The sequence below is a fragment of the Lysobacter sp. Soil_C_15 genome (genome assembly GCF_057657315.1).
Map to the genome: position 1 here is coordinate 31,749 of NZ_JBDGIR010000012.1, position 55,251 is coordinate 86,999.

The window sequence follows — 55,251 nt, forward strand, 5'->3', positions numbered from 1 at the left end:
ACGGGACTCGAACCCGCGACCTCCGGCGTGACAGGCCAGCATTCTAACCGACTGAACTACCACTCCGCGTTTTGAACTCGGTGCAACCGAACCCGACTCGTACCCGCTTGGATCCCGTCCTTGGACGGATCCGGCAGAAGACCAGGCCCAACCTGGTGGGTGCTGAGGGTTTCGAACCCCCGACCCTCTCCTTGTAAGGGAGACGCTCTACCGCTGAGCTAAGCACCCCGAGTCTAGGGTTCCGCTGGCGACCGCCCCTGGCAGCCCCGGCGAGTTGCTTAGTTTACAGCGTCCTTCAGAGCTTTGCCAGCCTTGAAGGAAGGATTCTGCGAAGCGGCGATCTTGATGGTCTCGCCGGTCTTCGGGTTGCGGCCCTGGCGGGCTGCGCGCTTGCGCACCTGGAAGGTGCCGAAGCCAACCAGCGTAACAGTGTCGCCCTTCTTGAGCGCCTTGGTAACGACATCGATCAGCGCGTCAACGGCAGCGGTAGCGTCGGTCTTCGACAGCTCTGCGGTTTCGGCGACTGCCGCTACGAGTTCGGCCTTGTTCATTATTTTCTTTACTCCTATGCGGATAGACCGCGTGTTCTGAGAATCGCCGCGACGTTGCGGCGTCGCTACGATCAAGCGAGCCGCGTCGCAGTTTTGTGATGAATGCCTGCGACGCGGTTGCGGTCGTTATACCAGCGGCATATTAGGGGCGCAAGCTGGAAAGCTAGCTGTGGCGCGGCTTTCAGCGGTTTTCGACGTTTCCGACAGGCGGCCCGAATCAGTGCTTGACGTCGGGCTGAGTCGCTGCCTTGCCGCTCTCGCGCACCGGGATTTCTCCCTCCCCGGAAGCGCTCGGCGGCGCGATCGGACGCTCCAGTGCGAGGTCGAGCACTTCGTCGATCCAACGCGCCGGCACGATCTTCAGCCCCTGGGTCACGCTCTTGGGCAGGTCGGCCAGATCCTTGCGGTTCTCGTCCGGGATGATCACCGTGCGGATGCCGCCGCGCAGCGCGGCGAGCAGCTTTTCCTTCAGTCCGCCGATCGGCAGCACGCGCCCGCGCAGGGTGATCTCGCCGGTCATCGCCACGTCGGCCTTGACCGGGTTCTTGGTCAGCATCGACACCAGCGCGGTGGCCATGCCGATGCCGGCGCTGGGGCCGTCCTTCGGCGTCGCGCCCTCCGGCACGTGCACATGCACGTCGTGCTTCTGCAGGAACTCCACGTCGATGCCCAGCCGCTCGGCGCGCGCGCGCACCACCGACAGCGCCGCCGACGCCGATTCCTTCATCACGTCGCCGAGTTGGCCGGTCAGCAGCAGCTGGCCCTTGCCCGGCACCAGGGTCGCTTCGACCTGCAGCAGGTCGCCGCCGACTTCGGTCCAGGCCAAACCGGTGACCAGGCCGATCTCGTTGGCTTCCTCGGCGCGGCCGAAGTCGTAACGGCGCACGCCCAGGTACTTCTCCAGGTTCTTGGAGCCGACGCTGACCGCGCCTTCCTTGCTCTTCTTCTTCGGTCCGGCCAGGGCGATTTCCTTGACCACCTTGCGGCAGATCTTGGAGATCTCGCGCTCCAGGTTGCGCACGCCCGATTCGCGGGTGTAGTAGCGCACGATGTCGCGCACCGCCGACTCGGCGATCTTGATCTCCTCGGCCTTCAGGCCGTTGGCCTTGATCTGCTTGGGCAGCAGGTAGCGCATGGCGATGTTGAGCTTCTCCTCCTCGGTGTAACCCGGGATCCGGATCACTTCCATGCGGTCCAGCAGCGGACCGGGAATGTTGAGCGAGTTGGAGGTGGCGACGAACATCACCTCGCTGAGGTCGAGGTCGACTTCCAGGTAGTGGTCGTTGAAGGCGTTGTTCTGCTCCGGGTCGAGCACTTCCAGCAGCGCCGAGGACGGATCGCCGCGGAAGTCCATCGACATCTTGTCGATCTCGTCGAGCACGAACAGCGGATTCTTGCTGCCGACCTTGTTGAGGTTCTGCACGATCCGGCCCGGCATCGAACCGACGTAGGTGCGGCGGTGGCCGCGGATCTCGGCCTCGTCGCGCACGCCGCCCAGCGACATGCGCACGAACTTGCGGTTGGTGGCCTTGGCGATCGACTGGCCGAGCGAGGTCTTGCCCACGCCCGGCGGGCCGACCAGGCACAGGATCGCGCCCTTCATGTTCTTCACCCGGGTCTGCACCGCGAGGTACTCGAGGATGCGTTCCTTGACCTTCTCCAGGCCGAAGTGGTCGGCGTCGAGCACGTCCTGCGCGGCCTTGAGGTCCTTGCGGATCTTGCTGCGCTTCTTCCACGGCACGCCCAGCAGCCAGTCCAGGTAGTTGCGCACCACCGCGGCTTCGGCCGACATCGGCGACATCTGCTTGAGCTTGTTGAGCTCGTTCTTGGCCTTGGTCTCCACCGGCTTGGGCATGCCGGCCTCGGCGATCTTGCGCGCGAGCTCGTCGACGTCGTTGGGCGCGTCGTCGATCTCGCCGAGCTCCTTCTGGATCGCCTTCATCTGCTCGTTGAGGTAGTACTCGCGCTGGCTCTTCTCCATCTGCGACTTGACCCGGCCGCGGATGCGCTTCTCCAGCTGCTGGACGTCGATTTCGCCGTCGACCAGGCCGACCAGCTGCTCCAGGCGCGCGCCGATCTCGTGCGTTTCCAGCAGCTTCTGCTTGTCGCCGATGCGCACGCCCAGGTGGGCGGCGACGGTGTCGGCCAGGCGGCCGGGCTCGTCGATGCCGGCCAGGGTCTGCATCAGCTCCGGCGGCAGCTTGCGGTTGGTCTTGACGTACTGCTCGAACAGGCCCATCAGCGAGCGGGCGATGGCCTCGATCTCGCGCTCTTCGCGGTCGACCACCGGCTCGACCGACGCGGCCTGGCCGGACAGCGCGCCGTCGGCCTCGACCACTTCGGTGACGCGCACGCGCGACACGCCCTCGACCAGCACCTTGATGGTGCCGTCGGGGAGCTTGAGCAGTTGCAGCACCTGGGCCAGGGTGCCGATCTCGTACAGATCGGCGGCGCCCGGGTCGTCGGTCTCGGCGGACTTCTGCGCGACCAGGAGGATGCGCTTGTCCGCTTCCATCGCCAGGTCGAGGGCGCGAATCGACTTGTCGCGGCCCACGAACAGCGGGATCACCATGTGCGGGAACACGACCACATCGCGCAGCGGCAGCACCGGCAGGGTCATGAATTCGGCGGAAGACTGAGTCATCGGGGGTCTCGACAAGCGTGGGGTGAGGATGCCGGGGCATCCAGGCTCCCGTTATGGGGGTGCCGGCCCGAGAGCGCAAGCAATGCCTGCCGGGCGGCCCGCAAAATCGACAAAAACCTCTTGAAAATCATCGCTTTGTGATACAAAGCCGAGCCCGGGACAGAGCATTCCAGCCGCCCGCCCATCGCCAGGACGCCACCGATGCAACGACTGCAGGACGCCATCGATCAATACAACGCAAGCCGGGCCCGCTACTGGGACGACGACTACACCACCTTGCTCGCCGCCGGCCCGGCTGAGCCGGCGCAGCTCGAGCGGCTGCAGGCGCTGGAGCCGGCACCGCTGCCGGCCGAACTGGTAGCGTTCTATCGCCGCTATGGCGGCCTGCACAACCAGGACAACACCGAGTCCCATTGCATGGAACTGCCGGCGCCGGGGCAGTTGGCCGATGGCCTGGAGCAGGCCGACGGCTACGCCCGGATCCGCTCGCTGGGCCTGGTCGACATGATCGTCTACAGCTGGGGCAACGACCGGCCGGAGTTCGCCCCCGGCCGCGCCTTCTCGCAAGCCGACCTGGACGAGCTGAACGGGCGCTACCGCTGCTACGGCTGGTACCGCACCGACACGGTGCTGGAAAGCGCCTGGTATCTGTACGCCGACCCGGACGGCCGCTTCGGCGCCCTGTTTTACGACCAGGACCGGTTCGACGCGGCTGCGCGCGAGCTGCGCGCCCTGCTCGCCGCCAGCCCGGCCCGGCAGAGCCTGGAGCAGGCGCTGTGCGAGGGCGTGGCGCGGATGCGCGCGGCGATGGTCGAGTGGTGCGACGAGGGCGCCTGAACGGGCAGCCCTGGTCTGCGGCGACCGCCCCGCTCGCGATCGGGCGCAAGTCGCCGGCGGAGCCGAAGCGAGCCGGCCCGGCTGCGCGGACTCGCCCCCGCCTCGAGCGCGGCCAGAAACGAATCGCCCCCGCCGGAGCGGGGGCCACAAACGAACAGCCCCCGCCAAGGCGGGGGCGGGAACTCACTCGGCCGAAGCGACCTTGGGCTGGGCCGGCGGGTTCTGGTAGATCAGGTAAGGTTCGGACTTGTGCTCGATCACCGACTCGTCGACCACCACCTTGCTGACGTTCTCCAGCGAGGGCAGTTCGTACATCGTGTCCAGCAACACCGACTCGACGATGGTGCGCAGGCCGCGCGCGCCGGTCTTGCGCTTGAGCGCCTTGCGCGCGATCGCCGCCAGCGCGTCCGGACGGAACTCGAGCTCGACGCTCTCCATCTCGAACAGCTTTCGGAACTGCTTGGTGATCGCGTTCTTGGGCTCGGTCAGGATCGAGATCAGCGCCGCCTCGTCCAGTTCCTCCAGGGTCGCGACCACCGGCAGGCGGCCGACGAATTCGGGGATCAGGCCGAACTTGATCAGGTCTTCCGGCTCGACCTCGGCCAGCACCTTGCCGATGTCGGCCTTGCGCTCGCTGCTCTTGACCTTGGCGCCGAAGCCGATGCCGCCGGCCTCGGTGCTGCGCTGCTGGATGATCTTGTCCAGGCCGGCGAACGCGCCGCCGACCACGAACAGGATGTTGCGCGTGTCGACCTGCAGGAATTCCTGCTGCGGATGCTTGCGCCCGCCCTGCGGCGGCACGCTGGCGATGGTGCCTTCGATCAGCTTCAGCAGCGCCTGCTGCACGCCTTCGCCGGACACGTCGCGGGTGATCGACGGGTTGTCGCTCTTGCGCGAAATCTTGTCGATTTCGTCGATGTAGACGATGCCCTGCTGCGCCTTCTCGACGTCGTAGTCGCACTTCTGCAACAGCTTCTGGATGATGTTCTCGACGTCCTCGCCCACGTAGCCGGCTTCGGTCAGCGTGGTCGCGTCGGCGATCGTGAACGGCACGTTGAGCAGGCGCGCCAGGGTCTCGGCGAGCAGGGTCTTGCCCGAACCGGTCGGCCCGACCAGCAGGATGTTCGACTTCGACAGTTCGACGTCGTCGTTCTTCTGCCGGCTCTCGATGCGCTTGTAGTGGTTGTACACGGCGACCGCGAGCGTGCGCTTGGCGCGCTGCTGGCCGATCACGTACTGGTCGAGCACCTCGAGGATCTCGCGCGGCTTGGGCAGGTGGCTGCGCGCCGACTGCGCCTTTTCCTCGAGCTCCTCGCGGATGATGTCGTTGCACAGCTCGACGCACTCATCGCAGATGAACACGCTCGGGCCCGCGATCAGCTTGCGGACCTCGTGCTGGCTTTTACCGCAGAACGAGCAATACAGGATCTTGTTGCTGTCGCCCGTGCTGCGTCCTTGTCGATCGTCGGTCATGCGTTGGCCCGTTGGTGCTCTAAATCGTACTCGTGTTCCGGAGCGGTTCCGGCGGCCCGGGCCGCCGCAGCTCGTTCAGCTGTCACGGCCCGAGGATAACACAGCGGTCCGCCCCCGCCTTGGGTCGGGGGCCGGACGGTTATCCGATGCGGATCAATGGCTTGCGGCCCGCGTCGTTCAGACCGACTGGATCGTCTCGTCCGGACGGCGTTCCAGCACCTGATCGACCAGGCCGTAGTCGCGGGCGGCCTCGGCGCTCTTGAAGTTGTCGCGCTCGGTGTCGCGCGCGATGGTCTCCAGGGACTGGCCGGTGTGCTTGGACAGGATCTCGTTGAGCCGCTGGCGCAGGGTCAGGATCTCGCGAGCGTGGATGTCGATGTCGGTGGCCTGGCCCTGGAAGCCGCCCAGCGGCTGGTGGATCATGACCCGCGAGTTCGGCAGCGCCAGGCGCTTGCCCTTGGCGCCGGCGGCGAGCAGCAAGGCGCCCATGCTGGCGGCCTGGCCGATGCAGATCGTGCTCACGTCCGGCTTGATGTACTGCATGGTGTCGTAGATCGCCATGCCGGCGGTGACCACGCCGCCCGGGGAGTTGATGTAGAAGTTGATGTCCTTCTCGGGATTCTCGGCTTCCAGGAACAGCATCTGGGCCACGATCACGTTGGCGACGTGGTCGTCGACGCCGCCGACCAGGAAGATCACCCGCTCCTTGAGCAGGCGCGAATAGATGTCGTAGGCGCGCTCGCCGCGGCTGGTCTGCTCGACCACCATCGGCACCAGGTTGAGGGCTTTGGTCAGGTTATCCATTTCGACGGCACCTATTGACTGACATAGAAGTTGCGCTTGTTAACGCAAGCGCGGCCCGACCAACTTGGGGCCGGCCGGGCCGCAGCGCAAGAGGCGCGCTTGCTAATTGCTTGCGCGCCGGCGCGAACGCCCGATCGGGCATGCTCGCGCCGGCACGGACCCGGCTCAGGCCGGGCGGATCGCTTCGCTGAACGACAGCGGCTGCTCGGTGTGCTGGGCGCGCTCGGCGATCCAGTCGATCACCTGCTCTTCCATCACCCGGTTCTGCAGGCCGGCCATCAGCTGCTGGTCGTTGCGGTACAGGTCGATCACCTGCTGCGGCTCCTCGTAGGTCGAGGCGATCAGGCGCAGGGTCTCGTTGACGCGCTTGGGCTCCAGGCGCAGCTCGTTGCGGCGGGCGATCTCGCCGACCAGCAGGCCGACCAGGACGCGCTTGCGCGCCGCATCCATGTAGTTCAGGTGGGCGTCGGCCGGGGCTTCGATCTGGCGGCCCTGGCGGCGGGCCTGCTCGACGGTCTGCCAGACCATGTCGCGGGCTTCGGCCTCGACCAGCTTCGGCGGCATTTCCACCGACTCGTAGGCGGCGATCAGCTGCTCGCCGACTTCGCGGCGCAGGCGGGTCATCAGCGCGCCCTTGAGCTCGCGCTCCAGGTTGGTGCGGATGTCGTTGCGGAACTGGTCCGCTTCGCCGCTCTTCACCCCGAAGCTGCGGATGAACTCGGCGTCGACTTCCGGCAGGACCGGCTCGGAGACGTTGTTGAGCTTGAGGTGGACCTTGGCCTGCTTGCCGGCCAGCTGCGGCGCGCGCCAGTCGGCCGGGAACTCGACCTCGGCGACGGTCTCCTCGCCGGCCTTGACCCCGACCAGGGCCTCTTCCAGCGGCTTGAACATCGATTCCGAGCCGATCACGGTGCTGCCGTATTCGGCGCCCTCGGCCGGGAAGCGCTCGTCGCCGATCTCGGTCCAGGTCTCGACCTCGACCACGTCGCCGGCCTGGGCGGCGCGCTCGACCTTCTGCAAGGTGCGGCGCTGCAGGCGCAGGTTCTCGATCATCGCGTCGATGTCGGCATCGGCGACTTCGGCGGTATGGCGGACGATGTTGAGCTTGGACACGTCGATATCGCCGAAGTCGGGCACGACTTCGAAGGTGGCGACGTAGGACAGGGTCTCGCCGGCGTCGGCGGCCGGCTCGATGCGCGGCTGGCCGGCGATCTGCAGCTGTTCCTGGCGCACGGCGTTGCTGAAGCCTTCGCGCAGCATGCCGTCGAGGATCTCGGCGCGCACCTGCGCGCCGAAGCGCTGCTCGATGACCTTGGCCGGCACCTTGCCCGGGCGGAAGCCCTTGATCTTGGCGCCGCGCGCGATCTCGCGCAGGCGGCCGCCGACCTGGTTCTCCAGGTTCTCGGCCGGGAAGCTGAAGGTCAGTCGGCGTTCGAGCGAGCCCAGCGATTCGAGCGAAACTTGCATATCCACTCCTGCGACCGCGGCCCCGCCGCGGCACGAATGTTGATGATCCTGTCCGGCCGCCGGCTATAGCGACAGCGCCAGCCAGCGGAACTTGCTAGTTTGGCCGATAAAGGCCGCCGCTGCCAGCGCCGGCGGGCGGCAAGTCCCCTCCGGACGAGGTTTTGCGCGCGGTTCGGCGGTTTTTGCGCCGCCGCGGCGGCCCGGGCGGGGACGGGGGCGGGTCCGCCCACCGCTACCCAACGGTATCCCGGGGCATTGAGACGCTCCACCCTGCGGGCATGGGTGCCGCACCCGCGATCGCCGGCCAAGGCCGCCCTATTGCGGAATCTGCGCCAGCAGCAACGACTGCCGCCGGTTGGCCTTGTGGTGCATGGCCAGCGCCCAGGCCAGCTCCGGCTTGGACCGGAGCACCAGGCCGAAGCTATCGCGGATGCAGCGGTCGATGCGCGGGCCATGCCCGCCGAGCAACCCGTCGACCAAGGCCGGAACCACCCGTTCGAGCAGCGACGGATGTTCGCCGACCGCGGCTGCCAGGGCCCGCAAGGCATGCGAGCGCCGCAGGTGGTGCGGCTCGCTCTGCGCCAGTCGCACCAACTTCGCGACCTGCCCTCCCGCCGCCTCGCTGCCGGCATCGGCCAGGCCACGGATCGGCCAGGCCGATACGGTCACGATGCGGTTGACCTCGTCCTGTTCCCAGGCGGCCGCCAGCGCCGACATCAACGTCCGCTCGCGCTCCGGGCCGCTCAGGTACTCGGCCGCCATCGACAAGGCCTGGCAGCGGTACCAGGGGTGCCTGATGGCGCGCGCCGTCGCGAGTGCGCGGGCGGCGTCCAGCGGCGCGAGTTCGCCGGCGCGCTTGCGCCCCGCTATGTCCTCCCGGTTGACGTCCATTGCGCTCATGCCGGTTCCTTCCGATGCCGGCCGCCCCGTGCAGGGCGCCCCGGGGACGGTTCATGCGCTCCAGCCGACGCTGGCCGGCGCGACGGCGCAATCCCTCTTCTCGCACGGTATCGGGCTTCGGGCCGTGTCGACCTGTCGTCCAAGACGGGCTGAGGTCGCCGGAGGGGTTGGTCGGCCATTGCGGCGTTCGTGGCGGACCGTTCCCGACCCGCCGGCGTGGTGCGAAAGGCGGGACTCGAACCCGCACGCCTTGCGGCGCTGGAACCTAAATCCAGTGCGTCTACCAATTCCGCCACTTTCGCATGCGCCTCGCGCGGTGCCGGCGCATTCTAGCGGCCGCGCCGGGGGAACCGCCACGGCCGTCGCGCTCGCCGCCGTCGGCACGCCCTCTCGCCCGCCTGGGGTACGGCACGGCCTTGCGAGGGCGCTATCCTCGCCCGTCCCCAGCGGAGAACGCCCGTGCGCGAGCTGTACCCGGAAATCGAGCCCTATCGCAGCGAACGTCTGCAAGTCGACGCGATCCACGAACTGCACCTGGAGGAATGCGGCAACCCGGACGGGCTGCCGGTGCTGTTCCTGCACGGCGGCCCCGGCGCCGGGGTCTCGCCCTATCACCGCCGTTTCTTCGATCCGGCGCGCTATCGCATCGTCCTGTTCGACCAGCGCGGCGCCGGCCGCTCGACGCCGGCCGCGGAACTGCGCGAGAACACCACCTGGCACCTGGTCGCCGACATCGAAAAGATCCGCGCCCATCTCGGCATCGAGCGCTGGGTGGTGTTCGGCGGCTCCTGGGGCTCGACCCTGGCCCTGGCCTACGCTCAAGCCCATCCCGAGCGCGCGCTGGGCCTGGTCCTGCGCGGCATCTTCCTCGGCCGCGATTTCGAGCTGCGCTGGTTCAACGAACTCGACGGCGGCGCGCGCTACATCTTCCCCGAGCGCTGGGCGCGCTACCTGGCCCACATCCCGGCCGAAGAGCACGGCGATCTCACCGAGGCCTACTGGCGCCGGCTCGACAGCGAAGACCCCGAGGTGCGCCTGGCCGCGGCGCTGGCCTGGAGCGACTGGGAAGGCGGCAGCACCACCCTGGTCCACGACCCCGACGGCGCCGACACCCGCGAGGAGCCGCAGGTCGCAGTCAACGTGGCGCGCAACGAGGCGCACTACTTCCGCAACCGGGTCTTCCTGCAGCCGGACCAATTGCTGCACGGGGTCGACCGGATCCGCCACATCCCGGCCACGATCGTGCACGGCCGCTACGACATCATCTGCCCGGTCGCCAGCGCGATCGACCTGGCCCGGGCCTGGCCCGAGGCCGAGCTGCGCATCGTCCTGGCCGGCCACAGCGCCGCCGATCCGGCGATCGTCGACGCCCTGGTGACAGCCACCGACGCGCTGGCCGACCGCTTCGGTTGAGCCATCGCCCGGCGCCTGCCTTCCAGGGCAGGCGCCGGGCGCGCCGCGGCAACCATCGCGGCAACCATCGCGGCGATCGACCGCGATCGCGCCGGTCGCGTCGGCGGACGGCGCGCAAGGCATACCGATCGCGCCCGGCAGCGATGCGCCGCTACCGGGAGCCGCATCGGCGGCGTTGGTATATTGCGATCCTTCACCCCGGCGACGGAGGCTCCGACGCATGGATCGCGTACTGCTCAAGCTGGACGACGCGGCGCCGACCTGCCGGATCGGCTACCAGACCGGCGCGGCGCTGCTGGTCGAAGCGCTGCGCAGCGACGGCACGCCGCTGGTGGCGGTGCGCTTGCGCGACTGCCTGATCGTGCGGGTGCAGAACGACCGTCCGCGACTGGCGGCCACCGGGCGCGCGGTGCCCGTGGATTTCCTGCTGATGGAATTCACCGGCGACAGCGACTTCAAGCAGGAAGCCGGCGGCTGCTACACCCGCGAGCAGGGCGAGCCGAGGCACTTCTATCTGAGCGTCGGCGACGAAACCATCGACGTGATCGCTTTCGCCGAGCCGGAGATCCTCCGCTAGGCGAGGCCCCGCCCCCCCGGCGTGCGCAGCGCGCACAGCTGCTGTGCGCGCGCACGGCTGCCTGGGTTCCGCGGCGGCGCGCAGCATGGCGCCTCCCATCCACAGGCCCACGCCCATGCGACTGACTTCCCTGCTCGGCATCGCCACCCTCGGCATCGCCGCCCTCGGCCCGCTCGACGCGAGCGCCGCCCAGGCCCATCCCACCATCCGCGCCCTGGCCGGCGCCGCGCCGGTCGCCGAACTGCAGGCCGACAAGACCGTGCTGGTGGTGATCGACTTCCAGAACGAGTACTTCGCCGGCGGCCGCATGCCGATCCCCGACGGCGCGGCGGCGCTGCGCCAGACCCAACGCCTGCTCGACTTCGCCGACCGCCATCGGATCCGCGTGGTCCACGTCCGCCACGTGCTGCCGGCCGGCGCGCCGCTGTTCGCCGAAGGCGGCGAAACGGCGAAGTTCCATCCGGCGATGCGGCCGCGCAAGGACGAACCGGTGGTGCAGAAGGACACGGTCAGCGTATTCGCCGGCGCCTCCGCCGCGGCGATGGACCGGCTGCTGCGCGAGGCGAAGGCCGACACCCTGATCCTGGCCGGCCTGCAGACCCACGCCTGCGTCGCCGGCGCCGCGCGCGACGCCGCCGCGCGCGGCTACAAGGTGCTGGTGTCCTCCGACGCCACCGCCACCCGCGACCTGGACCTGCGCGACGGCGCCCGCATCGGCAACGCGCAGCTGCATGCCGCCGCCCTGGCCGAAATCGAAGACGCCTTCGGCGACGTGATGCCGACCGAGCGGATTCTCTCGTTGCCGGTGCGCTGATACCCTGGGTCCGAACGCGGCATCCGCACTGCGCGGATGCCGCCCTGTCGATGCGATGGCGGAGGCCGCGATGGATCAGTTGTCCGCGATGCGCACCTACCGCTGCATCGTCGAAGCCGGCAGCTTGACCCGCGCGGCCGAACGCCTGGGTACCACCCACACTTCGCTCTCGCGCCAGCTGCGCCAGTTGGAAGAACACCTGGGCGTGCGCCTGCTCAACCGCAACAGCCGCGGCCTGGCCGCGACCGAAGCCGGCCAGCGCTATTACCGCGACTGTCTGGATATCCTCGAACGCGTCGACGCCGCGCGCCAGGCGCTGAGCGCAGACGCCGCGCAGCCGGCTGGCCGGCTGCGGCTGAGCCTGCCGCACGCGATCGGCGCCCTGGAACTGGCGCAGTGGCTGCCGGAGTTCATGCGCCGCCATCCGCAGATCGAACTGGACCTGTCCTGCGACGACCGCATCGTCGACCTGGTCAAGGGCGGCTTCGACCTGGCGATCCGGATCAGCGAGGCGCTGGCCGACAGCCGCCTGGTCGCACGCGAACTGGCCGCGTTCGAACGCGTGCTGGTGGCGGCGCCGTCCTACCTCGCCCGGCACGGATTGCCGCGCGCGGTCGCCGAGTTGGCCGACCATCGTCTGCTGGCCTATGCCGGCGACGGCCGCGGCCTGGCGCTGGGTCCGCAACGCGGCGAAGAGTCGTCGGTCGAATTCGACGCCCGGCTGCGGGTCGACTCGATCCTGTCGCTGCATGCCGCCGCCGTGGCCGGCCTCGGCATCGCCGCCTTCACCTTTCCGACCGTGCGCGATGACCTGGCCGCGGGACGCCTGCTGCGGGTTCTGCCGCAACATCACGCAGGCCGGCGCCGCTATTACGCGGTCTATCCGAACGCGCGCCAGTTGCCGCCGAAGGTGCGCGCCTTCGTCGAGTACCTGCGCGCGCACTACGCCGCGGCGGCCTTACCGCCGCGGGACTGAGCCTGCCGTCCCTTGCGGCGTCCGCCGGCGCATCAATTGGGGTGAAACAGCATCCCCGCGACCTGCTCCAGGAACCGCACGCAATCGCAGGCCGCCGCTTCGCCGTCGCAGACGATGCCGTACAGCATGGCCTGGTAGCGGCCGCTGCGCGGATCGCGTTGCGCGCTCCAGACCCGGTTCTGCCCTTCGCCGAGGCACTCGGGCTTTTGCCGCGCCCACTCCTCCGGCCAGGGAAAGGCGCGCTCCACCTCGGGCGGGCTCGCGACGGCGAGCGCGCCGAGGCGAAGCCCAGCGCCTGGGTCGGCGATACGAAGACCGTCACCGACACATCGACCCGATACTCCGCCCGCGTCGCCGCTTCAGTGCCCAAGGACCGACTCCGGCAGCTTCATCCCCGGCGTCCAGCCGCTGCGCTGCAGGAAGGCCTTGGGATCGTCCATCTCGATGATCGCCTTCAGCGCCGCCTTGCGGTCCTTGGACTGCAGGTAGTAAGCCTTGACGATGCGGTAACCGACCCAGTAGCCCAGGTCGTAAGGCTGGTCGGAACCCGGGCGGTAGTCGTAGAACCACTGGCTGATATCGGTGCCGTGCATGTCCTCGACGAACGCGGCCTCGATCTGCGCTTCCTTGCCGCGGGTCCACTGCGCGTGCTTGCCGTTGCCGACCCCGCCCGAGGTCAACTCGGCCAACAGTTCGGCGGTGCCTTCGGCCAGGGCGTAGCGCAGCACCGTCGCGTTCGGGTCGCCCGGCTCGAACTCGGTCTGCAGGGTCTGCTGGATATGGCCGTATTCGTGGGCGATGACCCGGACGAAGCGCTCTTCCAGGTCGGGATGCATGATGTCCGCGGCGCACAGCGCTTCCAGCCCCAAGGTCACGCCGGCCGGGTTGGTGATCCCGACCGGCTTGCCGCGCCCGACCACGATCGCCACCGGCGGAAACTTCGCCTGCGGGTACAGCTCGGCCAGTTCGGCGAACACCGGCAGCAGGCGCCGCTTCACCGCCGGCAACACCGCCAGGCAGTCCTTGGCCTTGGCGTAGAGCGCCGGCTCCGCGTTCATCCGCTCGGCGATGCGCTGCGCGGTGACCCGGCGCGCCTGGGCGAACTCGCGCAGGCTCTGGGTGCCCTGGGCCAGATAGTCCCGTTCGATCTGCTCCACCGTCGGCCGGCCGCCGGTGGCGTCGTACAAGGCGTAGAAACGGGTCACATCGTCGGTGCGGATGTCCGGCCCGCGGCGCGGTTCGGCCGTCGCGGCGGCGGCCGCGACCAGGGCGGCGAACAAGGCGGCAAAACGCAACAGTCTGGGCATGGTCCTGGGTCCTGATGAGGCGCGGCGCGGTGCGGCGTCGGTCGGCCGCGTCTGCGGCGAAGGGCCGGGGTGCGAACGATGGCCCGGCTCACTCCAGGCCGGGGTCGCGCGGCACCCCGGCGGAACGGCGCAAACGCAACGCGCGCGCCGCCGCAAGCGCCGCGGCGCCGACGGGCGGCGCACGGATCGGCGGGTGCGGCGACGCGGTCCCACGGTGCATTGCCGAGCGGGTCGACTCGCGCATCACCGCACATCCGCGGCGCGACCGGAAGTGTTTTTTTGTGACCGGACTCGATCGCCGCTCGCGGCGGCGACGTCCGGCGCGCGGACGCGCAACGCAGGCCGGACACGTCCCCCCTTCGCCGATGCGCCGCCCTATTCTCCGCGCAGCCCGCGTCGGCCAGAATCGAGCGCCCGCCTCCACCTTCGCCCGCCATGCCCGCCCCACCCCGCCAGGACCTCTGGACCGGCACCCTGCTGCTCGGCGAGCACGTCGCGGTACTGCAGGGCCGGGCCGGCGGCAGCCTGCGCCATGCGCACTACGCGCATCAACTGCTGCTCAGCGAGCACGCGCCGTGGCGGGTCGAGATCGACGGCGAGCGGCACGAGGGGCGACGCTTGTGGCTGCCCTCGTTCCAAGCCCATGCCGTGCTCGACGCGCCGACGGACGGCTGCACGGTATTTCTGGAACCCGGCCATGCCGACGTCGCCGCGGTGCTGCGGCAACTGCCGCAACTGCCGGCGCGCTTGCCGGCGTTGCAGCCCTTGCTGCCCGGCCTGTGCCGCGCGCAAACGCTGGACCGGCGCCTGCGCGCGGCCATCGCCGAGATCGGCGCGCGATTGCCGGACGGCATCGCCGCGGCCGACATCGCCCAGGCCGCGCACCTGTCGCCGAGCCAGTTGCACCGGCGTTTCCAGTCCGACCTGTCCATCACCCTGCGCGGCTGGGTGCTGTGGCGGCGCCTGCGCCATGCCCTGGTCCGCCACCTGGCCGGCGACAGCCTGACCGCCAGCGCGCATGCCGCCGGCTTCGCCGACCTGGCCCACCTGTCGCGCAACCTGCGGCGCATGTTCGGCATCGGCGCGGCGCAATTGCGCGAGTTGCGGTTGCGCGACTACGCCGACTGAGCGCCGGAACGCCGCAGCGCCGCCGGCAAGGCCGGTTCGGCCTGCTTCGGCAGGCGCGCGAACGGCGCCCGCAGTTGATCGAGATAGTCGCGCGGGTAATCCGGCTGGCTGCCGATGCCCAGGTCGCCGCCGCCGATCCGATAGCCGGGCGCGTCGAAGGCGGTGCCGAGCACGCGGTCCCAGACGGTGAAGAACAGGCCGAAATTGACGTCGCCGGCGGTGCCGTAGCGCAGGTGATGGAAGCGGTGCAGCGGCGCCCAGGCCATCAGCCGCCCCAGCGGTCCCGGCCGCGTGTCGACGTTGGAATGCTGCAGCAGCAGTTGTGTCGCGATGGCGAAAGCCAGCACCGCCGCCACCGGCTGCGGCATGCCGAGCAGCAGCAGAGGCAGCACGCCGCCCAGCGCTTCGACCGCCTGGTGCAGCGGATGCTTCATCAGGCCGTTGAAGCCGTACATGCGGGTCACGCTGTGGTGCACCGCGTGCAGGCGCCACAGCCAGCCGACGCGATGGCTGGCGTAGTGCATCAGGGTGATGCCGAGGTCGGCGCCGATCACCGCCAGCAGCAGCTGCGCCGCGAACGGCCACTGGCTCGGCCAGGCCTGCCACGGCACCCACGCCGCCGCCAGCGGCACCAGCGCGATCGAGGCCAGGTTCAGGCTTTCGTTGACCAGCGCATGGGCGACATCGCGGCGTCGATCGCCGTGGCCGCGGTTGAATTCGGGATCGTAAGGCCAGCAGCGCTCGGCCAGGAACGACAGCGCTATCGCCAGCGCCAACAAGGCCAGCAACCATAGCGCGTTGCCATGACGATAACCGACCCACCACGTCGCCGCAGCGACGAATCCGATCAAGAACACAGGCGCATACACACGCAATATCCAACTTTTCACGGTCGCTTCCGCACCGAACGGGAGCCACAGCCTCGCCTGCGCGGCGGGCGCGCGGCTTGAACAAACCGCGCATGCCTGATCGGCCATCCGCCGCCAGCGCCGAGCCTGGCGGCGGTGCCGGTCCCGGGTTGTCCAGCGCCGCGAACGGGCCTACAGTGCGCGCCGTCGTACCCCACCCACCCAGAGGCCCACCACCCTGGACAGTCATAGTCGATCTCGTTGCGGCGCCTGAGCCGACGGAACCTTTGACCCCAAGGTCGCTCCCGTCCGCTCAGGACGGGGCTCGAACCTCCAGGCCGGCATTCTCGCCCTGGCCTCGCATCCCCCGACGTACATCCGAATAAGACCCGAGAGGGAGGTCTTTGGCATATCCGCGCATCCGGAGATGGCCAATGCCCTGGCTGTTTTCTTCGCGCGCCGTCGCTGCGGCGCTGTCCTGCGCTGCCTGATCGTTGCCGGGCGCGTTCCCCGCGCACGCCGGCGCCAGTTGGCTCGTCGACGACGCCGCCATCGTTCCGAGCGGGCATTGCCAGGTCGAGTCGTGGGTGCGCGCGCGCCCGCATCGACGCGAACTCACCGCAATCCCGGCCTGCGATTTGGCCGGCACCGAATTCGGCCTCGGCCTTAGTCGAGATGGCGGATCCGGCGCATCGGCGGGTCTTCGACCTGTTCCATCCGCAGGCCGCAGACCGCGTCCTTGATCAGCGCGGCCGGGTCGCAGCCGGTCGGCCAGGCGATGATCCGGCCGACCTCGTCCTCGCTGCGGCCCTTGCGTCCGGCCTTTTGTACCCGGTCGCGCAACGGATGTCGGTTTGCGTTTGCGATCGAAGCGAGCGCCGGCCGCTTCGATCGGCGCCGGTGCTTCGCTGGCCGGATCAGCGCAGGGGTTCGAGTTCCGGGATGACCGCCGCGGCCAGCGGCGCAAGCACCGACCAGCCGAGGGTCGCATACAGGCTGCGGCCCTCGTCCGTCGCGACCAGCAGCTGCGGCGTGGCCGCGGACCGCTTCGCCGCGCCGAGCGCGATCATCACCGCGACGCCCAAGCCTTTGCGCCGGTGCGCCGGTACGGTTTCGATCCGGTCGTAGATGAAGACCTCGTCGGTTTCCGCCGCGCAGCCGCTTGCGGCCAGATCGCCGTCCGGCCCGACAACGCTGGCGCGCACGACCGCCCCGGTCCGGTCCACCTGCATTGCGTATCCGTCCGGCAGCGGCTTGGCATCCGGGCGGGCCGCGGCCGCGAGCATGAAATAGTTCGTCGGCTGGATTTCCCAGCGCGCCGGCAGCGCGCTACGCAGTTCCTCGTCGGAGCCGCACAGCTTCAGGTAATGCCGCGGCGCGACGATCTCGTCGGCGACGACGCGCAGACCGTCGCACAGCTGCGGGAACACCCAGCGCTTGGTTTCCTTTTCCGAATGGGTATCCACCCGGAAGCCGCCGCGGTCGTGGACCGGGGCCGGCGAACCACGGGCGATGGAGTGCGCGGCCTGCCAGGCGAGAACGAGCTTCGGATCGATGCAGGATGAGGTCATGAGGGATAAGTGGAGGTGCGCGAAAGGAATGCGCGCTCCGGCGATCGCACTGTCGTGCCGATCGACTCCCGGCCGCGCGCCGCCGTGGCTCGGAACTAGAGCATCGTTGCGTCTCAGCAGCCAAGACGGCCGCCACGGCCGAGTTCAAAGGACAGCCCGGGCAAACCGCCGCAGGACACGCATTGCGCTCACGCCCTGTAGGTCACACCGTCCGGAACGCATCGCGTACGCGCGCCTTCGCAGCGAATGCCGCAAGCGCAGGGACCGTCCTGCCTCGCCCTCGTTCGTTCGCTACCGCGCCGGCCGGCGCGCGCCCCGCGCAGAGAACGGACAAAGAAAAAGCCCCAGCGTTTCCGCTGGGGCTTTCCGGGTTTGGTGGGCCGTCAAGGATTCGAACCTTGGACCTATCGATTAAGAGCCAGGGAAATTTTGCCATTAAGTCAATGACTTAAGTCATTCCAGCTTACCGGCTTCGCCCGCCTTCGATACCGCAGATCAACGTCTTAACAGCCATTCCGGTGTCCGCTGCCGGCCAGGAACGGACATCAGGGGGAATGCTGGAAGACGAGGGCAGGTACTGACGATAGCCAAACCTTCGCTTCATCGGCCGATTCGAACTCATTCGCGGTGGGATCGTCAATTTCGCCCACCGGTAATTCGGCAGAAGCAGCGAGCAGCTCGGCTAGCTGCTCATCTAGCGCGACCAGGTTGAACGAAGCTGTACCGCCTTGTACCCATTGAGCAAGTTCGTCGACTTCGTACCACTCAACGTGGCGGAAGTCCCGCAAGACGGTTCTTAGCGGCTCTTGGATACGCGGCATGCCAGCCCCCTGCCCCGTTTTGCTCCGCCGAAAAGAGGCTATCCGTGCGCTTGGGGGCGAAAGCGGCCTTCCGCTGGCCGCTTTCGAAGGTCGGGCTACGCCTCGGCATGCTCGGCAAGCATCAGGGCATCATCCACTTCTACCCCCAGATAGCGGACGGCGCTGCCGATCTTGCTATGTCCTGGCAATAGCTGGAGGGCGCGCACATCGCACGACGTACTACCCGATTTTCAGTCGATCTGTAGATAGCTTCGCGATCTGCCAGAACAGCAATGCGTTGCCCGTAGCTCGAGCCGAGAGCATCGCCCCGTGGATCGAGGCCATGAACATCGCGGCCTCTCCAGCTGGCGGCTCGACCAAGCGCATCACGCCCTTCGTCTCGCCCTCCGTCAGGGTCTGTGCGAGCCAATTCTGGAGATCGTTGAAGTGGCCGGTGACCTCCTCGGCCACCTCTGCCGGGATACTGGGCAATTCGGCCGCAAGCAATGCGCAGATGCAGATGGGAGGATTCGACTCCTGAATGCAGTCCGCCCAATAGCGGCTGTAGGCGACCAGTCGCGCGTAGGGATCGGGAATCGATTCGTTGAGTGACTGCAGTCCTCGCCGCATCGCCTGCCGGTGCTGAACGACGGTCGCCTTCACCAAGTCCGCCTTGGCCGGGAAGTGATGATGGATGCTGGCCTTCCTGACCTCCACCAGTTCGGCAATATCGGCATAGCTGAAGCCGTTGTACCCACCCGAAGCCAGCAGCTCGTTGGCCCGCTGGATGATCTCTTGCGCTTTGGGCGAATACTGAGGCTGGGCTTCTGCGGACGACATCAACGGGTTACCTGGTCTGGATAGGGACGCTGCTTATGAAGCGCTCGCACTTGCAGTGGAATGCCCACGATGAGCGCCAGGAAGAGCGCGCCCTGGACACCCAGCAGCAGCGGATCCTTCAAGTCTGTCACCACCGGATCGCCAACCGGAAGCCTGCGCAGGGTTTCGCTCACCGTGGGGACCATCAGCAGGAACACCGTGATGCTCAGCGACACCGTCTGGACGTAGGCCCACAGTCGCTTCGCCGGCCGCCACAGCGCGATGCCGTATCCGACCAGCAGAAACACCAGGGTGATCGTCGCGACGATCGAGCTCACCGGCTGGTGCGCGATGGGATAGACGGTGAGGATGCCCAGCAGCATGAACCAGAAGTAGGCGCGGCCGGGACCGGTCTCCGGAGCGATCCGCCCGTGCCTGACCAGCATGAAGACCGCAAGCGGGATCGCGGGGAGGCTTCCCAACGTGTGAAGCCAACCGATTGGAGAAATGCCCATGAGGAGTTCCTTGCTGAAGTCGAGTGAGTCTACCTACTGATAGGTAGATAGCGCAATAGGGGGCAGTCGCATGGACGCTTTCATGCCGACGGACGGGTCTTCTGTGCCGGGAGAGCCCGGCTTGCCGGCGGTGTCGCGGTCTGCGGTCGCTGCGCCATGGCCGATTCGCCTGCTGAGCCCGGCGCCCCCCTCGCGGTCACCGCCAGCCTCCGGCTGAGAACGGCGGCCACGGCCATGGCGCTGGCGATCACGACGCAGGCGGCCGCGAAGCCGGATGCCACCTCTTCGACGCCTGCTCCATCCGGCGCGAGCGAGAAGAAGACACCGCCCACCAAGGCGACGGAGAGCGCAGCGCCCAGCTGCATCGCTGCGCTGACCATGCCGGCCGCCAAGCCTGCCCAGCGTGGCTTCACGAGATCAACGTTCAATCGCACCAGCGCCGGCAGCGCGATGCCTTGTCCGATCCCCACCACCAGCAGAGGAACCCAAAGCCACGACGGCCGGTCGATCGCCGCCGCCCCGGCCGCCAGGACCAGGCCGAAGGCTTCCAGACTCATGCCGAAGGTCGCTGCGCTCGAACCCAGCCATCGCGAGAGCCGGAGACCGCACGTCGGCCCCAGCAGTTGCCCGATGCCGAGCGGAAGAATCGCCAGGCCCGCCGCGAGCGCGTCGCGACCCAGCCCGGCTTGCTGGTACACCGCGAACGTCAGGAACAACGCCGCCAAGGCATACAGCAGGACCGCCGCCAGCAGACCAAGAGGCAATCCGCGGGTTGCCGAGATGACCGAGGGCGGAACCAGCGTCGACGCCCCCAAGCGCTCCCGATGCTTTTCGTAGCGCCAGAAGAGGGCCAAGAGTGCAGGACTCGACGCCAGCGAGCCCAGGCTCCACCACGGCCACCCATGTTCGCGACCTTCGATCAGCGGAACCACCAACGCCAGCACGCCCAGTGCCAGCAGGATCGCACCGGCGAAATCCATGCCGCCGGCTTCCTCTCCCCGGGTCTCGCGCACCAGGATCAACGCGGCGGGAATGGCCAAGGCGATGACGGGAAGATTGATCAGGAAGACGCTGCGCCAGCCCATATTCCAAAGATCGGCCGATACAAGCAGCCCACCCAGAAGCTGCCCGCCAACGGAGGCCAATCCAAATGTTGCCCCGTAAAGACCGAGCGCGCGTCCCTTCTCGCTCGCCGGAAACAGCGCGTGGATGGACGCCAAGGCCTGCGGTGCCATGACCGCGGCCGAGATCCCCTGCAGAAATCTGCCGAAGATGAGCGCACTTGGCGAGGTTGCAAATCCACACAGAGCCGACGCCAGCCCAAACCCGAACATGCCGGCCACGAAGGTACGCCGGCGTCCATGGAGATCCCCCAGGCGACCGCCCAAGATGAGGGTGACGGCGTAGGCCATCGCATAGACCGACACGACCAGTTGCGCGACATCCGCCGATGCATGCAGATCGGACCGGATGGCCGGCAACGTCACGTTGACGATGAAAAAATCGAGCGGAGGCAGCAGCGTGCCGGACAGGAGCACGGCCAAGGCGGGCCAGCGGCGCGGGTCCGTTGCGGTGGGATTCGGATCGATGCTCAAGAGGTTCATCCTCGGAATGCCACGGCTCAGCGCATGCCGCCCGAGCCGATGATGTGTTCGCCGGTGACCCAGCCCGCGTCGTCCGACGCAAGGAAGGAGACGATCGACGCGATGTCCGTCACCTGCCCGATCCGGCCGAGCGGGGTCTGCTGCTCGTTCCAGATCTGGAACTCCGAGCCCATCACGCCGTTGGCGTGCGTACCGTCCGTCTCGATCAGCCCGGGGTTCACGGCGTTGACGCGGATTCCCCGTTGCCCCAGCTCCCGCGAGAGAACGCCGGTGATGGCATCGATAGCGCCTTTCGTTCCGCTGTAGATCGCGCTTTGGGTGGGCAAAATCCGGGTGACGAAGGAACTGACGTTGATGATGCTGGCGCCTTCGCCCAAGAAGGGCACGGCGGCTGCCGTGACCAGCAGCGACCCGAGTACATTGAGGTCGAACTGCTGGCGATACAGCTCCTCCGTGGTGTCCTCGATCTTTGCGAACTGATAGATACCGGCGTTGTTGATCACGATATCCAGCCGACCGAACCGGTCGACGGCCGTCTGGACGAGCGCATCCACATGCGTTTTGCTGCGTACATCGGCGCGCACGGCGACGGCGGTTCCGCCGGCGCCTTCGATCCCGGCAACCACCTTCTCGGCCTCGTATGCGCTCGAGGCGTAGTTGACGACCACCTTGGCGCCATCGCTCGCCAGCCGACGCGCGATGCCCGCGCCGATGCCCTTCGAAGCGCCGGTGACGAGCGCCACTTTCCCGTTCAACTTGCCCATGTCGTTGGATTCCAGATAAGGCTGGCCCGGGATGGGCCAACCCGCCAGGACGGCGTTTACCCATCTACCGAGATCTCCCGGACTTCGCCGGGGATGCCCACGGGTCGCAGAGCCAGACCATCGGTGCAGGGGCGGGCATGGTGGAATCAACAGGATTGTTTGTGGACTGCCATTCCTGCATATTTCGCGTACATTTTTGAACGAGCAATCGCGGGATGGAATGGAGTGATATCCGGATATTCCTCGCGGTCGTCCGCGGCAGATCGCTCGGCGAGGCGGCTCGCAGCCTGGGCGTGAGCCACCCCACCATCGGCCGTCGGATAAAGGCGCTCGAAGACGAGGCCGAGCAACCGCTCTTCCGCAGGACGAAAGACGGCTTGGTGCTCACGGATGCCGGAGACGCGGTGCTATCGCTCGCCGAATCCATGGAGGCGGCGGCGCTGTCCATGGAAAGGCGCCTGGCGGGCAACCATGAGCGGCTCGAAGGCCTCCTGCGGATATCCTCGGCGGACTGGTTCGCTGCCTATGTCTTGGCGCCGGTCTTTGTCGAATTGGGGCGCCTTCACCCCGGCGTCGTACCCGAGGTCATCGCGAGCTACCGACTGCTCGACCTTTCCCGTCGCGAAGCCGATGTGGCCTTCCGCATCGTCCCGTTCAGCGAGCCGGACATCGTCCAGCGCCGATTGATGACCATGCCTTACGGGCTCTATGGATCGGCGTCGACGATGCACGCGGTGGCGAACGATCCCCGTTCCGTGAGCCTGATTCTCATGAACTCGGCCCAGGCGCACTTCCCGGATGTCGCCTGGCTGCTGGACCGATTCCCGCACTCACGGCGTGGTTTCACCAGTACCAGCCGGAGCGTCCAGGCCCAGATGTGCCGTCGAGGGCTCGGAGTCGCGGTACTGCCGAGACCGCTTGGCGAGGGAATAGACGGGCTTCATCGCATCGACCTGTTCGGGGAACCTCCAGGAAGGGATGTCTGGGTGGGTTACCACCAAGACCTTCGCCACATGGATCGGCTAAGAGCTTTGCTCGATATCGCCGAAACGACGCTCCATTGATGCCTGCAATCGGCCGATAACGGACATTCGCGGCTCAACCCCTCGATGGCGAGCGATGACACATGGCATCGCCGCACAGCAGCTATCGACTGGAGTCGATGGCCCCGAGATGCGGGCCGGTTAACGTCATCGGGACAGGCCCTAACCAGCGACACTTTCTCGCGCGGCTATTCTCTCGACTAGCGTATTGATCGCCGCTTCCAGGGCTCGGGCGGTCTTGTCGCCGCTCTGGTTGGTGATGACGAATATGCCAAGGTCGTACTTCGGCATGATGTAAACGTAGCACTGCGATCGGGGCACGCCGCCATGATGGGCATAGTAGACGCCCTTCAAGCGGTCGCCACCGACGATGTTCCAGAAATAGCCGATACCGAACTCGGAATCGAATTCGACGAGGGCGCGACGCGATTCCGTCACGACGGGCCCGCCAGCCAGCTGGAATTTGAGGTACTTCAGCATCTCCGGGACCGTCGCCTTTACGTTTCCGGAGGCGCCCCAGGGCAACTCCGGCATCGGCGTGGTCGGTACCGCATTGTCACTGTGGTAGCCGACCGCAAGCCGGAGCGCCTCGACGTCGCTCAGCCTGATTCTGAGGCCCGACATTGCCGCGGAATCGCGAAAGAACCCGCGTAACAGCGACTCGTAGTCGCTGTCGTAAACCGTCTCCAGGATATGCGCCGCCAGTTGGGTACCGGCACTGGAGTAGGCGTAATCCTTTCCGGGCACCTGGCGAATCTCGACAGCGTGCAGGTCCCTGAAGAAGTCCGCCTTGCCGTAGCCGGTGTAAATGGCATTGAGTTCGCGGGGCGTACGCTGATCGGCGAAGTCCGCGAGCACCTTGTTCGCGCGTTCCGGCAACATGTTCGGCAGGCCGCTGGTATGCGACAGCAGGTGGCGGATGCGGATGGGATCGCCCTTGTACTGCAGGTTCGGGTAGTTCCCGTGCAGATACATCCGAACATCGTCGTCCAAACCCAGCCTGCGCTCCAGGACGGCGTTTGCCATCAGGGTCCCCGCCATGGTCTTGCTCAACGAACCGATTTCGTAAAGGGTCGCATCGGTCGGAGGGCCCGGCTTCCCGGTTTCCATGTCGCCGCGATGACGGATGAATTCCTGGCCCCGATATACGACTCCGATCGAGGCCGAGTGGAGCAACGGCTGCTCAATCAGCCTTGCCGCGACCTCATCGATGTCCGCACCCAGATCTTTCGCCGGCACACGCTCGTCCGTACAACCGGCGGCCAAGAGCACGGTCGACAATACGAAGTGGTTAAGCCATCGCCTGGTTCGAACCATCATCGAAATCGCCTGCATGCGTCAGCGTTTGAAGGGAAACGTAGGAAGGGTTTCTGCGTTGGCCGGCCAACCAGCCGACGTTTGACTGTGCCGGGGCGCTCGGACGGAGCCCCATCCAGCAACCAGAAGGCGTACGCAGATGTCTGCTTTGGGCAGGAAGCGGACCTTAGCACTGCCACCGCGGAAGCGACCGCCTGGTTGCCGCACGCTCGATCAACTGCCCCGCTCCCGGCAGAAGTATGGCCGGCGCTGGTCGCGCCTTGCGCCGCGGGCTCATTTTCCCGCGGCGGACAAAGAAAAAGCCCCAGCGTTTCCGCTGGGGCTTTCCGGGATTGGTGGGCCGTCAAGGATTCGAACCTTGGACCTATTGATTAAGAGTCAACTGCTCTACCAACTGAGCTAACGGCCCGGTGAAGCTAGGTGCGAAATGATACACCAGGATTTCGCACCGCACAACAACTTCAAAATTACTGCATTACCGCGTACTGCCATGCAACTGGGGTGGCTGAGGGGACTCGAACCCCCGACAACTGGAATCACAATCCAGTACTCTAACCAACTGAGCTACAGCCACCATAAAACGTTCGGAACGCAACGCCATTCGGCCTACGTCCCGCTGCGATTTGGCGCGCCCGGCAGGAATCGAACCTGCAACCACCGGCTTAGAAGGCCGGTGCTCTATCCGGTTGAGCTACGGGCGCCAGTCGAACAATCTTAACTGACGGCCGGCCTGGGACGGATGGTCGGGGCAGAGGGATTCGAACCCACGACATCCAGCTCCCAAAGCTGGCGCTCTACCAGGCTGAGCTATACCCCGAAGGGACTTCCTAGGCACGCCAATGCCGCGAAAGGCCGCATAGTGTGGTCGGCGCTGCGGTCCGTGTCAATCGTCTCGAAGCATTCCGAAACGCACGCCGAACCGACCCGGTTCGCGGCGCTCGTTCCGGGCATCGCCGCCTTGGCCGAATCCGGCGGCGCGGCTGGGCCCGCCGTCCGGCCGATCCGGCCTCCGCCGGCCCCGTGTATGCTTCGGCGGTCGGCCGGTCTCCCGCGCCGCGCCCTATCCAGCGATACGTTTCCCAAGGAGCAACACATGCGCAGCGGCAATCCCGCATTGAAGGAATCGACCTTCCTCGACCTCGGCAGCGGCGCCGTCGTGCGCGGCAGCGACCAGGCGATGACCCTGAACGGCACGGTCAACAAAACCGGCATCCTGCTGCTGCTGACGGTGCTGACCGCTTCCTTCGCCTGGAGCCAGATCCAGATCACCCCGCAAGGCGCGGTGGGCGCCACGCCCTACCTGCTCGGCGGCGCGATCGGCGGCCTGATCCTGGCCCTGATCACCAGCTTCAAGCACGCCTGGGCGCCGGTCACCGCTCCGTTGTACGCGCTGGTCGAGGGCTTCTTCCTCGGCGCGATCTCCTCGATGTTCGAGGCCCGCTTCCCGGGCATCGTGATCCAGGCGGTGATGCTGACCTTCGGCACCATGTTCGCTTTGCTGTTCGCCTATCGCTCCGGCCTGATCAAGGCGACCGAGAACTTCAAGCTCGGCGTGGCCGCGGCCACCGGCGGCATTTTCCTGATCTACCTGGCCAGCATGGTGCTGCGCCTGTTCAACATCAACATCCCCTACATCCACGAGTCCGGCATCGTCGGCATCGGCTTCAGCCTGTTCGTGGTCGTGGTCGCGGCGCTGAACCTGGTGCTGGATTTCGACTTCATCGAAACCGGGGTCGAGCGCGGCGCGCCCAAGCACATGGAGTGGTACGCGGCGTTCGGCCTGATGGTCACCCTGGTGTGGCTGTACGTCGAGTTCCTGCGCCTGCTGTCGAAGCTGCAGTCGCGCAACTGATCCGGCCTCGTCGGGCGGCAGGAAGGGGCGCCACGGCGCCCCTTTCTTTTTTGCCCCTTCGAGAGCGTCCGCGGCGGATACGAAAACGGCGCCTCGCGGGCGCCGTTTTCGCGATCGGGCGACGGGCGCCCGCAGCGGAACTCAGAAGCGGTCGTCGTCCTGGATCTCGAACTCGCCTTCGATGCCTTCCTTCGCCGGCGGCTGGTCGCCGACCGTCCACAGGCGCTCGAGCGCGTAGAACTCGCGCACCCTCGGCAGCATGACGTGGACGACGACGTCGCCGAGGTCGACCAGCACCCACTCCGCCTCGCGCTCGCCTTCCACGCCCAGCGGCATGACGTCGAGGTTCTTGGCGAACTTCACCACTTCGTCGGCGATCGACTTGACGTGGCGGGTCGAGGTGCCCGACGCGATCACCATGTAGTCGGTGACGCTGCTCTTGCCGCGCACATCGATTTCCACGACATCCTTGGCCTTGAGTTCTTCCACCGCGGCATGGACCGTCTTGAGCAGCAGCTCGGTCGGCGGCGGCGGGTTCGGCAGCTGGGTCTTGATGACTTGGGCTTGGCTGGTCAAGGGACGATCGGCTCTGTCTTCGGAATATGCCGGGATTATACCGGAGCGTCGGGAACGGCCACGTCATAGAGCCCGTGCCGCTCGATGTAGGCGGCCACCGGCGGCGGCACCAGGTCCGCCCAGGGCTCGCCGGCGGCGATCCGGGCGCGAACCTGACTGGCCGATTCAGCCTGCAACGGCTGGCGCAGGCGATAGACCCGGCCGGCCGGGGCCTGGCGCAGCGCGTCCACCGATGCCGTCTCGCGTCCGGCTGCGAACGGAATCCGCTCCGGCTCCAGCGGGCTGCCGGGGCGTTCGGCGACGATGAAATGGGCCAGATCGAACAGCGCCTGCCATTCGCGCCACTGCGGCAGGCCGAGAAAGCTGTCGGCGCCGACCAGCAGCGCCAGCGGACGCGCCGGGCCGACCTCGGCGCGGACCTCGCGCAGGGTCTCGACCGTGTAGGATCGGCCCTCGCGCAGCAACTCGCGCCGGTCGACCACCAGGCCGGGTTCGCCGGCCACGGCCAGCTCGAGCATGCGCGCGCGATGCGCGGCGCTGGCGCCCGGCACCGCCCGATGCGGCGGATCGGCAGCCGGCATCAGCCGCACCTGCGCGGTCAGCGCATCGCGCGCGGCGCAGGCGATGGCCAGATGGCCGTCGTGGATCGGATCGAAAGTGCCGCCGTAGAACACCAGCAGACCGGGCTCGCCGCCGTTCGCCGCGCGCATCGGCGGACCTCAGCCCGGCGACAGGGCGAGCAGGCGCAGCGCGCGCGGCTCGGCGACCGCCAGCAGCAGCCGCTCCAGCGCGACCCAGGCGTCGCCGGCCTCGCGGCCCTTGGCCATGCGGTCGACCCGCCCGGCCTGGGCCAGCAACGCCTCCCAGCGGCGCGCGTCGTGGCGCTGCAGCGCGCGCCGGTACATCGGCTGCTTGGAATCCCAGATCCGTTGCGCCTTGAATTCGGCGGCGATGTTGCCGCCGCGCGCATTGACCCGGGCCAGGGCCGCGGTGCGCTGCAGTTCCATCACCACCATGCCGAGCAGGGCCGGCACCGCCTCGCCCTCGGCGCGCAGGCCGGCGAGCATGCGCGAGACCTGCGCGCCCTGCCCGTTCATCGCCGCGTCCAGCACCCGGAACACGTCGAAGCGCGCCGCGTCGGCGACCAGCGCCTGCATGCGCTCCAGGTCCAGCGGTTGGCCGTCGGACAGCAGGGCGAGCTTGTCGACCTCCTGCGCGGCGGCGAGCAGGTTGCCCTCGACCCGGTCGGCCAGGCTTTGCACCGCCTCGCGCTCGGCGCGCAGGCCGCGCGCGCGCAGGCGGCGCTCGATCCATTCCGGCAGCTCGTGCGGCTTGATCGCCCAGGCGACGGCGACGTGGCCGATGCGGGCGATGGCCTCGCTCCACTTGCCGCCGTGCTGCTTGCTCCACTCGCCGGCGGTGACCAGCAGGCTCACGTCCTGCGGCGGGTCGGCGCAGAAATCGGCGATGACTTCGGCGCCCTCCTTGCCCGGCTTGCCGCTGGGCAGGCGCAGCTCGAGCAGTCGCCGGCTGGCGAACAGGCTGGGCGCGCGGAACGCGCCGGCCAGCGCGTTCCAGTCCGGCTCGCGCTGGTTGCCTTCGGCTTCGAACACTTCGCGTTCGCCGATGCCCTGCTTGCGCGCGGCGGCGCGCACCGCATCGGCGGCCTCGAGCACGCGCAACGGCTCCGGCCCGGCGATCAGATAGGCCGGGCGCAGCGGTTCGGCGTCGAGTTGGCCGAGCAGACGCTCGGGAGTCAGTTCCATGATCGGCGATGCCTCATCGGCGCGAGCCGGGCGCCGCTCAGCGCCGCTCGCTGACCGCGCCGACTCGGCGCAGCACCGCGGCGCTCATTTCGCGACGCAGCTCGCGCATCAGGATTTCGCGCTCGCCCTCGGTGCCGATCGCGTTGACCGGGTTGGCGACGTAGTCGCGCGCCAGCTCCACGCTCTGCCGCGGCAGCAGCGCCGAGCCGTCGGCCTTGCGCAGTTCGAACACCACCGCGTAGCGCAGGGTGTACTCCTGCACGCGGCCGAGTTCGTCGAGCGCGGCCGGGGTGTCGCCCCAGCGCTCGGACATCAGGTCGAGCACCGCGACTTCGCTGCTGTCCGCGGTCGCCGGCACCGCGCCGGCGCGGGTCAGGGCCTGGGCCAGCGATTCGGCCAAGGGGCTGTAGCGGTCGGAGGAGACCACCCGCACCGGACCGAGGTCGGGCGGCAGGGTCAGGGCCTGGCGCAACTGGAAACCGCAGGCCGACAGGGCCAGCACCGCGGCCGCGAGCGAAGTGCGCACGGCGGCGCGCAGAAAGGGGGAGCGAGGCGTCATGGGGCGAAGTCTGGACGAGGCGGCTGCGGGCATCAATAGCGGAGCCTGAACCGCGCCGCCTCGCCGCGCCATGGCGCGACTCAGTACCGGATCTCGTGCCCGGCGAACAACGCCTGCGGGGTTTGCGCGCCGGGCAGCGCCAGCAGCCGCTGCTGCCAGCCCTGCACCGCCGGCCAGCGCTCGGCCCAGGTCCGCGCCGGGAAGCCGGCGGCTTCGGCCCAGGGCTCGACCGCGTAGAACAGGTAGCCGTTGCAGGCCACGTCGGCGATGGTCGGCGCCGCTCCGGCCAGCCACGGCGTGGCGCTGAGCTGGGCCTGCAGGCGGTCGAGGTCGGCGATCGAGCGGCGGTCGTACCAGGCCAGCACCGCCGGGTCGTAGCCGCCGAACTGGCGGCCGTAGCGCGAGTGGGCGAGGTTGAGGCTGACCCGGTTGGCCTCCCAGCTCAGCCATTCGCGCACCTGCAGGCGCTGGTCGAGATCGGCGCCGTCCAGGCGGCCCTCGCGCTCGGCCAGGTAGTCGAGGATCACGTTCGACTGGCACAGCACCCGGCCGTCGATGCGCAGCACCGGAATCTCGCCGTGCGCGGCGAGCTCGCGGAACTCCTGCGAGCGTTGGTCGCGCGGGCGGCGGATGTCGACCTGGCGCTGTTCGAACTCGATCCCGAGCAGGCGCAGGGCCAAGGCGACCTTGTAGCTGAAACCGGAATCGGGGTGGCAGTAGAGGATCGGGGTCATGGCGGGCGGGTCGGAGATGGGGCTGGGGATGAGGGTGGGAGCAAGAGCGAAGCAAATCCCCCCTGCCCCCCTTTTTCAAAGGGGGGAACAGCAACCGCAACGGCAACCGCAACGGCAACGGCAACGGCAATGCGACAACAGCCGACGGCGCCAGCGCCACCAACGGCAGACGGCAGCGGCTGCGGCAACGATGCGCTCACCTACCGGATTCCCCCCTTTGAAAAAGGGGGGCCAGGGGGGATTTGCCTTGCGCTCTTGCCTTGCGCTCTTGCCCTACGCCGTCGCCTCCCGCTCCGCGCGTGCGGCTTTCGATGCGGTCAGCTGGCGACGATGTTGACGATCTTGCCCGGCACCACGATCACCTTGCGCACGGTCAGGCCTTCCATGTACTTGACCGCGTTCGGCTCGGCCAGGGCCAGTTGCTCGATCTCGTCCTTGGGCGTGTTGACCGCCACCTCGATGGTGCCGCGCAGCTTGCCGTTGACCTGCACCGCCAGGGTCACCGCGTCGCGCGCCAGCGCGGCCTCGTCGGCCTGCGGGAACGGCAGGTCTTCGAGCAGGGTCTCGGCGTGGCCCAACGCCTGCCACAGCGCATGGCTGGTGTGCGGGGTGATCGGATTGAGCAGCAGCACCATCGCTTCCAGCGCCTCCTGGCGCAGGGCGCGGCCGTTGTCGCTGGCGTCGTCGAACTTGTACACGTGGTTGAGCAGTTCCATCACCGCGGCGATCGCGGTGTTGAAGCTGTGGCGGCGGCCGTAGTCGCCGCCGACCTTCTGCACCGCCTCGTGGATCTGCCGGCGCAGGGTCTTCTGCGGCGCGCTCAGCGTTGCCGCGTCCAGCGCCGGCGCGGCGCCGCCGTCGGCGTGCTTGTGCACCGCCGTCCACAGCCGGCGCAGGAACCGCGCCATGCCTTCCACGCCGGCCTCGTTCCACTCCAGCGACTGGTCCGGCGGCGCGGCGAACATCGAGAACAGACGCACCGTGTCGGCGCCGTACTTGCCGACCATCAACTGCGGGTCGACGCCGTTGTTCTTCGACTTGGACATCTTCTCGGTGCCGCCGATCTGCACCGGCTGGCCGTCGGCCTTGAGCACCGCGCCGGTGATGCGGCCGCGCTCGTCGCGCACCGTCTCCACGTCGGCCGGATTGATCCAGTCCTTGGAACCGTCGCCGTTGTCGCGATAGAAGGTCTCGGCGATCACCATGCCCTGGGTCATCAGGTTGACCGCGGGCTCGTCGCTGTTCACCAACCCCTGGTCGCGCATCAGCTTGTGATAGAAGCGGAAATACATCAGGTGCAGGATCGCGTGCTCGATGCCGCCGATGTACTGGTCGACCGGGGTCCAGTACTTGGCCCGCTCGTCGACCTGCTGGGCCGCGCCCGGCGAGGTGTAGCGGGCGTAGTACCAGCTCGACTCCATGAAGGTGTCGAAGGTGTCGGTCTCGCGCTCGGCCGCGCCGCCGCAGCTCGGGCAGGTGGTCTTGCGCCAGTTCGGATCGGCCTTGATCGGCGAGGCGACGCCGCTGAACTCGACGTCCTCCGGCAGCACCACCGGCAGTTGATCCTCAGGCACGGGCACGTCGCCGCAGGCCGGGCACAGGATCACCGGGATCGGGCAGCCCCAATAGCGCTGGCGGCTGACGCCCCAGTCGCGCAGGCGGTAGTTGACCCGGCGCGCGCCGCGGCCGTCGGCCTCGAAGCGCGCGGCCAGCGCGTCCAGCGCCTGCTGGAAGTCCATGCCGTCGTACTCGCCCGAATTGACCAGCCAGCCGCGCTCGGTGAACGCGGCCTGCTCGGCGATGCCCTGGACGAATTGCTCGACCACCTGCACCGCGGCGCTGGTCTCGTACACGTCGACCGCGGGCGCGCCGCCCAGGGCGGCCTGCATCGGGTCCTTGTGCGCGATCAGGTCGTGGCCGATCTCGGCCAGGGCGTCGCGCACCGCGTCGGGCACGATCACGGTCCTGATCGGCAGCTGATAGCGCTTGGCGAACTCCCAGTCGCGCTGGTCGTGGCCGGGCACGGCCATGACCGCGCCGGTGCCGTAGTTCATCAGCACGAAGTTGGCCACGTACACCGGCACCGCTTCGCCGGTGACCGGATGGATCGCGCGCAGGCCGGTGTCGCGGCCGCGCTTCTCCTGGGTTTCCAGTTCGGCCTCGGAGACCCCGCCGCGGCGCAGCTCGGCGATGAATTCGGCCAGGTCGGCGTCGCTGCGCGCGGCGTGCGCGGCCAGCGGGTGCTCGGCGGCGATCGAGACGAAGCTCACCCCCATCAGGGTGTCCGGACGGGTGGTGAACACGGTCAGCGGCGCGACCGCGGCGCCGTGCTCGTCGACCACGTCGAAGCGGATTTCCAGGCCCTCGCTGCGGCCGATCCAGTTGCGTTGCATGGTCTTGACCGCGTCCGGCCAGCCCGGCAGCGCGTCCAGGCCGTCGAGCAACTCCTGGGCGTAGTCGGTGATCTTGAGGAACCACTGCGGGATCTCGCGCTTCTCGACCAGGGCGCCGGTGCGCCAGCCGCGGCCGTCGATGACCTGCTCGTTGGCCAGCACGGTCTGGTCGACCGGATCCCAGTTGACCACCGAGTTCTTGCGGTAGGCCAGGCCCTGTTTCATCAGCCGCACGAACATGCGCTGCTCGTGGACGTAGTAGTCCGGGGTGCAGGTGGCGAATTCGCGCGACCAGTCGATGGCGTAGCCCAGCTGCTTCAGCTGCGCCTTCATGTGGGCGATGTTGGCGTAGGTCCACTTCGCCGGCGCGGTCTTGTTCTTGATCGCGGCGTTCTCGGCCGGCAGGCCGAACGCGTCCCAGCCCATCGGCTGCAGCACGTTGTGGCCGGTCATGCGCTTGTAGCGGCTGATCACGTCGCCGATGGTGTAGTTGCGCACGTGGCCCATGTGCAGCGCGCCGGACGGGTACGGCAGCATCGACAGGCAGTAGTACTTGGGCTTGTCCGACGATTCGTCGACCTCGAACGCGCGGGACTCGTCCCAATAGCGCTGGGCGGCGGATTCGACCGCGCCGGGGTCGAAGGCCTTGGTTTCGTGCTTGGGGTCGTGCGATGCGGGGGAGACGTCGGTGGACACGGGCAGGCGGGAAGCGAAAGGACAGGACCGGCAAGCCTACCGCAGCGCACAAACCGCCGCCATGCGCGGCGCGGCGCGAGCCGGGCCTTTTTTGCCGGCCGGGGCCCGGCCGACCATGACTCTTGGCATCGGCCGCGGCCGCCGGCGCGTGTTTAGATCGGGCCTTTCTCCGCCCCTTCCGCACCGGAATCCGCCCATGACCCGCCTTGCCGCCGCCGTCGTCGCCGTGCTGTCCGCCGCTGCCCCCGCCCTCGCCGGGGCCGCTCCCGCCGCCGCCGAGCCGGTGGCGCTGCAATGCGGCCGCCTGTTCGACGCACGCAGCGGCAAGGTCCTGGAGGCGCGCACGGTGGTGGTTCGCGACGGCAAGGTCGCCGAGGTCCTGGCCGGCCGCGCCGAGGTCCCGGGCGCGCGCGCGATCGACCTGTCCGGCCACACCTGCAGCCCCGGCTGGACCGACCTGCACGTGCACCTGGGCTCGCAGTCCAGCCCGCAGAGCTATTCCGAGGGCTTCCGCCTGGACGAGGTCGACTTCGCCTTCCGCGCGGTCGGCTACGCCAAGAAGACCCTGCTGGCCGGCTTCACCAGCGTGCGCGACCTCGGCGGCGAGGTCAGCCCGCACCTGCGCGACGCGATCAACCAGGGCCTGGTCGACGGCCCGCGGATCTGGGCCGCCGGCAAGTCGATCGCCACCACCGGCGGCCACGCCGACCCGACCAACGGCTACAACGACGCGCTCTCGCACCTGATCGGCCCGCCCGGCCCGACCGAGGGCGTGATCAACTCGATCGACGACGCCCGCCAGGCCGTGCGCCAGCGCTACAAGGAAGGCAGCGACGTGATCAAGATCACCGCCACCGGCGGCGTGCTGAGCTACGCCAAGTCCGGCGACGCGCCGCAGTTCACCGTCGAGGAAGTCAAGGCCATCGTCGACACCGCGCGCGACTACGGTTACCGCGTGGCCGCCCACGCCCACGGCACCGAGGGCATGAAGCGCGCGATCCTCGGCGGGGTGACCTCGATCGAGCACGGCACCTACATGACCGACGAGGTCATGAACCTGATGAAGCAGAAAGGCACCTGGTACGTGCCCACCGTCTACGCCGGCCGCTTCGTCGCCGACAAGGCCAAGCTCGACGGCTACTTCCCCGAAGTGGTGCGGCCCAAGGCGGCGCGGATCGGCGCGCTGATCCAGGACACCGCCGCCAAGGCCTACAAGAGCGGGGTCAAGATCGCCTTCGGCACCGACATGGGCGTCGGCCCGCACGGCGACAACGCGCGCGAGTTCCTGTACATGGTCGAAGCCGGCATCCCCGCCGCGACGGCCCTGCAGGCCGCCACCATCCGCGCCGCCGAAGTGCTGGGCGTGGACGACCAGGGCACGATCGAGCCCGGCAAGCGCGCCGACATCGTCGCCGTCCCCGGCAACCCGGTCGAGGACATCAACGCGGTGCTGAAGGTCGACTTCGTGATGAAGGACGGGCAGATCTACAAGCAGGCGCTTTGACTTCGCAGGGACGCAGGGGGGTAAGCCCGCTTAACCCCCTCCGTCCCTGTCGCGGCGATGCCGCCATCCTTCGCTATGGCCGCCTCGACGTGAGCAGGAGCGTCCTGTCCTAGTCGCTACCGCCCGCGCGGCCCTACTCTATCGACCTAAGGCCTGGCCGGATCGACGTTACCGATGCGCGTATCGGTCGCGATCCAGTTGACCTCCCAACTGCGCCCGCCGTCCGCCGAATACGCCTGCTCGAACCGCGCCGTGTCGGCGGCGATGCGGGTGATGACGAAGCGGACCAGCACCGCCTTGCCGTCGAGGTCCTCCAGCCCGTAGAACTCGCCGCGCCCGTCGCGGAAGCCGCCATGGACCGGCCGGGTCAGCGCACCATTGCGCAGGCTGGCGTAGTGCAGGCTCCACTGCCGCACCAGCGGGTTGTACAGGCGCAGGTTCACGCCCTCGATCTGTCCCGCCGCCCCCTGCACGCGCAGCTCGACCAGGTTGGCGCGCCCGCCCATCACCTGGCGCACGACGCTGGTGCCGGAATATTCCAGCCACTCCTGCGACCCCGACAGCGGGTTCGCCAGCCTGCGCAACTCGGTTCTCCACACGCCGATCTCCCAGTCGAAATCGTGCTGGCTGTCGCTGGGCAAAGCCTGGGCCACGCCATGCCGCGGCGACTGTTGCGCGATCGCGTTCGGCGCCAGCAGCGCGATCGCCAGACAGGCGTGACCGATCCAAGCTCCCTTGCGTTGCATCGTCTCGTCCTCGCTCCCATGATGCGCCGAGGATGCGAGCGCGAGGCCGCCATGAACAAGAACGCACCTGCAGGTAACCATGCCCGGCACCATCCGGCCCGATCCAGCCCGGCCCGCGCCAATCCGCTCGAAGGCTGCCCGCTGGCGGCGGCCTTCGCCGCAATCGGCGGCAAATGGAAGCTGACAATCCTCTACTGGCTGGCGCACAGCGAACTGCATTTCGCTGGCCTGCGCGGCCGGGCCGCGCCGATCTCGCCCAAGGTGCTGGCCCAGCAACTGCGCGAACTCGAAGCCGACGGCCTGGTCGCCCGCATCCCGACCGGCGACGTTCCCGCGCCGGTGATCTACCGGCTCACCGAGTACGGGCACACCGTGGCGCCGATCGTCGAAGCCGTGCGCGTATGGGGCGAAGGGCATCTGCGGCGTTCGTCGGCGGAGCGGCGTTCGGATGGCAGGGGCTGCGGCGAGAGTCTCCCGCAGTCGCCCACCTGAGGGACCAAGCGATTCCCGCCTGCTTCGCGGATAAAGCCCGTCCAGCCGCAAGCCGCGGCGGGACGCCCCCTTGGAGAGAGAAGAAGCCGCGACTATTTGTGGACGAATATGAAGGAGACGGGCGGATAGGTCGGGCGTAAACTCAGGCAGAAACTCCATCGCTCGATCGCATCAATCGCATTCTCCGAAAGGGACGTGTTATGCCCGCGCGCTCATCTAGCATCCAATCTATTGCCGGTCTTCTGGCCTGCTTGGTATTGGCGGGCTGCGCGCAAAAACCGGCTCAAGCCGAGCTTCAGGAAAAGGATCTCCCGATGACTGTCTCCCCTCTACCCGACGGTTTTGTGGCTGCCGATTCGGTGGCTGAGAAGTTGGATCGGATCGCTGCAGAGACCACTAGCCAAACCCACACGCAGCCCCACCTCCCGAAGCCTCCCACGCCAATGAGTGCGCCTATGGAGGCAGAGGTCTTGATAGCCCGTACGCTCACCTATATGGCCGAGCTAAAAGCTCAAGAAGACATTCGACCGGAACGCGTTAATACGGCGCTGGGAGTAACGCTCGCCCCCGATCCTGACTGGCCGAACGGGAGAGGCTGGGTGGTGCATGGCCCAATGCCCGGCGGACGAAGCTACCGCATTTCCGCCTTCGCCCCGGGCGGTGAACGATTGGGCCGGTTCACCGTGGCAATTGCCTTCGCTCCCGAGGGTGCCCGCGGCGATCCCCGTCGCCGCGAATTTGCGGTCTCGGCGTGCCCGTTTCCGCTTTCCGTACTGGATGAACATGCACGCGCCGCAGGCTATCGGGCGCCAGTCCGCACGACCGACCGGAAAGGCCACGAGCATTCGCTGTATCGGAAACAAACCCAGTCCGGTCGGGACGAATTAGTCGCCGAGGCAGATATCTACTACGCAGACGACACGAAAATAGCTTGTGTTCTGAGCGTCGAATTCCTTGCCAACTCCACGGACAACGACGATGCCTAGGGTTCAACCGGAACTGCGGCCGCTGATGGATGAGTTCGCAAACCAGGCCGGACTGCCGGCAAACGCCGCATCGGACCTGGAAGCAACCATAGCCAGCTCGCCGTACCTATCGAACATAATAATGGATGCCGTAGAAAGCGGCGCGTTGAAACGTTTCCGCGTAACCACTGATCCGCACCAGTCGGGCCGTTACAGCGCCGAATCGGACACCATCTATCTTCAGGCCGACAATTTCTTCAAGCACAGGCACAACGACGAACTATCCAGACTGGATAATCTCGCGGTCGTGGTCGGCCATGAATCCGGACATGCGCTCCTTGCAGAAGCCGAAGAACTTGAGCGCCGCCGCCTGCAAACACTCGCTACTCAGACGATCCGGGAAGCATCCCGGGACAGCGTTGGGGCAGACCTAACCGATTACGCGGAGCGTTATCTAGATTTCATGAGGCGCAACGAAGCAATGGCGGAACTGCTAGGCATGAACGCCTTGGCCAGCCGCGTAACTCAGGGCAATAATGGAGTCTTCATCGAAATCGATTTTCTCAGGCGCGCGGCGCCCGGCTCGCCTTGTGTCAACCAAGACAATGACCGATTTCAACTTGCCAGCGGACTGAAGCCATCGCCGGACGGCACGATTCAAATCGGCCCTGGCAAGTTCCATGGCAGCCCGTCGCTGCATGCGATGGAACGATGCTACACCGATACCACGGAAACCATCGGCCAACACGGAAAATCCGGCTACCAGGCCTATAACGGCGCATATGTCATCCGCGCGCTCGCCGCCATGCAGTCCGATTATGCTCGCGGCACTTCCATGCATGTACCGGAAATCGAACTCGACATGCGACGGCTGAAGCTCGACTCGCGACTCATCGAGGAGGCCGGTGTGAACTTAGGCGGCAAAGGCCGTTCCTTCGATTACGTCGACATCAGCAACGGACAGCGCCGGCACGACAGCATTTCCCATACCCGTGATGCCCCCAATACGCCCACGCCTCGGACGGAGACGGCGACAACGTCACAAGCCAGTCGGGTCTTGGCCTCCCACCCGTCTCATCCCGATCACAAGGCGTTCCAAGCTATTCACTCGACGGTCGCCGCGGACGGTCGATGGAACGCCGAGCAAAGCGCCAATATCGCCGCGGCGCTGCTACGAGAGCACAAAGCCGACACGCTCAGCCATCGGCTCGACCGCGTAGTCATCGGCAACACGACCGCGCAGGGCGAGACCAACGCCTTCGCGGTCTACGCCCCGCACGGCGACAAAGATCCGTTCTTCACCACCCGAGTGGAAATGAACGCGGCAGCACGGATTCCCGCAGAGCGTAGCCTCGAACAGGTCGAGCAGATCAACCTGCAACGCGCTCAAGAGAAGACCCAGTCTCAGCAGGTGGATACGCAATCGCAAAGCCAGACTGTCAACAAAATGACGATGCAGCTGTAGCGTCGCAGTCAGTTTCACCGGAAGACCGCTCTAATCCAGAGGCGATGGACCTCTCGACATGCCGCAGCGCCGCACGCCGTTGCGTGAATCCAGTCACGGCGACCGCCCAGCGGACCTGTCATAAGCAGGCCGCCGACCACGCCCGGCAGAAGTTCCTTTCTCGCCCTCGGGCCTCGTCCGTCCGCCCCAGCGCGTACAGCGCCGCCCTACGAAACGGAGTTTCGCCATGACCCGATCGCAATCCCTGCTCGCCGTGGGCGCCCTGGTGTTCGGCGGTGCGTTCTCGATCGCCACCACCCAGGCCGCGCCGCCCTGCCCGGAGTGTTATTACCCCTATCGCGCCTGCATGCGCGAGGCCGCCAACGCGGATGAGGAAGCGGCTTGCCGGGCCGAATACCACGAGTGCCTGGACATCTTCTGTTCGATTCCCTGGTAGGACGCCATCGATCGGCGCGGTCGGCGCCACAGCCGGCCCAGTGCGCCGGGCCGCGCTGGCGCGGGCCGGCCTCAGCTACCTACGCTCCCCGCGCACCGCCAGCCACGCCGCCCCGGCATACGTGCTCAGCCACAGCACCAAGGCCAGGCGCTGCGCCGGCGGCGCCGCGACCAGCCTCAGTTCCGAGCCGATCACGATCGCCAGCACCGCGGCGGCGCCGGTCGCGGCGACGGCGGCCAGCGCCGGCCGGGTCCTGCGCGCGCCCAGGGCGAGCAGCGCGGCGCCGGGCACGAAGGCCAGCCACCACAGCATCCAACTGGTCGCGTGCAGGCGGCTGGCGTGGGCGTCGAGGTCGGTCGGATCCAGGCGCAACAGGCCCTGCCCGGCCCAGGCCAGCGCCGACAGGGCGCACAGCCAGGCGCCGATGCGCGCGGCGGCGCCGAGCGCGTCGTAGCGTTCGCGCAGTCGCCAGGCCAGCGCGGCCAGCAGCAGGCCCGGGACGATGAAGCCGAGCAGGTTGAACGCGGCCGCGCGCGCGATGCCTTGCGCGCCGAGCAGACCGGGCGGGTGGCGCCATTGCGAGTAGCCGTCGAGCGCGGCGCCGAAGCCGAGCAAGGCGCCGAGGCAGCATACGGCCGCGAGCAGGGCCAAAGCCGGTTCCAAGCGCAGGCGCGGGTTGGCCGGACTCGATGCGCGCGGCGCCGCGGCGCCTGCGGCGGAAGCGCCCGGCATCGCCGGACCGGGCCTGGATGAGCGTTTCATCGTCACATGCTAGCGTGCGCACCGACCCGGCGCGCTTGCCTTGCGTCCGCGCCGCCCCCACCTCCGGTTTCGACCCGCGCGGACTTTGCGCGCCGACCCCTTGAAGAGCCAGCCGATGACCGCCACCGCCCTGCCCCACGTCTTCGACGCCACCACCGAACGTTTCCAGGAAGAGGTGCTGCAAAAATCGCTGCAGACGCCGGTGCTGGTCGATTTCTGGGCCGATTGGTGCCAGCCGTGCAAGGTGCTGGGGCCGATCCTGGAAAAGCTGGCCGGCGAGTACAACGGCGCGTTCGAGCTGGCCAAGGTCGATGTCGAGGCCGAGCAACAGCTCGGCGCGGCGTTCCAGATCCGCTCGATTCCGACCGTGTTCCTGATCAAGGGCGGCCAGTTGGTCGACGGCTTCGCCGAAGCGCTGCCGGAAAGCGCGGTGCGCGAGTTCCTCAAGCATCACGGCATCGAGCCGGGCGAAGCGCCGGCCGAGGCCGAGCCCGTCGAAGCCGCACCGGTCGATCCGCACGCCGAAGTGGTGCGTCTGCGTCGCGAAGTCGCCGAGCAGCCGGACAAGCCCGAGCTGCAGCTAGACCTGGCCCTGGCCCTGCTCGCCACCGGCGCCGCGCAGGAATCGGAGCAGTTGCTCGACAGCCTGCCGGCGAACCTGGCCACCGACGACCGCAGCCTGCGCGCCCGCGCGCGGCTGGGCTTCCTCGCCGTGACCCGCGACGCGCCGCCGCTGGAGACCCTGGAGGCGGCCCTCGCCGCCCAGCCGGACGATCTGCAGGCGCGCTACCTGCTCGGCGCGCGCCTGATCGCCGCCGGCCGCGACCAGGCCGGCCTGGACCAGCTGATCGAACTGCTGCGGCGCGACCGCGGCTACCAGGACGGCCTGCCGCGCAAGGCCCTGATCGACGCCTTCCGGGTGGTCGAAGACGCCGATCTGGTCGGCCAGTACCGGCGCAAGATGTCCTCGCTGCTGTTCTGAGCCTGCGCCCCGGGACCGGCCGCGCCGCCCCGGGGTTAACTATACGTATGCGTATGGCAGGATGGCGGAGCTTCGGTTTCCGCCCTCCCAGACTCGCCTGCTTGTCGCCCGCATGAAAGCCAGCACCCTGCGCCACGGCCTCAACCTGTGGCCGCCGTTTCTGTTCTCCGGCATCCACGTCGCCGCCATCGCGCCCGATTACCGCCGCGCCGCGGTCGAACTGCGCATGCGGCCGTGGAACCGCAACTATGTCGGCACCCACTTCGGCGGCAGCCTGTTCGCGATGACGGATCCGTTCTGGATGCTGTTGGCGCTGCAGGCCCTGGGCAAGGATTACATCGTCTGGGACCGTTCCGGGTCGATCGAATTCGTCAAACCCGGGCGCGGAACGGTGCGCGCGGAATTCGTCCTGGACGACGCGATCCTGGACGAACTGCGCGTCGCGACCGACGGCGGCGAGAAATGCCTGCGCTGGTTCGACACCGACATCGTCGACAGCCAGGGCGACGTTGTCGCCAAGATCCGCAAACAACTGTACGTGCGGCGCAAGCGCGACCGGCGCTAACGGCGCCGTAACCTGCCAGGCCCCAAGCTGTGACCGCGTTCGCAGAGCGAATCGCGGCAGCGTCCGACTGTGCTCCCCTTGTCATCACGGTCGAATAACAGACACACTAGCTCGAATGCGGGCACCGGCGGCGGGATTGCCGACCGGTCGCGATATGGGGCCGCGATGTCCACCACGAACCATCCAACCGAAGGCGCCAGCGCTCCGATGCCGGAGATTCCGGGCTATCGGCTGCGCGCGATCATCAACCACGGCGGTCTGTCGACCGTCTACCTGGGCGAGCAAGCCGCGCTCGGCCGCGAAGTCGCGGTCAAGATCATGCTGCCGCACGCATTGGCCGACGAAGTCAGCCGGCGCCGGTTCGAGAACGAGGTGCGCACGATCGCGCGCCTGGAACATCCCAACGTGGTCGGCATCCACGAAGTCGGGCGCACCCGCGAGGGCCTGCCCTACTACGCCATGCCGTACCTGCCGCGCGGCCATCTGGGCAAGCGCATCGAGCAGGGCTTCGCCGGCGGCGAGCGCGAGGTGATCGCGATCGCCGAGCCGCTGCTGGCGGCGCTGGAGTACGCCCACGCGCGCGGGGTGGTGCATCGCGACGTCAAGGCCGAGAACGTCTTGTTCGACATCGCCGAGCGGCCCTTGCTGGCCGACTTCGGCATCGCCTTGCGCCGCGGCTACGGCGCGCGCATGACCGCGACCGGCCTGGCGGTCGGCAGCACCGCCTACATGGCGCCGGAGCAGGCGCGCGGCGAAGACGTCGACGGCCGCGCCGACCTCTACAGCCTGGGCGTGCTGATCTGGGAAATGCTGACCGGACGGCTGCCGTTCGAAGCGCCTGACGCGCTGTCGATGGCGGTGATGCACGCGCAGGACCCGATCCCCAAGTTGCCGCCGGCGCTCAAGCATTGGCAGCGCTTCATGAACCGCGCTTTGGCCAAGCAGCCCGAGCAACGCTTCGCCGACGCGGCCGAAATGGCCGCCGCGATGGCCGAGATCAAGCACCGCGGCGAGATGTCCGCGCTGGCCCGCGGCATGGCCCACTTGCGCCCGCTCAAGCGCTGGGCCACGCCGGCCTGGGCCGGCCTGGCGGTGGTCGCGATCGCCCTGGTGACCCTGGCCTTCGGCCTCAACCGGGTCGAAAAGGACGGTTTCTTCCGCGCCCAGCCCGCGGCCGATGCGCAACGCAGCGCCGCGGCCGAGCCCGATCCGACCCAGGCGATGATGGCGCCGCTGCCGACCGCGCCGTTGCAGGATTCGCTGCAGTCCGCGCGCAACTACATCGCCCAGGGCCGGCTGGCCGCGCCCGCCGACGCCAACGCCTACAACAGCCTGCTCACCGCCTGGCACCTGGACAGCACCGATCCGGAAGTCGCCGCGGTGGTCGAGGAACTGACCCGGGCCTTCGCCGAGGAAATGGCCCGCGACCTGCGCGAAGGCCGCGACCAGCGTGCGCGCGAGCATCTGGTCAACGCCACCGCGCTCGGCCAGCAGACCGGCACCGCCGACTCGGCGGCTCAGCGCGGCCTGCGCGAAAAGGCCTCGGCCGCGCTGGAGGCCAGGCTCGAGCAGGCCGCACGCCGCGGCGACGGCGCCGATGCCGGCAAAGTGATCGCCCTGGCCGAAGAGTTCGGCTTGCCGCGCAACGTCTCGACCCGGCTGGTCGCGCAGGCGCGCGGCATCGCCGGCGACGGCGCGGTGGCGCGCGGCGCGCCGGGCGCGATCGCCGCCTCGCCGACCGCCAGCGTCGCGGTCAGCTTCAATCCGCGCCCGGTCAGCCGCGGCGAGTACGCACGCTTCGCCAACGCCAACGGCCGCACCCCGGCGCTGTGCCGCGAACGCGTCTCGCTGTTGCGGGTGATCGCACCCAAGGACTGGCGCGCGCCGGGCTTCGACCAGGGCGAGGCCGAGCCGGTGGTGTGCGTGTCGATCGCCGACGCCGAAGCCTATGCGCGCTGGTACAGCCAGCAGACCGGCCGCAGCTACCGCCTGCCGACCGCCGAGGAAGCCCAGCGCATGCCCGCCACCGGCGGCCGCGCGTTGTCGATGTGGTCCGGCGACTGCGGCCGCAACTGCCAGCAGCGCCAGGTCGGCGGCACCTCCTGGCGCAGCCGCACTGCGCAGCGCCCGCTGAGCGGCAGCCGCGGCTACGACGACGTCGGCTTCCGCCTGGTGCGCGAACGCTGAGCGATGACGGCCGCGGCGACGCGGCCGTCATTCATTGGGACGGCGCCCTGTAGGAGCGGCGTCCCACGGGGATTTCCTGAGGTCATAAGCCGCGACCGACCGAGGCGACGCAACATCACGCCGTCCTCCGATGCCGACGACTCCGCTGCCCCTTTCCGATCTACCGGGCTTCGGCCACCGCGCTCGCATCCGTCGCTGCGGTCGTCGCGGCTGACGCCGTTCCTACCAAGACCGGCGCCGCCGCGGGCGGGGCGGTGCGCCCCCTTCCGAACCCAGGCCGCCATGCGGTCGTCGCGGCAGGGCCGTTAGAATCGACGCCATGCGCCCGCCTACCCTGCAACGCCTGTTCCTCACCGGCTTGTTGACCTTGCTGCCGATCTGGCTGACCTGGGTCGTGGTCAAGTTCGTGTTCGTGATGCTGTCGGACATCAGCCGGCCCTTGATCGGGCCGCTGCTGCAGGACCTCGCCCTGGCTCATCCGCAAACGCTGTCCTGGCTCGGCGCGCAGTGGGTGCAGACTGCCCTGGCCCTGATCGCGACCCTGGCGGTGATCCTGCTGTCCGGCGCGATGGCGCGGGTGGTGGTCGGCCAGACCGTGCTGCGCTGGTTCGAATCGCTGATCAAGCGGGTGCCGCTGGCCAGCATCGTCTACGGCAGCGCGCGGCAGTTGCTCGACATCCTGCAGACCAAGCCCGACGGCACCCAGCGCGTGGTCCTGATCGACTTCCCGCACAACGAGATGAAGTCGATCGGCTTCGTCACCAAGGTCCTGCGCGAGGCCGGCAGCGGCCGCGAACTGGCCGCGGTGTACGTGCCGACCACGCCCAACCCGACCTCGGGCTACCTGGAAATCGTGCCGGTGGAAAAGATCACCCCGACCGACTGGACCGTCGACCAGGCGATGAGCTTCATCATCTCCGGCGGCGCGGTGTCGCCGGCCTCGATTCCATTCTCCGTCCCCACCCCCGCCCCCGCCGCGCCCGCGGCCCCCGACATGGACCGTCCGCAATGACCCCACGCCTGTTGCAACGCCTGCGCTGCGCCGCCTTCGCCGTTGTCGCCCTCGCCGCCGCCGCCGCGTCCGCCGCGCCGGCCGCGCTGACCCCGCACCCGGTGCGCCTGGACGACGGCCGCCGTTTCAGCCTGAACCTGCCGGCCGGGCTGGAGATCGTGCCGGTGGTGCAGGGCCTGAAGCGGGTGCGCTTCTTCGCCCGCAGCCCGGACGGACGCCTGTTCGTCACCGACATGCACGACCTCAGCGACAACAAACTGGGCCGGGTCTATGCGCTGGACGGCTGGGACGAACAGAAAGAGCGCTACACCAAGGTGTCGGTGTACCTGGACAAGCAGCGCAATCCCAACAGCGTCGCCTTCTATACCGATCCCTCCGGCAAGAGCTGGCTGTACGTCGCCAACACCGACAAGCTGCTGCGCTACCGCTACCGCAACGGCGACCTCAAGCCGTCCTCGGAACCGGAGGTGCTGGCCAGCTTTCCCGACTACGGCCTGAGCTACAAATACGGCGGCTGGCACCTGACCCGCACCCTCGCCTTCGGCGGCGACAAGCTCTACGTCTCGGTCGGCAGCAGCTGCAACGCCTGCGTCGAAAAGGAAGACGTGCGCGCGGCGATCCTGCAGATGAACCCCGACGGCAGCGGCCGCCGTTTCTACGCCACCGGGCTGCGCAACGCGGTCGGCCTGCTGTACCGCCAAGGCCGCCTGTACGCGACCAACCAGGGCTCCGACCACCTCGGCGACCAAAAGCCCGACGAAACCCTGTTCGAGGTCCGCGACGGCGCCGACTACGGCTGGCCGTACTGCTACCACAGCCAGGGCAAGCCGCTGGCCGACGCCAAGTTTCCGCGCAAGGCCGGCTGCGCCGCGGTGCCCAAGGCGTTCGCTTTCTTCCCCTCGCATGCCTCGGCGCTGGGCCTGAGCTGGTTCCCGGCCGCCGACGGCGGCCTGCTGCGCGACGAGTTCCTGGTCGCTCTGCACGGCGCCAGCAAGCTCTCCCTCGACCACGGCTACCGCATCGTGCGGGTCAAGGCCGACGGCCGCAGCGGCGGCGAACTGGTCAGCGGCTTCCTCGCCGGCGGCAAGGTCCTGGGCCGCCCCTGCGACGTGCTGCGCACCGGCCGCGACAGCTTCCTGTTCACCGACGACAAGAGCGGTGTGATCTATCGGGTGAGGCCGAAGCGGTGAGCGCGAACCCGTCGCCGATCGCGGCCGCCAGCGGCGAAGGCGCGCGCACCCTGCAGGATCGCGCGCTGCGCTTGTTCATCGTGTTGGCCGCGTTCTTCTGCGTCAACGCGGCGCTGGCCGAGTTCATCGGGGTCAAGATCTTCGCCCTCGAAGACACCTTGCGCATCGCACCGCTGCAATGGAACCTGTTCGGACAGACCGGCTCGCTGAACTTCACCGCCGGCACCTTGCTGTGGCCGATCGTGTTCCTGATGACCGACGTGGTCAACGAGTTCTTCGGCCGTCGCGGCGTGCGCTTCATTTCCTGGCTGGCGACGCTGCTGATCGCCTACGGTTTCGTGTTCGCGTTCGCGGCGATCGCGCTGGCCCCGGCCGGCTGGTGGGTCACCGCAGCGCAGGCGCAGGGCGTGCCGGACTACCAGGCCGCGTTCGCGGCGATCTTCGGCCAGGGCCTGTGGAGCATCGGCGGCTCGCTGGTTGCGTTCATGCTCGGCCAGTTGATCGACGTCTCGGTGTTCCACCGCATCCGCAACGCCACCGGCGAGAAGCACGTCTGGCTACGCGCCACCGGCTCGACCGCGGTCTCGCAGCTGGTCGACAGCTTCGTCGTGCTCTACATCGCCTTCGTGCTCGGCCCGCAGCACTGGCCGATCCCGCAGTTCCTGGCGATCGGCACGGTCAACTACGGCTACAAGATGCTGGCCGCGTTCGCGATGATCCCGCTGATCTATCTGCTGCGGCGCTGGATCCACCGCTACCTGGGCGAAGCGCGCGCACGGCAGCTGCGCGAAGAAGCCGCGGCGGACTGAGCGGGCGGCGCCGCCGGACGACGAGCCCCGATCGTCCGAGCTGCGGCGACTGCGCTCGCGTACACCGCTGCGGTGGTCGCGGCTTACGCCGCTCCTAAAGGCGGTGGGTCTGGGCTTCGACGGATGACGCAAGCCTTGAGGATTCTGCGCGTCCCGTGGTCGCGGCTTGTGACCGAAGGAAATCCCCTTGGGACGCCGCTCCTACCCAGGAACAACGACGCTGCATCCAGCCTTGCCGTTGCCGTTGCCGTTGCCGTAATGAGCTTGGCGCCGCCACGAACTCGCGAGAACGCCCTGAAGCCCCGGAGGGCGGCCCGCAGGGAGGCGGGCCGTGCGCAGCCAGGCCAGGGATGGCCTGTGCGGAGCAGCCCGGCGCAAACCTCGTCCCATAGTGGCTTTTGATTCGAAACAGTTATGGCGTTTTCTTTGGTTACTTTTGACCGCAGGAAATCCCTTGGGACTTTGTCGCCTTGGACAAAGAAAGTGACCCGGCCGCTTGCGGACGGAAGCTTTGTTTTTGAAGCTTTTGAGGCTTTTGAGGCTTTTGGAGCCTTCGAACACAGACGCCGCGAGACCGCAAGAACGCGGTCGCGGCTCACGCCGCTCCTACAAGGGGCGCAGGACAAAGACGCGGCGAACGGGCGCGAAGGCCGTCGCGGCTCGTGACCGAAGGAAATCCCTGTGGGACGCCGCTCCTACCCCACCGGGGGCGGACGAACGTCAGCCCAAGCCCAGGCCGGCGCGGACCTTGTCGCGGTAGCTGGCGCCGCTGCCCAGGCGCAGGCCGTTGGCCATCCGCAGCAGGTAGCGCCCGCCGTCGAGGTGCTCGATGTCGCGGATCGCATCGACCCGGACCAGGCGCGAGCGATGGATGCGCAGGAACCGGCCCGGGTCCAGCCGGCTTTCGATCCCGCTCATGGTCTCGCGCAACAGATAGGACTGCGCGCCGCAGCGCAACTCGACGTAGTTGCTCTGCGCCAGCACGCATTCGATCTCGTCGACCGCGATCAGGCGCAGGCGCGCGCCGACCGGCACCGCCAGGCGCTGCGGATAGGCCTGGCCGTCGGCCGCCTCGACCGCGCGCGGCGCCGGGTCGCGCATCCGCCTAACCCGCGCCAGCGCCGCCGCCAGGCGTTCGGCCGAATACGGCTTGAGCAGGTAGTCGGCCGCGTCGGCGTCGAAGGCGCGCAGGGCGTGATCGGCATAGGCGGTCACGAACACCACCTGCGGCCGGCGCTGCGCCGGCAGCGCGTCGAGCACGCCGAAACCGCTGAGTTCGGGCAGGCGGATGTCGAGGAACACCACATCCGGCTGCAAGCGGCGCAAGGCGGCGATGGCGCTGTCGCCGTCGGCGCATTCGGCCACCACCTCGACCGCGCCGGCCTGGTCGAGCAGGCGCCGCAGCCGCGCCCGCGACATCGCCTCGTCGTCGACCACCACCGCGCGCAGCGGGGTCGTGTTCATGCCGCCGCCTCGGCCGGCGTCCAGCGCCGGTACGGCAATTGCAGGCGCACGCAGGTGCCGCCGGTCGGGCGCGCGCCGATCTCGAGGCGATGGCCGTTGCCGTACAGGCATTGCAGGCGCGCGCGGGTGTTGCTGAGGCCGACGCCCTGGCCGGGCGCGGCGGTGCGCTGGCCGCCGTCGTCGCTGACTTCCAGGATCAGCCGGTCGGCCTCGCGTTGCGCGCTCACCGACACCGCGCCGGGCGTGACCCGGGTGGCGACCGCGTGGTGGATCGCGTTCTCGACCAGCGGCTGCAGCAACAGCTGCGGCACGCTGGCGTCGAGCAGGGCCGAATCGATCGCCCACTCGACCTGCAGGCGCTCGCCGAGGCGGATCTTCTCGATCCCGAGGTAATGGTCGAGCGCGACCAGTTCGTCGCGCAGCGCGATCTCCTGATTGCGCGAGTTGTCCAGGCTATGGCGCAGCAAGGCGCCCAGGTCGACCAGCATGCGATCGGCGCCGTCGGGGTCGCGGTGCACCATCTCGGCGATCGAGTTCAAGGCGTTGAACAGGAAATGCGGATTGAGCTGCGCCGACAGCGCCTCCAGCCGCGCCCGCGCCAGCCGCGACTCCAGTTCCAGGGTCTGGCGCTCGCGCACCCGCGCGCGCGCCGCGTAGGCGCCGGCGTGGGCCACGCCGACGATCATCCAACTGCTGAGGGTGTTGTTGAGCACGCTGGTCGCCAGCACCTGGCCCGGCGAGGGCAAGGTTTCGTACCAGCCGATCCAGCGGTTCAACAGCAGCACCGCGCCGGCCCGCGCCACGATCACCGCCGCCACCGCCAGTCCCTGCAGGCACAGCGCGCGGGCGACGCGGCCGCGCTCGATCGGCTGCCGGCGCACGCATTCGAACAGGAACAGGGTCAGCGGCACCCACAGCCAGGCGCTGGCCAGTTCCTTGCGCAGGGTGCCGCTCCAGTCCGGGGCCTGGCCGGCGGCCTCGTGCATGGTCGCGATCTGGCCGACCCAGACCAACCCGCTGAGGGTCCACCAGCCGAGTACCGCGAGCAGCAGCAGGGTTCGATCGCGCATGGAAGCCGATGCTGGACCGACGCGGGCGCGCTTGCAATCGCAGGCGCGGCGTTCGTCACCGGGCGGCTCCGGTTCGTCCCCCACGCCGTCGCGGCGCGCGGCGGCCGGCGCAGGCTGCGCCGACCTTCCGCTTCCGCAAGGACACCGTCATGCGCCGTTCCCTGCCGCTCGCCTGCGCTCCCCTGGTCTTCGCCCTCGCCGCCAGCCTGCCGGTCCTGGCCGCGCCGGCAAGCGCCGGCGACGTCTGCCCGGAGGTCCGCCGCTACGGCGACGGCAGCCTCAACAGCGCCGGCTGGGAGTGGCGGCTGAGCTTCAGCCCCGACCGCCGACGCGCCTATTGGTCGCACACCGCCGGCTGGTGGCCGGGCACGCGCGAACGCGCCACGATCCGCACCGCATCGCACGACGGCGAGGGCTGGAGCGCGCCGCAGACGGCCTCGTTCTCCGGCGTGCACAGCGATATGGACCCGTTCGTCTCGCCCGACGGCCGCTGGCTGGTGTTCTCCTCCGAGCGCCCGCGCCCGGACGGGCAAGCGGCGAAGATGGACCTGTGGATGGCCCGGCGCGGCGCGCACGGCTGGGGCGAACCGCGCCACCTCGGCGCCGCGGTCAACAGCGCCGGCGACGAGCTCTACCCGAGCATGGACCGCCACGGCCACCTGTATTTCGCCAGCGAACGCGGCGGCGAGTGGAACATCTACGTCAGCCGCCGGCTGCGCCACGGCGAGTACGCTCCGGCGCAGCCGGTCGCAGGCGGGGTCAACACGGCCGAACGCTGGGAGTTCAATCCGGAAATCTCGCCCGACGGCCGCACCCTGCTGTTCACCCGCCTGGACCTTCCCGACGCGCTGCCCGACCAGGGCCACGGCTGGGGCGACCTGTACGCGGCCCGGCTGCGCGACGGCCGCTTCGGCACCGCGGTCAACCTCGGCCCCTGCGTCAACACCAAGTGGGACGAGTTCCATCCGACCGTGCTGTGGGAGCGCCGGCAGCTGTTCTACGCCCGCGACATCGGCCAGCCCAGCGACTTCTACACCACCCGCCTGCGCCTGCCCGATCTGGGCGACTGAGCGGGACGCCGCGCGCGACCGAGCGGCCGGAACGCCGGCGCGTCTGGCGCCGGCGTTCCGCGACGTCGCGCACGCCGCCGTCGCAGCGGCGCATGACCTTCGGCGCTTGCCGTGGCGTGGCCCGCACGGGAGCCTGCGGGTCCGTCCGTTGCGAACGCCCGTTCCCATGACCCCGACCCCGTTCCGACCGGGCCCGGCGCGCGCCGCGCGCCCGGCCGCCGTGTCCCGCCTGGTCCTCGCTGCGGCCCTGAGCGCCGCGCTCGGCCCGCTTCTGCCCGCCGCCGCATTCGCCGCCGACGCCGGCACGCCGGCGCCGCGCGTCACCGTGCAGACCAAGGCCGAGAAACTCGATCGCCTGTACGAGCAGTACTGGGAAGAGACGCTCAAGCTCAATCCGCTGCTCGCCACCGCCCAGGGCGACCCGCGCTACAACGACCAGTTGCCGAACTTCGCCAGCGCCGAGTTCCGCCGGCGCAGCCGCGAGTTCGACCAGCGCTGGCTCAAGACCATCGAATCGGTCGGCTCGCAGGGCCTGTCGGCGCAGGACCTGCTGAGCTACGAGATCTTCGTCCGCGAGGCGCGCATCGACCTGGAGGCCGAGCGCTTCCCGGGCTGGATGCAGCCGGTCAACCAGTTCAACAATTTCGCCGCCACGATCGCCCAGCTCGGCTCAGGCGCCGGCTCGCAGCCGTTCAAGACCGTCGCCGACTACGACAACTGGCGCAAGCGCGCCGCGCTGGCGCCGGCGGTGTTCGACCAACTGATCGCCAACAGCCGCGAAGGGACCAAGCGCGGCGTGGTCCAGCCCAAGGCGCTGATGCTCAAGGTGCTGCCGCAGCTCGACGCGCTGATCAAAACCCGCGCCGAGGACAGCCTGTTCTGGAAGCCGGTGACGAACTGGCCGGCCGGCATCGAAGAGCAGGACAAGGCGCGCCTGAGCGCCGAATACCGGCAGATGATCGAAACCGAGCTGATGCCGGCCTACGTCCGCCTGCGCGACTACATCAAGAACGAATACCTGGCCCACGCGCGCGACAGCGCCGGGCTGGGCGCGCTGCCCGACGGCGCCGACTGGTACGCGTTCAACGCCCGCCGCTCGACCACCACCGAGCTGAGCCCGGCGCAGATCCACCAGATCGGCCTGGACGAGGTCGCGCGGATCCATGGCGAGATCCGCAAGGTCATGGCCGAGGTCAAGTTCCAGGGCTCGCTGCAGGACTTCTTCAAGTTCATGCAGAACGATCCGCGCTTCGTGTTCAAGGACGAGCCGGCCCTGCTCGCCCACTACCGCGGCCTGGAAGCCAGGATCAACCGCAAGGTGCCGGAGCTGTTCTCGCTGACCCCGAAGGCGCCGTTCGAAATCCGCCCGGTGGAGGCCTTCCGCGCCCAGTCCGCGGCCGGCGGCTCGTACATGCGGCCGAGCGAGGACGGCAGCCGGCCGGGCATCTTCTACGTCAACACCTACGACCTGCCGACGCGCAAGACCTGGGATGCGGAAGACCTGTACCTGCACGAGGCCATTCCGGGCCATCACTTCCAACTGGCCCTGCAGCAGGAACTGAGCGACCTGCCGAAGTTCCGCCGCTTCGGCGGCGCCACCGCCTTCACCGAGGGCTGGGGCCTGTACGCCGAATCGCTGGGCAAGGATCTGGGCGTGTACACCGATCCCTACAACTACTTCGGCTATCTGCAGAACGAACTGTGGCGCGCGATCCGCCTGGTGGTCGACACCGGCCTGCATAGCAAGGGCTGGACCCGCGAGCAGGTGATCGCCTACATGCTGGAGAACTCGGCCGAGAGCGAGACCCAGTCGACCGCCGAGGCCGAGCGCTACATGGCCATCCCCGGCCAGGCCCTGGCCTACAAGATCGGCGAGCTGCGCATCATGCAGCTGCGCAAGCGCGCCGAGCAGGCCCTGGGCGCGCGCTTCGACATCCGCCAATTCCATGCCGAAGTGCTCAAGGACGGCGCGGTGCCGCTGGACGTGCTGGAGCGCAAGATCGACCGCTGGATCGAGTCGCGCCGCGGCTGAGGCCCGGCGCCGGCGGCCGGTGGGACGGCCGCCGCCCCGGGGCGGGCAAGTTCGAGGGCCGGCCCGCGGCGGGCCGGTCCGGTTCCGTACAGCGAACCCGGGCCGGGCGGCGCTAGGATGCCCCGGAGGTCCGGGCGCGCGTTCCGTGCCGGTCGCTGCGGCAAAAATGTGATGGAAAGCGCATAATTGGCGGTTGCAATGCCGCTGCCGCCCCGTCGGCCCCGCTGTCCCACCCAGCTACGGAAAACGGATGCATCCCACCTCAGCGCTCCCGCTCCCCGCCCTCGTGCGCGCCATGCGCCGCCGCCTGGCCGCCGCGCGCCGGCCCGCCGCCGCGGCCGCCCTGGGCGGCCTGCTCCTGCTGGGCGCCGGCCTGGCCCAGGCCGAAGACTGGGCCTACCGGGTCCGCCCCGGCGACACCCTGTGGGACCTCGGCGCCAAGCACCTCAAGGTCGGGGTCAACTGGCGCAAGCTGCAGGAATACAACCGCATCGCCGACCCCTACCACCTGCCGCCGGGCTCGCGCATGCAGTTCCCGATCGGCTGGCTGCGGATCGAACCGGCCAAGGCGCGGGTGATCGCGGTGCGCGGCGCGGTCAACCTGCTGCCGCCGAGCGCCGCGCCCAGCGCGAGCCCGGCCAAGCTGGTCAGCGAGGGAATGCGCATCGGCATCGGCAGCCGCCTGGAAACCGGGCCCGGCGCCAGCGCCACGCTCGAGTTCGCCGACGGTTCGCGCCTGCTGGTACAGGACAACAGCAGCGTGGTGTTCGACCAGCTCAGCAGCTACGGCAGCACCGGCATGGTCGACACCCGCATGCGCCTGCGCCGCGGCCGCACCTTGAACCGGGTCATCCCGGCCAAGGGCCCGGCCTCGCGCTACATCATCGACACGCCCTCGGCGACCTCGAGCGTGCGCGGCACCCATTTCCGGGTCAGCGCCGGCGACGAGGGCGCGGCCGACGCGACCGAGGTGCTGGAAGGCAAGGTCGCGGTCGGCGCCCAGCACAGCCAAGTGCTGCTGCGCCCGGGCTACGGCACCGTCGCCGCGGCCGGCGCCGCGCCGTCCGCGCCGATCGCGTTGCTGCCGCCGCCGGCCTGGTCGGACGCACAGACCCGGCTGGAACAGTTGCCGGCCGAACTGGCCTGGGCGCCGGTGCCCGGCGCGGTCGCCTACCGGGTGGAAGTGGTGCGCGACGACGCACCGGAAGTGCTGCTGTTCGAAACCCGCACCGGCGAGACCCGGGTGCGCATCGACGAACTGCCGGCCGGACGCCAGCGGGTGCGGGTGCGTGCGGTCGCCGACAACGGCCTGGGCGGCCGCGACAGCGAGCGCAGCTTCGTCGTCCACGATCTGCCGCCGCCGCTGACGATCAGCCCGGTCGACGGCCAGCGCATCGGCCTGCCGCGGCCGCGCTTCGAGTGGGCCCGCACCCAGGGCGCCGAACGCACCCGCCTGCAGGTCGCCGCCGACGAGCGATTCGCCCAGCCGCTGATCGATGCCGAGGTCGACGGCCAACGCTTCCGCCCGGCCCAATCTCTGGCTCCGGGCCAGTACTATTGGCGCGTGGCTTCGCGCGACGCGCAGGGCCGCGTCGGCCGGTTCGGCAACGCCTTGCCGTTCCAGGTCAGCGACGCGCCGGCCGACCCCGGCCTGGAAGCGCCGCAAGCCGCGCAGGGGCGCCTGACCCTGCGCTGGCAGAAGGGCGAACCGGGCCAGCGTTATCGCGTGCAGATCGCGCGCAAGCCCGATTTTTCCACGCTGTTGCTCGAAGAGGTGGTGGACGTGCCGCAGATCGAACTCAAGCGCCCCGGCGGCGGCCGCTGGTACGTGCGCGTGCAGACCGTCGAAGACGACGGCTACGCGGCGCCGTTCGGCCCCTCGCAGGAAATCCGCCTGCCCTGCCGCCTGTGCTACGGCGCGGGCGCGGCGGGCGCCGTCCTTCTGCTGCTGGCTCTATGACCTTCGGCGCCCGGTCCTGGCTGCTGCGCGGCGCGACCGCGCTGGTCGTGGCCGGCCTGGCGGCGCTGCTGACCGTAAGCGGCGCCACCTGGCGCCTGGACGATTTCTTCTACGACCTGCACCTGTCGGAGTGGGGCTACGCGCCCGACGACGACGTGGTGATCGTCGCCATCGACGACCGCAGCCTCAACGAACTGGGCCAGTGGCCGTGGCCGCGCGACATCCACGCCCAGATGCTCGACCGGCTCGGCTACGCCGGCGTGCGCGGGGTGGCCCTGGACCTGGTCCTGACCGAGCCCGACCGCAACGGCGACCAGCACGACCGCACCCTCGCCGCGGCGATGCGCCGGCTCGGCCGCGTCGCCCTGCCGGTGATCACCGCGCCGCTGCGCCAGAACGCGCCGCCGGTCGAGGTGCTGCCGACCCCGCTGATCGCCACCGCGGCCACCACCCTGGGCCATACCGACATCGAACTCGACGCCGAGGGCACCACCCGCGGCATGTACCTCAAGGCCGGCCTGGGCGAATCGCGCTGGTCGGCGCTGGGCCTGGCCCTGATCGGCCTGGAGCCCGGCACCGCGCCGCATCCCCTGCCCGGCCTGCGCCGGCCGAGGTCGCAGCAGGGCTCGCCGTACCAGTGGACCCGCGACAACTACGTGCGGATCCGCTTCGCCGGCCCGCCCGGCACCTTCGGCCAGGTCTCCTACGCCGACGTGATCAACGGCCAGGTGCCGACCGAACTGCTGCGCGGGCGCTGGATCGTGGTCGGGGTCACCGCCACCGGGCTGGTGCCGAGCTACCTGACGCCGATGGCCGACGACGCGCGCATGCACGGCGCCGAGTACCAGGCCAACGTGATCGAGATGCTGCTGCACGATCGCGCGATCGTGCCGCTGCACCCGCTGTGGCAGGCGCTGCTGGCCGCGGCGATGCTGTTCGCGGTGGTGCTGCTGATGCTGCATCCGCGCCTGGAACGGCCCTTGCTGGTGACCGGCAGCGGGGCCCTGCTGACCGCGATCGGCAGCGTCGCCCTGCTGCGCCTGGGCAACGTCTGGTTCGCCCCGGCCACGACCATCGTCATGATCGCCCTGGCCTACCTGCTGTGGGTGATTGGCCACCTGCGCCATTGGCGCCGCGAGGCCAATCTCGACACCCTGACCCAGCTCGGCAACCGGCGCCGCTTCGACCACGTGCTGCAGCGCGAACTGGCCAGCGCCCGCCGCACCCGCGCGCCGCTGTCGCTGGCGCTGATCGACGTCGATTTCTTCAAGGCCTACAACGACGCCGAAGGCCACCGCGCCGGCGACAAGCTGCTGCGCGAGATCGCCGAGATCATCGCCGCGCACGCGCGCCGCCCGCGCGACCTGGCCGCGCGCTTCGGCGGCGACGAGTTCGCCCTGATCCTGCCGGACACCCACGTCGAAGGCGCCGCGCGCGTCGCCGACGGCATCCTCGAGGACATGCGCAAGCTCGACGCGCGCTACGGCAAGGCCTCGGCCGACCAACGGGTCAGCCTGAGCATCGGCCTGTACACCTGTGTGCCGGGCGTGCACACCCACGTGCGAACCCTGTTCGACGCCGCCGACGCGGCGCTGTACCAGGCCAAGGAAAACGGCCGCGACCGCCGCGTCGCCAGCCGGCTCGGCAGCGCGGAACCCTGAGTTCGGGACTCGGGACTCGGGACTCGGGACTCGGAAAAGCGTCGCACCGCGGCCTCCTACGTCCTATCTCCCCTTCGCTATCTCGTGGATTTCCCGGGCAAAGCAAAAGGCCGGCTTGCGCCGGCCTTCGC

Annotated in this window: 52 protein-coding genes and 6 tRNA genes; 25 read left to right on the forward strand and 33 right to left on the reverse strand. The window is 68.7% G+C overall.

The genetic code is table 11. From position 1 onward, the window contains the following. Positions 1-153: 153 nt before the first annotated feature. From AC3A57_RS21005 to lon, 3 genes are all read right to left on the reverse strand, one after another. Positions 154-228: transfer RNA gene (locus AC3A57_RS21005), tRNA-Val, on the reverse strand. A gap of 50 nt (positions 229-278) precedes the next feature. Next, positions 279-626, reverse strand: coding sequence for an HU family DNA-binding protein (locus tag AC3A57_RS21010; protein ID WP_255595399.1), 348 nt, complete (start codon positions 624-626; stop codon positions 279-281). Between the two features lie 142 nt (positions 627-768). Continuing rightward, positions 769-3,195, reverse strand: a complete 2,427-nt coding sequence (gene lon, locus AC3A57_RS21015) for an endopeptidase La (RefSeq protein WP_487580677.1) — start codon at positions 3,193-3,195, stop codon at positions 769-771. A 201-nt stretch (positions 3,196-3,396) separates the two neighbouring features. Between lon and AC3A57_RS21020 the strand changes: the two genes are divergently transcribed. After that, positions 3,397-4,032 carry a hypothetical protein gene (locus AC3A57_RS21020; protein ID WP_487580678.1) on the forward strand — a complete coding sequence of 212 codons (636 nt, stop codon included), beginning with the start codon at positions 3,397-3,399 and terminating at the stop codon, positions 4,030-4,032. Between the two features lie 183 nt (positions 4,033-4,215). Here the strand turns inward: AC3A57_RS21020 and clpX are convergent, their stop codons facing one another. The 5 genes from clpX to AC3A57_RS21045 all read right to left on the reverse strand — a co-directional run bounded on the left by clpX (position 4,216) and on the right by AC3A57_RS21045 (position 8,978). Further along, positions 4,216-5,505, reverse strand: a complete 1,290-nt coding sequence (gene clpX / locus AC3A57_RS21025) for an ATP-dependent Clp protease ATP-binding subunit ClpX (RefSeq protein WP_487580679.1) — start codon at positions 5,503-5,505, stop codon at positions 4,216-4,218. Positions 5,506-5,682: 177 nt separating this feature from the next. Continuing rightward, a complete protein-coding gene (gene clpP / locus AC3A57_RS21030) occupies positions 5,683-6,309 on the reverse strand; it encodes an ATP-dependent Clp endopeptidase proteolytic subunit ClpP (RefSeq protein ID WP_221673281.1) in 627 nt (208 codons plus the stop codon). Positions 6,310-6,474: 165 nt separating this feature from the next. After that, positions 6,475-7,776, reverse strand: coding sequence for a trigger factor (gene tig / locus AC3A57_RS21035; protein WP_487580680.1), 1,302 nt, complete (start codon positions 7,774-7,776; stop codon positions 6,475-6,477). A 315-nt stretch (positions 7,777-8,091) separates the two neighbouring features. Next, on the reverse strand, positions 8,092-8,676 hold the full coding sequence (locus tag AC3A57_RS21040) for a hypothetical protein (RefSeq protein ID WP_487580681.1): 585 nt from the start codon (positions 8,674-8,676) through the stop codon (positions 8,092-8,094). Between the two features lie 217 nt (positions 8,677-8,893). Continuing rightward, a tRNA-Leu gene (locus AC3A57_RS21045) sits at positions 8,894-8,978 on the reverse strand. Positions 8,979-9,135: 157 nt separating this feature from the next. Here AC3A57_RS21045 and pip point away from each other — a divergent pair. The 4 genes from pip to AC3A57_RS21065 all read left to right on the forward strand — a co-directional run bounded on the left by pip (position 9,136) and on the right by AC3A57_RS21065 (position 12,456). Further along, complete coding sequence (pip, locus tag AC3A57_RS21050; RefSeq protein ID WP_487580682.1) at positions 9,136-10,089, forward strand: prolyl aminopeptidase; 954 nt, start codon at positions 9,136-9,138, stop codon at positions 10,087-10,089. Positions 10,090-10,309: 220 nt separating this feature from the next. Then, positions 10,310-10,666 (forward strand): hypothetical protein, encoded by a 357-nt coding sequence (locus AC3A57_RS21055; RefSeq protein WP_487580683.1) that lies wholly within the window; start codon positions 10,310-10,312, stop codon positions 10,664-10,666. Between the two features lie 115 nt (positions 10,667-10,781). Continuing rightward, entirely contained in the window at positions 10,782-11,480 is a 699-nt protein-coding gene (locus tag AC3A57_RS21060; protein ID WP_487580684.1) for a cysteine hydrolase family protein, read from the forward strand. A 70-nt stretch (positions 11,481-11,550) separates the two neighbouring features. Further along, entirely contained in the window at positions 11,551-12,456 is a 906-nt protein-coding gene (locus AC3A57_RS21065; RefSeq protein WP_487580685.1) for a LysR family transcriptional regulator, read from the forward strand. A gap of 32 nt (positions 12,457-12,488) precedes the next feature. Here AC3A57_RS21065 and AC3A57_RS21070 read toward each other — a convergent pair whose 3' ends face one another. Together AC3A57_RS21070 and AC3A57_RS21075 are read right to left on the reverse strand one after the other, a co-directional pair. Further along, positions 12,489-12,704, reverse strand: coding sequence for a hypothetical protein (locus AC3A57_RS21070; protein ID WP_487580686.1), 216 nt, complete (start codon positions 12,702-12,704; stop codon positions 12,489-12,491). Between the two features lie 111 nt (positions 12,705-12,815). After that, positions 12,816-13,763, reverse strand: coding sequence for a DUF2268 domain-containing putative Zn-dependent protease (locus tag AC3A57_RS21075; RefSeq protein ID WP_487580687.1), 948 nt, complete (start codon positions 13,761-13,763; stop codon positions 12,816-12,818). 435 nt (positions 13,764-14,198) lie between these two features. On the opposite strand from AC3A57_RS21075, the gene AC3A57_RS21080 reads away from it, so the two are divergent. Beyond that, positions 14,199-14,891, forward strand: a complete 693-nt coding sequence (locus AC3A57_RS21080; RefSeq protein ID WP_487580688.1) for a helix-turn-helix transcriptional regulator — start codon at positions 14,199-14,201, stop codon at positions 14,889-14,891. On the opposite strand, the gene AC3A57_RS21085 is transcribed toward AC3A57_RS21080, so the two are convergent. Continuing rightward, positions 14,879-15,781, reverse strand: a complete 903-nt coding sequence (locus AC3A57_RS21085) for a sterol desaturase family protein (protein ID WP_487580689.1) — start codon at positions 15,779-15,781, stop codon at positions 14,879-14,881. The genes AC3A57_RS21080 and AC3A57_RS21085 overlap by 13 nt on opposite strands. 452 nt (positions 15,782-16,233) lie before the next feature. On the opposite strand from AC3A57_RS21085, the gene AC3A57_RS21090 reads away from it, so the two are divergent. Further along, the gene (locus tag AC3A57_RS21090) at positions 16,234-16,482 is read left to right on the forward strand and encodes a hypothetical protein (protein WP_487580690.1); all 249 of its coding nucleotides are present in this window, start codon (positions 16,234-16,236) and stop codon (positions 16,480-16,482) included. Here the strand turns inward: AC3A57_RS21090 and AC3A57_RS21095 are convergent. The 7 genes from AC3A57_RS21095 to AC3A57_RS21125 all read right to left on the reverse strand — a co-directional run bounded on the left by AC3A57_RS21095 (position 16,406) and on the right by AC3A57_RS21125 (position 21,812). Then, a complete protein-coding gene (locus AC3A57_RS21095; RefSeq protein WP_487580745.1) occupies positions 16,406-16,582 on the reverse strand; it encodes a DUF2200 family protein in 177 nt (58 codons plus the stop codon). The two genes, AC3A57_RS21090 and AC3A57_RS21095, sit on opposite strands and share 77 nt — an antisense overlap. Positions 16,583-16,656: 74 nt before the next feature. Then, the gene (locus tag AC3A57_RS21100; RefSeq protein ID WP_487580691.1) at positions 16,657-17,310 is read right to left on the reverse strand and encodes a GNAT family N-acetyltransferase; all 654 of its coding nucleotides are present in this window, start codon (positions 17,308-17,310) and stop codon (positions 16,657-16,659) included. 545 nt (positions 17,311-17,855) lie between these two features. Continuing rightward, the gene (locus AC3A57_RS21105; RefSeq protein ID WP_487580692.1) at positions 17,856-18,131 is read right to left on the reverse strand and encodes a hypothetical protein; all 276 of its coding nucleotides are present in this window, start codon (positions 18,129-18,131) and stop codon (positions 17,856-17,858) included. Positions 18,132-18,350: 219 nt separating this feature from the next. Continuing rightward, entirely contained in the window at positions 18,351-18,950 is a 600-nt protein-coding gene (locus AC3A57_RS21110; RefSeq protein ID WP_487580693.1) for a TetR/AcrR family transcriptional regulator, read from the reverse strand. Then, on the reverse strand, positions 18,950-19,444 hold the full coding sequence (locus tag AC3A57_RS21115; RefSeq protein ID WP_487580694.1) for a hypothetical protein: 495 nt from the start codon (positions 19,442-19,444) through the stop codon (positions 18,950-18,952). Before AC3A57_RS21115 ends, AC3A57_RS21110 begins: the two co-directional genes overlap by 1 nt. Positions 19,445-19,524: 80 nt before the next feature. Next, positions 19,525-21,039, reverse strand: coding sequence for an MFS transporter (locus AC3A57_RS21120; protein ID WP_487580695.1), 1,515 nt, complete (start codon positions 21,037-21,039; stop codon positions 19,525-19,527). Positions 21,040-21,065: 26 nt separating this feature from the next. Next, positions 21,066-21,812 carry an SDR family oxidoreductase gene (locus tag AC3A57_RS21125; RefSeq protein ID WP_487580696.1) on the reverse strand — a complete coding sequence of 249 codons (747 nt, stop codon included), beginning with the start codon at positions 21,810-21,812 and terminating at the stop codon, positions 21,066-21,068. Between the two features lie 215 nt (positions 21,813-22,027). Here AC3A57_RS21125 and AC3A57_RS21130 point away from each other — a divergent pair, with 215 nt between their 5' ends. Continuing rightward, positions 22,028-22,876 (forward strand): LysR family transcriptional regulator, encoded by an 849-nt coding sequence (locus AC3A57_RS21130; protein WP_487580697.1) that lies wholly within the window; start codon positions 22,028-22,030, stop codon positions 22,874-22,876. A 141-nt stretch (positions 22,877-23,017) separates the two neighbouring features. Here AC3A57_RS21130 and AC3A57_RS21135 read toward each other — a convergent pair whose 3' ends face one another. The 5 genes from AC3A57_RS21135 to AC3A57_RS21155 all read right to left on the reverse strand — a co-directional run bounded on the left by AC3A57_RS21135 (position 23,018) and on the right by AC3A57_RS21155 (position 24,989). After that, positions 23,018-24,190 carry a serine hydrolase domain-containing protein gene (locus AC3A57_RS21135; RefSeq protein ID WP_487580698.1) on the reverse strand — a complete coding sequence of 391 codons (1,173 nt, stop codon included), beginning with the start codon at positions 24,188-24,190 and terminating at the stop codon, positions 23,018-23,020. Between the two features lie 315 nt (positions 24,191-24,505). After that, positions 24,506-24,581 (reverse strand) — tRNA-Lys (locus AC3A57_RS21140). An 88-nt stretch (positions 24,582-24,669) separates the two neighbouring features. Further along, a tRNA-His gene (locus tag AC3A57_RS21145) sits at positions 24,670-24,746 on the reverse strand. Positions 24,747-24,796: 50 nt separating this feature from the next. Beyond that, positions 24,797-24,873 (reverse strand) — tRNA-Arg (locus tag AC3A57_RS21150). A 39-nt stretch (positions 24,874-24,912) separates the two neighbouring features. Further along, positions 24,913-24,989, reverse strand: a tRNA-Pro gene (locus AC3A57_RS21155). A gap of 276 nt (positions 24,990-25,265) precedes the next feature. Between AC3A57_RS21155 and AC3A57_RS21160 the strand changes: the two genes are divergently transcribed. Beyond that, positions 25,266-26,024, forward strand: coding sequence for a Bax inhibitor-1/YccA family protein (locus tag AC3A57_RS21160; protein ID WP_487580699.1), 759 nt, complete (start codon positions 25,266-25,268; stop codon positions 26,022-26,024). A 141-nt stretch (positions 26,025-26,165) separates the two neighbouring features. Here the strand turns inward: AC3A57_RS21160 and rsfS are convergent, their stop codons facing one another. The 6 genes from rsfS to leuS all read right to left on the reverse strand — a co-directional run bounded on the left by rsfS (position 26,166) and on the right by leuS (position 32,748). After that, positions 26,166-26,600, reverse strand: coding sequence for a ribosome silencing factor (gene rsfS, locus AC3A57_RS21165; protein WP_221673297.1), 435 nt, complete (start codon positions 26,598-26,600; stop codon positions 26,166-26,168). 35 nt (positions 26,601-26,635) lie between these two features. Further along, complete coding sequence (gene nadD, locus AC3A57_RS21170; protein ID WP_487580700.1) at positions 26,636-27,310, reverse strand: nicotinate-nucleotide adenylyltransferase; 675 nt, start codon at positions 27,308-27,310, stop codon at positions 26,636-26,638. A gap of 9 nt (positions 27,311-27,319) precedes the next feature. After that, entirely contained in the window at positions 27,320-28,366 is a 1,047-nt protein-coding gene (holA, locus tag AC3A57_RS21175; protein ID WP_221673299.1) for a DNA polymerase III subunit delta, read from the reverse strand. Between the two features lie 37 nt (positions 28,367-28,403). Continuing rightward, the gene (locus AC3A57_RS21180) at positions 28,404-28,925 is read right to left on the reverse strand and encodes an LPS assembly lipoprotein LptE (RefSeq protein ID WP_221673300.1); all 522 of its coding nucleotides are present in this window, start codon (positions 28,923-28,925) and stop codon (positions 28,404-28,406) included. Positions 28,926-29,005: 80 nt separating this feature from the next. Further along, positions 29,006-29,659, reverse strand: coding sequence for a glutathione S-transferase family protein (locus tag AC3A57_RS21185; protein ID WP_487580701.1), 654 nt, complete (start codon positions 29,657-29,659; stop codon positions 29,006-29,008). A gap of 317 nt (positions 29,660-29,976) precedes the next feature. Further along, the gene (gene leuS / locus AC3A57_RS21190; protein ID WP_487580702.1) at positions 29,977-32,748 is read right to left on the reverse strand and encodes a leucine--tRNA ligase; all 2,772 of its coding nucleotides are present in this window, start codon (positions 32,746-32,748) and stop codon (positions 29,977-29,979) included. A 196-nt stretch (positions 32,749-32,944) separates the two neighbouring features. Here leuS and AC3A57_RS21195 point away from each other — a divergent pair, with 196 nt between their 5' ends. Next, positions 32,945-34,252, forward strand: coding sequence for a metal-dependent hydrolase family protein (locus AC3A57_RS21195; protein WP_487580703.1), 1,308 nt, complete (start codon positions 32,945-32,947; stop codon positions 34,250-34,252). Positions 34,253-34,398: 146 nt separating this feature from the next. Here the strand turns inward: AC3A57_RS21195 and AC3A57_RS21200 are convergent, their stop codons facing one another. Then, on the reverse strand, positions 34,399-34,998 hold the full coding sequence (locus AC3A57_RS21200; protein WP_487580704.1) for a hypothetical protein: 600 nt from the start codon (positions 34,996-34,998) through the stop codon (positions 34,399-34,401). On the opposite strand from AC3A57_RS21200, the gene AC3A57_RS21205 reads away from it, so the two are divergent. The 4 genes from AC3A57_RS21205 to AC3A57_RS21220 all read left to right on the forward strand — a co-directional run bounded on the left by AC3A57_RS21205 (position 34,993) and on the right by AC3A57_RS21220 (position 38,356). Beyond that, complete coding sequence (locus tag AC3A57_RS21205) at positions 34,993-35,490, forward strand: winged helix-turn-helix transcriptional regulator (protein WP_487580705.1); 498 nt, start codon at positions 34,993-34,995, stop codon at positions 35,488-35,490. The genes AC3A57_RS21200 and AC3A57_RS21205 overlap by 6 nt on opposite strands. Before the next feature lie 455 nt (positions 35,491-35,945). Beyond that, positions 35,946-36,476, forward strand: a complete 531-nt coding sequence (locus AC3A57_RS21210; protein ID WP_487580706.1) for a hypothetical protein — start codon at positions 35,946-35,948, stop codon at positions 36,474-36,476. Positions 36,477-36,501: 25 nt separating this feature from the next. Next, positions 36,502-37,920 carry an XVIPCD domain-containing protein gene (locus AC3A57_RS21215; protein WP_487580707.1) on the forward strand — a complete coding sequence of 473 codons (1,419 nt, stop codon included), beginning with the start codon at positions 36,502-36,504 and terminating at the stop codon, positions 37,918-37,920. A 226-nt stretch (positions 37,921-38,146) separates the two neighbouring features. Then, complete coding sequence (locus AC3A57_RS21220; protein WP_487580708.1) at positions 38,147-38,356, forward strand: hypothetical protein; 210 nt, start codon at positions 38,147-38,149, stop codon at positions 38,354-38,356. A gap of 75 nt (positions 38,357-38,431) precedes the next feature. On the opposite strand, the gene AC3A57_RS21225 is transcribed toward AC3A57_RS21220, so the two are convergent. Continuing rightward, positions 38,432-39,118 carry a DUF998 domain-containing protein gene (locus AC3A57_RS21225; protein ID WP_487580709.1) on the reverse strand — a complete coding sequence of 229 codons (687 nt, stop codon included), beginning with the start codon at positions 39,116-39,118 and terminating at the stop codon, positions 38,432-38,434. A 115-nt stretch (positions 39,119-39,233) separates the two neighbouring features. Between AC3A57_RS21225 and trxA the strand changes: the two genes are divergently transcribed. From trxA to AC3A57_RS21260, 7 genes are all read left to right on the forward strand, one after another. After that, positions 39,234-40,100: a thioredoxin gene (gene trxA / locus AC3A57_RS21230; protein ID WP_487580710.1), complete on the forward strand. Its 867-nt coding sequence runs from the start codon at positions 39,234-39,236 to the stop codon at positions 40,098-40,100. A gap of 112 nt (positions 40,101-40,212) precedes the next feature. Further along, a complete protein-coding gene (locus AC3A57_RS21235; protein WP_487580711.1) occupies positions 40,213-40,665 on the forward strand; it encodes a DUF4442 domain-containing protein in 453 nt (150 codons plus the stop codon). A 165-nt stretch (positions 40,666-40,830) separates the two neighbouring features. Beyond that, positions 40,831-42,852 carry a bifunctional serine/threonine-protein kinase/formylglycine-generating enzyme family protein gene (locus AC3A57_RS21240; protein ID WP_487580712.1) on the forward strand — a complete coding sequence of 674 codons (2,022 nt, stop codon included), beginning with the start codon at positions 40,831-40,833 and terminating at the stop codon, positions 42,850-42,852. Between the two features lie 319 nt (positions 42,853-43,171). Further along, entirely contained in the window at positions 43,172-43,864 is a 693-nt protein-coding gene (locus tag AC3A57_RS21245) for a DUF502 domain-containing protein (protein ID WP_487580713.1), read from the forward strand. Continuing rightward, the gene (locus AC3A57_RS21250) at positions 43,861-45,054 is read left to right on the forward strand and encodes a PQQ-dependent sugar dehydrogenase (RefSeq protein WP_487580714.1); all 1,194 of its coding nucleotides are present in this window, start codon (positions 43,861-43,863) and stop codon (positions 45,052-45,054) included. Before AC3A57_RS21245 ends, AC3A57_RS21250 begins: the two co-directional genes overlap by 4 nt. Further along, positions 45,051-45,863, forward strand: coding sequence for a queuosine precursor transporter (locus AC3A57_RS21255; RefSeq protein ID WP_487580715.1), 813 nt, complete (start codon positions 45,051-45,053; stop codon positions 45,861-45,863). The genes AC3A57_RS21250 and AC3A57_RS21255 overlap by 4 nt, the downstream gene beginning before the upstream one ends. Positions 45,864-46,277: 414 nt before the next feature. After that, complete coding sequence (locus AC3A57_RS21260; RefSeq protein ID WP_487580716.1) at positions 46,278-46,529, forward strand: hypothetical protein; 252 nt, start codon at positions 46,278-46,280, stop codon at positions 46,527-46,529. A gap of 54 nt (positions 46,530-46,583) precedes the next feature. Here AC3A57_RS21260 and AC3A57_RS21265 read toward each other — a convergent pair whose 3' ends face one another. Together AC3A57_RS21265 and AC3A57_RS21270 are read right to left on the reverse strand one after the other, a co-directional pair. Next, positions 46,584-47,327 (reverse strand): LytR/AlgR family response regulator transcription factor, encoded by a 744-nt coding sequence (locus AC3A57_RS21265; protein ID WP_487580717.1) that lies wholly within the window; start codon positions 47,325-47,327, stop codon positions 46,584-46,586. After that, positions 47,324-48,397: a sensor histidine kinase gene (locus AC3A57_RS21270; protein ID WP_487580718.1), complete on the reverse strand. Its 1,074-nt coding sequence runs from the start codon at positions 48,395-48,397 to the stop codon at positions 47,324-47,326. The genes AC3A57_RS21265 and AC3A57_RS21270 overlap by 4 nt, the downstream gene beginning before the upstream one ends. A 149-nt stretch (positions 48,398-48,546) precedes the next feature. On the opposite strand from AC3A57_RS21270, the gene AC3A57_RS21275 reads away from it, so the two are divergent. The 4 genes from AC3A57_RS21275 to AC3A57_RS21290 all read left to right on the forward strand — a co-directional run bounded on the left by AC3A57_RS21275 (position 48,547) and on the right by AC3A57_RS21290 (position 55,120). After that, positions 48,547-49,467: a TolB family protein gene (locus AC3A57_RS21275; protein ID WP_487580719.1), complete on the forward strand. Its 921-nt coding sequence runs from the start codon at positions 48,547-48,549 to the stop codon at positions 49,465-49,467. 166 nt (positions 49,468-49,633) lie between these two features. After that, complete coding sequence (locus AC3A57_RS21280) at positions 49,634-51,499, forward strand: DUF885 domain-containing protein (protein ID WP_487580720.1); 1,866 nt, start codon at positions 49,634-49,636, stop codon at positions 51,497-51,499. Between the two features lie 295 nt (positions 51,500-51,794). Then, entirely contained in the window at positions 51,795-53,459 is a 1,665-nt protein-coding gene (locus tag AC3A57_RS21285) for a FecR domain-containing protein (RefSeq protein ID WP_487580743.1), read from the forward strand. Next, the gene (locus AC3A57_RS21290; protein ID WP_487580721.1) at positions 53,456-55,120 is read left to right on the forward strand and encodes a CHASE2 domain-containing protein; all 1,665 of its coding nucleotides are present in this window, start codon (positions 53,456-53,458) and stop codon (positions 55,118-55,120) included. Before AC3A57_RS21285 ends, AC3A57_RS21290 begins: the two co-directional genes overlap by 4 nt. Positions 55,121-55,251 lie beyond the last annotated feature (131 nt).

What these genes read in the sequence shown, in the direction of transcription:
- AC3A57_RS21215 (WP_487580707.1), top strand. Translation starts at nt 36,502, where the DNA reads ATGGATGAGTTCGCAAACCAGGCCGGACTGCCGGCAAACGCCGCATCG.
- AC3A57_RS21250 (WP_487580714.1), top strand. Translation starts at nt 43,861, where the DNA reads ATGACCCCACGCCTGTTGCAACGCCTGCGCTGCGCCGCCTTCGCCGTT.
- AC3A57_RS21265 (WP_487580717.1), bottom strand. Translation starts at nt 47,327, where the DNA reads ATGAACACGACCCCGCTGCGCGCGGTGGTGGTCGACGACGAGGCGATG.
- AC3A57_RS21270 (WP_487580718.1), bottom strand. Translation starts at nt 48,397, where the DNA reads ATGCGCGATCGAACCCTGCTGCTGCTCGCGGTACTCGGCTGGTGGACC.
- AC3A57_RS21245 (WP_487580713.1), top strand. Translation starts at nt 43,172, where the DNA reads ATGCGCCCGCCTACCCTGCAACGCCTGTTCCTCACCGGCTTGTTGACC.
- AC3A57_RS21210 (WP_487580706.1), top strand. Translation starts at nt 35,946, where the DNA reads ATGGAGGCAGAGGTCTTGATAGCCCGTACGCTCACCTATATGGCCGAG.
- clpP (WP_221673281.1), bottom strand. Translation starts at nt 6,309, where the DNA reads ATGGATAACCTGACCAAAGCCCTCAACCTGGTGCCGATGGTGGTCGAG.
- AC3A57_RS21040 (WP_487580681.1), bottom strand. Translation starts at nt 8,676, where the DNA reads ATGAGCGCAATGGACGTCAACCGGGAGGACATAGCGGGGCGCAAGCGC.
- AC3A57_RS21105 (WP_487580692.1), bottom strand. Translation starts at nt 18,131, where the DNA reads ATGCCGCGTATCCAAGAGCCGCTAAGAACCGTCTTGCGGGACTTCCGC.
- AC3A57_RS21220 (WP_487580708.1), top strand. Translation starts at nt 38,147, where the DNA reads ATGACCCGATCGCAATCCCTGCTCGCCGTGGGCGCCCTGGTGTTCGGC.
- AC3A57_RS21055 (WP_487580683.1), top strand. Translation starts at nt 10,310, where the DNA reads ATGGATCGCGTACTGCTCAAGCTGGACGACGCGGCGCCGACCTGCCGG.
- AC3A57_RS21235 (WP_487580711.1), top strand. Translation starts at nt 40,213, where the DNA reads ATGAAAGCCAGCACCCTGCGCCACGGCCTCAACCTGTGGCCGCCGTTT.
- AC3A57_RS21180 (WP_221673300.1), bottom strand. Translation starts at nt 28,925, where the DNA reads ATGACGCCTCGCTCCCCCTTTCTGCGCGCCGCCGTGCGCACTTCGCTC.
- lon (WP_487580677.1), bottom strand. Translation starts at nt 3,195, where the DNA reads ATGACTCAGTCTTCCGCCGAATTCATGACCCTGCCGGTGCTGCCGCTG.
- AC3A57_RS21115 (WP_487580694.1), bottom strand. Translation starts at nt 19,444, where the DNA reads ATGGGCATTTCTCCAATCGGTTGGCTTCACACGTTGGGAAGCCTCCCC.
- clpX (WP_487580679.1), bottom strand. Translation starts at nt 5,505, where the DNA reads ATGACCGACGATCGACAAGGACGCAGCACGGGCGACAGCAACAAGATC.
- AC3A57_RS21200 (WP_487580704.1), bottom strand. Translation starts at nt 34,998, where the DNA reads ATGCAACGCAAGGGAGCTTGGATCGGTCACGCCTGTCTGGCGATCGCG.
- trxA (WP_487580710.1), top strand. Translation starts at nt 39,234, where the DNA reads ATGACCGCCACCGCCCTGCCCCACGTCTTCGACGCCACCACCGAACGT.
- AC3A57_RS21130 (WP_487580697.1), top strand. Translation starts at nt 22,028, where the DNA reads ATGGAATGGAGTGATATCCGGATATTCCTCGCGGTCGTCCGCGGCAGA.
- AC3A57_RS21185 (WP_487580701.1), bottom strand. Translation starts at nt 29,659, where the DNA reads ATGACCCCGATCCTCTACTGCCACCCCGATTCCGGTTTCAGCTACAAG.
- AC3A57_RS21100 (WP_487580691.1), bottom strand. Translation starts at nt 17,310, where the DNA reads ATGACCTCATCCTGCATCGATCCGAAGCTCGTTCTCGCCTGGCAGGCC.
- AC3A57_RS21135 (WP_487580698.1), bottom strand. Translation starts at nt 24,190, where the DNA reads ATGCAGGCGATTTCGATGATGGTTCGAACCAGGCGATGGCTTAACCAC.
- tig (WP_487580680.1), bottom strand. Translation starts at nt 7,776, where the DNA reads ATGCAAGTTTCGCTCGAATCGCTGGGCTCGCTCGAACGCCGACTGACC.
- AC3A57_RS21110 (WP_487580693.1), bottom strand. Translation starts at nt 18,950, where the DNA reads ATGTCGTCCGCAGAAGCCCAGCCTCAGTATTCGCCCAAAGCGCAAGAG.
- holA (WP_221673299.1), bottom strand. Translation starts at nt 28,366, where the DNA reads ATGGAACTGACTCCCGAGCGTCTGCTCGGCCAACTCGACGCCGAACCG.
- AC3A57_RS21125 (WP_487580696.1), bottom strand. Translation starts at nt 21,812, where the DNA reads ATGGGCAAGTTGAACGGGAAAGTGGCGCTCGTCACCGGCGCTTCGAAG.
- AC3A57_RS21195 (WP_487580703.1), top strand. Translation starts at nt 32,945, where the DNA reads ATGACCCGCCTTGCCGCCGCCGTCGTCGCCGTGCTGTCCGCCGCTGCC.
- AC3A57_RS21060 (WP_487580684.1), top strand. Translation starts at nt 10,782, where the DNA reads ATGCGACTGACTTCCCTGCTCGGCATCGCCACCCTCGGCATCGCCGCC.
- nadD (WP_487580700.1), bottom strand. Translation starts at nt 27,310, where the DNA reads ATGCGCGCGGCGAACGGCGGCGAGCCCGGTCTGCTGGTGTTCTACGGC.
- AC3A57_RS21280 (WP_487580720.1), top strand. Translation starts at nt 49,634, where the DNA reads ATGACCCCGACCCCGTTCCGACCGGGCCCGGCGCGCGCCGCGCGCCCG.
- AC3A57_RS21290 (WP_487580721.1), top strand. Translation starts at nt 53,456, where the DNA reads ATGACCTTCGGCGCCCGGTCCTGGCTGCTGCGCGGCGCGACCGCGCTG.
- AC3A57_RS21080 (WP_487580688.1), top strand. Translation starts at nt 14,199, where the DNA reads ATGCCCGCCCCACCCCGCCAGGACCTCTGGACCGGCACCCTGCTGCTC.
- AC3A57_RS21275 (WP_487580719.1), top strand. Translation starts at nt 48,547, where the DNA reads ATGCGCCGTTCCCTGCCGCTCGCCTGCGCTCCCCTGGTCTTCGCCCTC.
- AC3A57_RS21240 (WP_487580712.1), top strand. Translation starts at nt 40,831, where the DNA reads ATGTCCACCACGAACCATCCAACCGAAGGCGCCAGCGCTCCGATGCCG.
- AC3A57_RS21160 (WP_487580699.1), top strand. Translation starts at nt 25,266, where the DNA reads ATGCGCAGCGGCAATCCCGCATTGAAGGAATCGACCTTCCTCGACCTC.
- AC3A57_RS21225 (WP_487580709.1), bottom strand. Translation starts at nt 39,118, where the DNA reads ATGAAACGCTCATCCAGGCCCGGTCCGGCGATGCCGGGCGCTTCCGCC.
- AC3A57_RS21065 (WP_487580685.1), top strand. Translation starts at nt 11,551, where the DNA reads ATGGATCAGTTGTCCGCGATGCGCACCTACCGCTGCATCGTCGAAGCC.
- AC3A57_RS21075 (WP_487580687.1), bottom strand. Translation starts at nt 13,763, where the DNA reads ATGCCCAGACTGTTGCGTTTTGCCGCCTTGTTCGCCGCCCTGGTCGCG.
- AC3A57_RS21260 (WP_487580716.1), top strand. Translation starts at nt 46,278, where the DNA reads ATGGCGTTTTCTTTGGTTACTTTTGACCGCAGGAAATCCCTTGGGACT.
- AC3A57_RS21285 (WP_487580743.1), top strand. Translation starts at nt 51,795, where the DNA reads ATGCGCCGCCGCCTGGCCGCCGCGCGCCGGCCCGCCGCCGCGGCCGCC.
- AC3A57_RS21020 (WP_487580678.1), top strand. Translation starts at nt 3,397, where the DNA reads ATGCAACGACTGCAGGACGCCATCGATCAATACAACGCAAGCCGGGCC.